Raw genomic sequence first — 55,642 nt, 5'->3', positions numbered from 1 at the left:
CTGCATCGCCACTTCGGCCAGCTCCTCGTCGTCGCCGGCCGCATACGCCTCGCGCAGGGCGGGGGTCACCGCGAACGCGGTCGCGCCCAGCGGCAGCAGCTGCTGTTCGTCGACCAGTTGCCGCAGGATCGGGATGGTGGCGGGGATGTAGACGCGCATCGTGTCGTTCTCAGAGACAGGCACCGAGCAACTCCTCCATCGATTCGTGCACCGATGCCGCGAGGACATCGATATCGGCCATGGCGTCGCGGTCGGCGTTGAGTCCGTAGAAGACCTGACCGTCGTATGAGGTGAGTCCGAAACTCAAGGTCTGATTGCGCAGCAGCGGCGACACCGGGTACATCTCCAGCATGCGCGCTCCGCCGATGTACATCGCGGTCTGTGGCCCCGGCGCGTTGGTGATCACCAGGTTGAAACTGTTGTCGGCGAAGGTGCTGGCCGCGCGCACACTCATCGCGTGCAGGCTGGCGGGCGCGAACCCGGCCAGGTGCACCAGCGTGCGGGCGCGCACGCCGCGTCGGGTTCGGCCGGCTTCCTCGGTGGCGTGCGAGATGTGCGACAGCCGCATGGTCGGGTTCGGTTCGCCCACGGGCAGGTCGATGAGAAACGACGAGACCTCGCTGGCAGGGGTGAGCTGGTTGTCGCCGTCGACATAGACCGACATCGGTACCACCGCGCGCAGGTTGGTCGACTCGGTCAGCGCCTCGTTGCGCGACAGCAGCCAGTTGCGCAACGCCCCGGTGACCACCGCGAGCACGGTGTCGTTGATCGAGCAGTCGAAATGCCTGCGGATCTTGCGGTAGTCCTCGAGGTCGGTGCGCACCACGTCGAACCGGCGGCTGCGTGAGGTGCGGGCGTTGAGCGGGCTGTCGGGCGCGGCGCCGGTGGTGGCCGCGCGCACCGCGTTGGCGGCGGCGGCCATGGCCATCCTGGTCCCGCGCACCACGCCGAACGCGTTGGAGCCCGCGTCGCGCACCACGCTGTAGGCCTCGCGCGGTTGCGCGGCCAGTTGCGACAGTGCCCCGGCCATCAGTTCCACATCGGTGGGTTCGCGCGGCGCCCGCCAAGCGTCGTCGGCCAGTTCGCGCGGCAGCGGGCTGTTGTCCAGGATCACGTGCCCGATTTCCAGGGCGGTATCACCGTCGACCAGCGCGGAATGCGACTTGGTGAACACCGCGGCGCGCCCGTCCGACAATCCTTCGATCAGATACATCTCCCACAGCGGTCGCCCCTGGTCCAGCGGCCGTGACGCCAGGCGCGCGACCAGGTCGTAGAGCTGTTCGTCGCTGCCGGGACCGGGCAGCGCGGAGCGACGGATGTGATAGCTGATGTCGAATCGACTGTCTTCGACCCAGACCGGGCGACCCATCGCCAGGGGGATCTCGCGCACCTTGCGGCGGTAGCGCGGCACCATCGGCAGCCGGGATTCGACCAGGTCGACGAGGCCTTCGTAGTCCAGCACCTGACCTGTGATGTCAGGGGAAGTGTTGTTCAGGATCGCGAGAGAGCCGATGTGGATCGGGTTGCTACTCGACTCGAGCCGATAGAACGACGCGTCCTGCGGCGTCAATCTCGTGATCACGCGCTCCGAAGCTCCTTCCGGTGCCGTATGGCGCTGCTCGGGCACGCGTCACATCCTACGTCACAGCACGTGAATCGCGGTGCCGGGCAACGTGGCTGGTCGAATGCGTTGACCTGGGGTGATGAGAGCGGCGGTACGTCGGGCACGGGTGCACGCCGCCGGGTACGGTGGTCGGCGGACTACCATCGCCGTTAAACACACTTCCGACCAGAGGACTGACGAGACCCGTGCCTGCGCTGAGCCCACTGACGAGGTTGCTACGGATTGGTGAAGGTCGCATGGTCAAGCGGCTCTCGAACCTCGCCGACGAGGTCATCGCGTACGGCGACGAGATCGAAGCCCTGACCGACGCGGAGCTGCGCGCCAAGACCGACGAGTTCCGCGAGCGCTACGCGGCCGGGGAAACCCTGGACGACCTGCTGCTCGAGGCCTTCGCCGTCGCGCGTGAGGCGTCGTGGCGAGTGCTGAACCAGAAGCACTACAAGGTCCAGATCATGGGTGGCGCCTCGCTGCACCTGGGCAACATCTCGGAGATGAAGACCGGTGAGGGCAAGACCCTGACCTGTGTGCTCCCCGCCTACTTGAACGCGATCTCCGGCGACGGCGTGCACGTGGTCACCGTCAACGACTACCTCGCCAAGCGCGACTCCGAGTGGATGGGCCGCGTGCACCGTTTCCTCGGTTTCGAGGTCGGCGTGATCCTCGGTGGCATGACCCCGGCCGAGCGCCGCGTGGCCTACGCCGCCGACATCACCTACGGCACGAACAACGAGTTCGGCTTCGACTACCTGCGCGACAACATGACCCACTCCCTGGACGATCTCGTCCAGCGCGGTCACAACTTCGCCGTGGTCGACGAGGTCGACTCCATCCTCATCGACGAGGCCCGCACCCCGCTGATCATCTCGGGCCCCGCGGACGCCTCCTCGAAGTGGTACGCCGAGTTCGCGCGCATCGCGCCGCTGCTCAAGAAGGATGTCCACTACGAAGTCGACATCAAGAAGCGCACCATCGGCGTGCACGAGGCGGGCGTGGAGTTCGTCGAGGATCAGCTCGGCATCGACAACCTGTACGAGGCCGCGAACTCGCCGCTGGTGAGCTACCTGAACAACGCCATCAAGGCCAAGGAGCTCTACCAGCGCGACAAGGACTACATCGTCCGCGACGGCGAGGTCATCATCGTCGACGAGTTCACCGGCCGCATCCTGGTCGGACGCCGCTACAACGAGGGCATGCACCAGGCGATCGAGGCCAAGGAGAAGGTCGAGATCCAGCCGGAGAACCAGACCCTGGCCACGATCACCCTGCAGAACTACTTCCGCCTCTACAACAAGCTGTCCGGTATGACCGGTACCGCCGAGACCGAGGCCGCCGAGCTGCACTCGATCTACAACCTCGGCGTGGTCCCGATCCCGACCAACCGCCCGATGGTCCGCAAGGACCAGGCCGACCTGATCTACAAGTCCGAAGAGGCCAAGTTCGCCGCCGTCGTCGACGACGTCACCGAGCGCCACGAGAAGGGCCAGCCGGTCCTGATCGGTACCACCAGCGTCGAGCGCTCGGAGTACCTGTCCAAGCAGTTCACCAAACGCGGTGTGGCACACAGTGTTCTGAACGCGAAGTTCCACGAGCAGGAAGCCCAGATCATCGCCGAGGCCGGTCGCCCCGGCGCGGTCACGGTCGCCACCAACATGGCCGGCCGTGGTACCGACATCGTGCTGGGCGGCAACGCCGACATCCTCGCCGACCTGGTGCTGCGCAAGCAGGGCCTGGACCCGGTGAACACCCCCGACGAGTACGAGGCCGCCTGGCACTCGACGCTCGCGCAGGTCAAGAAGCAGACCGAGGAAGACGCCGAAACCGTGCGCGAGGCCGGCGGCCTGTACGTGCTGGGCACCGAGCGTCACGAATCGCGTCGTATCGACAACCAGCTGCGCGGCCGCTCCGGCCGTCAGGGCGACCCGGGCGAGTCCCGTTTCTACCTGTCGCTGGGCGACGAACTGATGCGCCGCTTCAACGGTGCCGCGCTCGAGTCGATCATGACCCGCCTGAACCTGCCCGACGACGTCCCGATCGAGGCCAAGATGGTCTCCAAGGCCATCAAGAGCGCCCAGACGCAGGTCGAGCAGCAGAACTTCGAGATCCGCAAGAACGTGCTCAAGTACGACGAGGTCATGAACCAGCAGCGCACCGTGATCTACGGCGAGCGCAACCAGATCCTGCGTGGCGAGGACATGGAGGGTCAGGTCCAGAACATGATCACCGACGTGACCACCGCCTACGTCGACGGCGCCACCGCCGAAGGCTACGTAGAGGACTGGGACCTGGACAAGCTCTGGACCGCCCTCAAAACCCTCTACCCGGTGACCCTTGACCACAAGGAACTCACCGGCGAAACCGCCACCGGCGACGCGGGCGAACTCACCCGCGACGAACTGCGCGAAACCCTGCTCGAAGACGCCCACAACGCCTACGAGAAGCGCGAACAGGAAATCGACGGCCTCGCAGGCGCAGGCGCGATGCGCAACCTGGAACGCCAGGTCCTGCTCTCGGTCCTGGACCGCAAGTGGCGCGAACACCTCTACGAGATGGACTACCTCAAAGAGGGCATCGGCCTACGCGCCATGGCCCAGCGCGACCCCCTGGTCGAATACCAGCGCGAAGGTTTCGACATGTTCGCGGCCATGCTGGAAGGCCTGAAAGAGGAGTCCGTCGGCTTCCTCTTCAACCTCCAGGTAGAAGTCCAACAGCCCCAGCCCGAAGGGGTCTCCGTCGACAAGGGTCTCCGTTCCCCCGTCGGCGCCCCGGTTCAAGACGCCCCCGTCCAGGCCCCACCGGCCTTGCGCGCCAAGGGAATCACCGACCAGGCCCCCCGAGCGATGAACTACTCGGGCCCCGCCGAAGACGGCCACGCCGAATCCCATTCCGACGCACAGGAATACGGCGGCCAGGGCGGCACCCGCCGCGAACGTCGCGAGGCGGCTCGCGGCGAAACTAAGGGCAAGCGCCGCCGCTGAGGCGTTGCTCATGGCGACGACCGAGGCCCTCGCTATTCGCGGGGGCCTCGGCGTCACTCCACCTGGACCAATAGTGTGGATAGGGCGACGGCCGCCCCACCGAAACTCGGTGTTTGGAGGCTGCAAACAAGCTGTCGAGATCTCAGCAAGATTCGCTACCAGAGATCCGACGGCGCTTGTCCTCCTATCGGCCGCCCCGTCGAAGATGTCGGATCCACTCGCGAATTCGGACGGTGTCGAAGGTGGGTGACCCGATTGCGCGCGTGTAATCAGCGAACCGCTGCTTGACGGCCACAGGGGTGCTTGCTGTTGTTCCCGACTGTTCTTGAAGAGATGCGAGACTACTGCGTGTCAGCAGTGTGTTTGGATGGTCGTGCCCAAGGATGCGCTGCTGGTCGGTGACCAGTTGCTCAAAGGCCGCGAGGGCGCGGAGGGAGTTTCCCGACCTGCTGTAACAGTTAGCGATGTTGCTGCGTATTCGGAGCGTATCCGGATGGTCACGTCCGAGTACGCGGTGCTGGTCATGCAGCAACTGTTCGAAATAGGCAAGGGCAGCGGTGAAGTCGCCGGATATTCCAAGCCAGGATGCGATATTGCTGCGTGTTCGGAACGTGTCGGGATGGTCGGGCCCGAGCACGCGGCACCGATCGGTGAGGAGTTCGCCGAATGCGGCGATAGCGCCAGTGGTGTCGCCGGATCGCCCGCGGCAGAAGGCAATGTTGCTGCGTGTTCGGAGCGTGTCGGGATGGTCGTGCCCAAGGATGCGCTGTTGGTCCGGCAGCAGATGCTCCGCGGAGGTGAGTGCGCCGGGTATATCGCCGGACTCGCCGCGCCACGACGCTATGTTGCTGCGGGCTTCCAGCGTGTCCGGATGGTCAGCTCCGAGGATACGTTGGCAGTCGGAGAGGAGGAGTTCGAATGCGGTTAACGCTCCGACGAGGTCTCCCGTTTCCCCACGCCAGTAGGCGATGTTGTTGCGGATGCGTAGTACGTCGGGGTGGTCGGGTCCAAGGATCCGTTGGTGGTCAGGAAGGAGATGTTCTGTTAGTGCGAGTGCGTCGCCCACACGTCCGCCGAGTGCTAGGTGTCGGGCGCCAGCTTTCGTGCGGTACGCAAGCATTTGTGTGGATCCCTGGGATGTAAGGCTGTCGGCGATGGCCAGGTGAGCTGCAGCGAGGTCTCCTGCAATGTGTCCGGCTATGGGACGTCTGAAAGCCAAGTGTGCCAATCCGATTCGCTCTTCCTCGGATTTCGGTGCGGTGCGTGCGATCAGCGAGCCGAGCGACGTGATCAGGTTGCGAAGTGTGGACTCGGAGATACCGCTCCCGCCGAGTCGGATCAGGGCGGTTTGAGCGACTTCGAAGGGAAGTACTGGCCCGACGCCGACGGCGAGGAGAACAGCGAGCAGTCGGCGGATGGAGGCTGCAGAAGTCTTGGATGGAGTGCCGTCGTCCGCCGGAGCGGAGGCGTCATCGATGCGTTGGGCGACGGCTCGGGCCAAAACCGAGTCATCTGCGCTCGACCAGTTTGCGGGGAGTCGGGAAATCTCGGCTAGCAAACGGGAGATCAACCAGCCGCCAGAGATCGGAGCGTCCGAAATCCGCGTTCCCGCGAGGTCTTCCTTGGTGATGCCGCCCCGTACTGCGATAGTTGCGTTGACCACAGCTTGCACAGAAGGCAACTCGATGGTGACACGGTAGGCGCTGTCGAGCCGGGGATCCTCTGCTGCCACCGTACCTGCCCGAACACCGATAATAATGCACAGGTGCCGAGCTGCCGCATCGGTTGTCATCGCCGTAATCGCGCTCAAAAGCTCGTCCCGGTTGCCGTGATCTGGCTGATCGAGCCCGTCCACGATGATGTGCACCGCATGCTTTGTCGCCACCGCCGCGAAGGGCAACATCACGAGTCTCTCAAGAGGGCCCCTGGTGCGCAGTTGCTCTTCGGAGAGCATGCTGGCGACCCGCTCGGCAGCTTCGGGAAATCCCGGCAGAGTTCGCGATAATTGCGCTACCAGTTCCTCGGCCACCGACGAAGGGCTGCTTGCCGCATCAAGGAAAACTGCTGCGCTCACATACTTTTCGGGAATCAACTGCTCGTTATCGTGCTTTGTGGCGCGAATAAGCAGGCCCATGATCGCTGACTTCCCAGATCCAGCGGGTCCGACAACGACGCGCAATCGCGGCGGCTTGTGGTTGACGAGTTCGGCGACGGCGTCCCAGGTGTTCTCCGTCCAGAACAAGTCCCTGGTCAACTGATCAACCAGACCAGCCGACGGACGGTCCTTCAAACAATCCCCCCGTGCCGCGTTGGGCACCAACCACAGCCCCGGGTCACCACCTCGTGTCGCCAATGCCGCGCCTGACATGGTGAGGCTCATGTGTCCAGGCTCGACGCGGCGGCAACCTCTCGCGATCGGCGCCCGCAGCGAATCGACCGAGATCACGCTGTTGCCCTGAACATCGCCCTCACGCAACGTCTTCAGCGCCGTCCTGGTGAAACAGGCATCGTAGGCGGGCTGGTCATCGGCGGCGGCGGTCAGCAATTCCAGCCGGCCCGCGTTGCGCGGGATCACCGCGACCCACTCATCGCTGGCCCGGTCGATGGCCCCGCCGGACGCGCACGCGTCCACCATCACGATGAGTCCGTCGAGCGAGTAGTTGTCACGGCGATCGAGGCAGGTCTTGATCCGGTAGCCGAGGTCGATCGCACCATCGGCATTGGGAACTTCCGGCGAATCCTTGGCCAGCAGATAGTAGGCGAGACCTTGGGGGTGGTAAACGCCGTGCCCGACGAAGCTGAACAGCAGCGTCGCATTCTGTTGTGCAGCAGCGTCGAAAGCCGCGGAAATTGCCGTAAGTAGTTGATCGCGGGTGGGGTCGAGCAGCGCGTTGCCGTCGCCGGTCACCGATTCCCAGCCACCGTGCTCACTCAGCTCGCTGAGCAACTGTTGCGCGAGCACATCGATGTCGTTGATCTGCCTCTGCGTCCCCAGCGCAGCGCATTGCGACGCCACCACCAACGCCAGCCGTCCACCCATCCCACGAACCTAGCGCGCCCATCGCGGCACCGCGCTCGCAAGCTGAAAATAGAACGGCAAGTACGTATTTCATCTCCGAACGCCCGCTGATGGACATCCGTCCCGAACCGACGCTACGGACTGTCCAGTGCATCCAACGTGATCGCCAACGTCACCGGCGTATCGAGAACGAGCGCGGTGCGGTGCACCCGATGCGGCATGTACCGCATCCCCGACCAATCGAGCCGGTACTCCTCGATCCGGTCGATCCGACTCCAACTTTTGTCGAAGTGGACGATCAGATAAACCGGAATTCCGGCACGCGCATAGAGCTGGCGTTTGACGCCGGTGTCGGCGTCGACTGTCGAGCGAGAGGCGATTTCGGCGACCAACGAGATGTGCTCGCGCACGGTGTTGACGTCGTAAGGCTCGCAGTCGCGGACGAAGACATCTGGGTAACGAACATTGAGCCGCTGGTCGGCGGGTACGTCGTCGTTGTCAGCGAACCGAACCGCCACGTCGGACCCCACCCGCAGACACGGTCCCGCCGGATCGCGCGCGTTCTCGATCGCAGCGGCCAAGCGGCGCACCACGAGGCTGTGGGCGTCGCTTTGGGCCATCGCCCGAACCACGAGCCCGTCGACGATCTCGAAATCACCAAAGGTAGTGCTGAGCGAATCGGGTTCAGCATCAAGGAACTGCTCGACGGTGATGCGTTGCGCATCGTCTGGCTGCGCTGCGGTCATGGTCAGCTCCTCGTCTCGACAGCACCGACGAGCCTACCGTGGAGTGACCACCAGATGGTCGTTCGCTGTCGGTGACTCCCTGCTGCGCTACCATATTCCCCGTCCGAGGGTGCGATATCGCAGTGGGCGCACGCCGTCGTCCATTCGCTGTCCGAGGACCAAATGGCGAGCTCCGGCCCTTCTTTCGTAGTCAGCTGCCTGTGTCGAATCTGTGTCGCGCAGACTCTTAGAGATTGCGGCGTGTGCCGCGACAACGCCCATACCGATGCGGTCAGTGATTGGCGATGCAAATGCATAGTGCGCCAAACCGACTCGCTCGTAGTGAGTGTTGGGCGCAGTCCGTGCAACGAGCGAGCCCAGGGACGTGATCAGATCGCGTAGCCGGGGGACGGAAAGCGTGATTCCGAGTGTTGTCATTGCTGCGTGCGCGACCTCCAAGGGAAGGATAGCGCCTACGCCCGCCGCCGAAAGAATTGCGAGCAGCTGATGGATGTGTAGCTCTGGCATACCCAAGTCTGGTCCATTCTGTGGATGAGTTGAGGCATCGTCAATTCGCTGAGCAACCGCGAGAGTTAGGGTGGTTGTGTTCGTCCTTGGCCAATCAGTCGGCAACTTCGAAATTTCGGTTAGTAGGCGCGCAATCAGCCATCCGCCCGCCATCGGGGCATCCGGTAGTAGCTTTACATCCGATTCATCCGTAGGGCTTCCGTGTCGCAATGACATTGTCGCGTGGATGACAGTCTCGATGGACGGTAGTGGGACTGCAACCGTAACCCCATGGGTCAAATATGGATGCACCTCGATGCCGGTGCCCTGGCGAATGCCAGCAATTATTTGTAGGTGGCCGACCTTATTGTTTGTGGTCAATTTCGAGATCGCGGCGATCAATGCTTCGCGGTTTTCGGCGTCTGGCTGGTCGAGTCCATCGATGATGATGTTGAATGGTTCGTCGGTGCGTACTGCGTCTAGCGGCAGCGCGACCATCCGGTCGAACGCACCCAGCGAACATTGCGGATCCTCAGTCAGCATGCGCGCTGAAGTCGCCACCGCTTCCTTGAATCCATCGAGCGTGCGGGCCAATTGCGCAGCGAGTTCTTCGGCGACGGACTCGGGGCTGCTGGCCGCATCGAGAAATACTGCGGCGCAAATGAAATCGACCGGAATTGTCTTGCGCTCCGTCGCTCGAATCAGCATGCCCATGATCGCCGATTTGCCTGACCCGGCAGGTCCGACCACCATCTTGAGGCGCTCGGGTTCCCCAGTGACGATCTGGCGCACGCAGGCTCGAACCTCTTTGGTGATGAACAGGTCTCGCGTCAGTTGGTCGACCAGCCCGGCCGATGGACGCCCTGTAACGGCGTCCGCCCGTGCCCAATTGGGGACAAGCCACAAGCCTGGGTCGCCACCTGCCGACGCCAATGCCGCGCCGGAAAGCGTGAGACTCATATGCCAAGGTTCCTGCAACGTGCATTTCGCAGCGATAGGCGCCCGCAACGCGCTGACGAGCATCTGGCTTTCGCCTCGCGGATCCCCAGTACGCAGTGCATGGATTGCGGTGCGGGTGAAGCAGGCGTTGTAGGCGGGTTCGTCTCCAGCGGAAGCCGTGAGCAGCTCCATTCGCGAGGCATTGTGGGGAATCAGGGTGAGCCACTGCTGCCCGGCGCGATTGATCACCCCGCCTGATTGGCAGGCATCGACGAGGACGATGAGTCCGTCGAGCCCCGTCTTCCCGTAGAGGTTGAGTCCTTCCTTGACCCTGTATCCGAGGTCGAGCGCCGAATTACCAGTCGGCGTCATGGCGGGCGAGTCGGTCGCCAGTAGGTAGTACGCACCGGCTGCGTCGTTGTTGAAACCGTGGCCGACAAAGCTGATCAGCAGCGTCGCTTCCTGCTCGGCAGCGGCGGTGAACGCCTGGTCAACCGCATCGCGCAGTTGGCTGTGGGTCGGATTGACCAGTGGCGCCCCATCGTCGGTAGCCGACGCCCAGCCGCCGTGTTGGCTCAGCTCGCTGAGCAACTCTCGCGCGAGCACATCGATGCCGTTGATCTGCGGTAGTTCATCGCATTGCGACGCCACTACCAGCGCAAGTCTTCCACCCACCTTGAGCAACCTAATCGGTGCACGGCCGTGTCGGCGACCTACCAGTCCAAAAACTATCTGCCGGTATCGTTTTCGTGAGCAGCTAGGGATAGCGACGATGGACAGGCCAGGGCAGAAACTGGTCTGCGCAACAACCAACGCAATCTGGGGGAGTAAACGTGTCAGAAGTTGTTCTCGTTCATGGGATCGCGCAGGAGCAGTACTCCGCGGACCTGCTCGAAAGCAAGTGGATTCCCGCCATGGCGGGCGCTGTCTGGTTGGCCGGTCACCCCGATCTTGCAGACCAGCTGTGGCGCGACAATCGGCCTGGGCGCATCAAAACGCGAATGGCGTTCTACGGCAACGCGTTTCTCGACGCGGGCGCGCAAGGCGGATCGGGCTCGATGAGCCTCACCGAGGCCGAACTCGACGTCGCCGAACAGCTTGCCTATCAGTGGCTCAGCGCCGCGGCCACCTCGGCCCCCGATCGTGGTGATCGAGCGAAGGCGCAGATCCAGCTCGAGATCCTTGCCGACGACACCGCCCAGCCCATGGGCGTGGGCGCGGCACTTCGCCCGGCGATCAAAGCCCTCACCGGCTTGCGCTGGTTCGCCCCCACAGGCTTCAACTTCGCCGCTCGTTTCGTTGTCGGCGCACTCGGCCAAGTCACCAAATACTTCACGGACCCCGCTGTCCGCGAGCTCGCTCAACAGAAAGTCCTCGAACACATCGGCCCCGAAACCCGACTCGTCATCGCCCATTCGCTGGGTTCGGTGGTCGCCTACGAGGCATTGCACCGGATCGACCACCCGGTCGCCCTCCTCACAGCCGGTTCGCCCCTCGGCTTGCAGTCGATCATCTACCCACGCCTCGATCCGAGCCCGGCCCAAGTTCCTCCCACGGTCACCAGCTGGGACAACCTCGCCGACCGCGACGACATCATCGCAACGACTCTGGATCTGGCACCGCTGTTCAAGAGTTCCAGCAGCGGAATCTCGCCGACCCGCACCGTCGTCGACAACGGTGCCGAGCCGCACAGCGCCCTCAACTACCTCAGTAAAGAGCACGCAGGCAAGGTAATCGCCAACGCATTCGCCTAGTGGGTCAGGCCGCAGACTCCGCCCGCAGCGGAGCATGGCCCCACAGCGCGGACAGCGGAAGTGACAGGATTCGGTCGCCGTACGAGAACCCTTTGGTGCCCAAGTGGAGGACGATTCCGGCGGTGAAGCGGTCGCCGAGTTTGTCGCGCAGCCAGGTGAGGTGGCGGGCGTCGTCGGAGTGGGGGGAGGAGGACGCTTTGACTTCGATGGCGTAGATGCGGCCGTCGGGGGTTTCGAGGATGAAGTCGATTTCTCGACCGTCGCGGTCGCGGTAGTGCATGATCTCGAAAGCGTCGCAGGTCAGGCTTTTCAGTTTCAGCAGTTCGGCGAAGACGAAGGTTTCCGTCAGCGCGCCGAGGCTGCGATGCCCAGGGCGGCGGAGTGTGTCGATGTCGGTATTGGTCAGGTTGGCTGCGACGCCCGAATCGGTGAGAAAGACCTTGGGAGCCTTTGTCAGTCGGGTTACGAGGTTCGTCGACCAAGCGGGGGCGCTCGCGGTCAGGAAGACCGTTTCGAGGTACTTCAGGTATGTCCGGATCGTCTCGCCGGGGAGGGAAAGCCCGTTGCCCACGTCGGAGGCGACGAACGGGCTGCCTGCGCGGGCCGCGATCATCGCTGCGAGGCGAGGAAGGGCCTGGGCGTGCCGAATGTCGGCGAATTCGGTGATATCGCGTTCGATGATGGTGCGCAGGTAGCCGTTGAACCAGCGCCGCCGCGAGCTGTTGTTTCGCATACCGATCACTTCGGGGAAGCTGCCGGTGGTGATCAGTTCGAGGTAGTCGTCTCGCGTCCACGGTGACGTGTCGCCGACGAGTTCGGCGGGTCGGCCGAGCCCAGTCTGGAGGAAATCCTCACCGCCACAGGTTCTTTCGGTCATAGATAGTGGCCAGAGATCGACGAAGGCCGCGCGTCCGGCTAGCGATTCCGACAGTGTGGGGACAGTCAGGAAGCGAGTCGAGCCGGCCAGGACGAACTGTCCGGGGGTTCGATTCTGGTCGACACTGCGTTTCACTGCCAGGATCAAACGCTCCCCGCCGCGCTGCACCTCGTCGATGATCAGCGGCCGTTCGCCGCTGTCGACGTAGGCGACCGGATCGCCCAAAGCGGCAGCGAGTTCTTCGGCGCCGTCCAGCGAGCGGTATGTACCGCCGTGTGCGGCCTGGAACATTTCGAGCAGCGTTGTTTTGCCCGCTTGCCGCGGCCCGTTGACCACGGTGACACGGAGGTCCTGGACCGCATCGGCGAGCTGTTCGGTCGCGGCTCTAGGCACAAGTTCCATCGCAGAATCCCCATCGGCTCGTTGCTGGGCTGATCAACGCTCTGACCAGCCTACATGCAATCTGCCGGGCTCCTATCTTCAATCTGCCGGGGACTTATTTACAATCTGCCGGGCTTCTGTTCGGAATCTGCCGGGCTTCTGTTCGGAATCTGCCGGGCTTCTGTTCGGAATCTGCCGGGCTTCTGTTCGGAATCTGCCGGGCCATTATCGGTGATCTGCCGGACCCTCATCGGAAGTTCACCGCAGTGTGAACGAGCTCGACTCCCTGTGCATGTACTATTGCATGCATGGTTGCCTTGCAGATTCGAGACGTACCCGAGCCCCTGCGTGACCAGTTGGTTGCCCTGGCCCGTCAGCGAGGTCAGTCCCTCCAGTCATTTCTGTTCGACCTGATTCGCGATGAAGCCCGCCGTCAGGACAACATCGCGGTGCTCAAACAGTTCAGCCCCGGAACGTGGGATGTTGCGTTCACCTCGCAGGAGGTGGTGGTGGCGCTGGATGATGAACGCGCCGAGCGTGATTCGGTGCTCGGCGGATCGGAGATCGGCCAGTGATCGTGGTCGATGCTTCGGTGTTCGTCCATGCTCTGTTGAATCCCGACCCCCTCGGTGACAGCTGTCGCGCGGCCCTCGAAGCCGACAACCGCTGGATAGCGCCCCAGCACTGGACTGTCGAAGTCCTCTCGGTGATCCGCCGCTTCACCCGCGCGGGCACCATCAGCACCGAGCAAGCGACCCGAGCGGTCACTGCGGTGGAAAAACTCGACCCGGAAGTCCCTGTCACCCGCGTTCTCGTCCCCAGGATCTGGGAACTGCACGACAACCTGACCGCCTACGACGCCGCCTATGTCGCCGCGGCCGAGGCTTACGGTTGCGACTTGCTCACCACTGATTCGCGGTTGGCGAACGCGCCGGGGATCGACTGCACGGTGCGTATCCTGACGGCCCCGGCGGGTGCTTCGCCGCGATAGACGACTACCCGGCCTGCATGGCGGGTCTGCTGTTCAACTCGCCCGATGGATCGGGTGGACGCGGGACAGGGCGCGTTTGGCTTCGGCCAGGGAGATCATTTGGTCTTCGTCGTCTATTTCGGCGACGGCTGCTTCGGCCCATTCGCGCAGCAGGGTGGATACGCCTACGCGGCGTTCGTCGGCGAGGGATTTCAGGCGGCTGTGTAGGCCTAAGGGGAGGCGGATCGACGTGGTCACCATGATGTCTTCGTTGGCAGGCAGGCGTGGTGGGGCGTCGGCCGGCTCGTTGGTGAAGGTCAGCCGGTCCATGAAGTCGGCGAGTTGTTCTTTGCTGGACGGGAGTCCTGGCTCGCTCATGATCGGTTCCCACTTTCCCACTGCTCGAATTGCGCCAGTTCCTCGGCGCGCATCGTGCGTGCGCCGATGATCACCCACGTCCAGTCCTGCTGTTGACGTGTCACCACGATCAACGGGCGCCCGGATGTGGTGCGCCCCCACACCGTCAATACGGTCACCTGGCCGTCGAAGGCCTGGCGTGGCCACCGTCGTGACGCTGCGAGGACCTGCCGAACCTCGCTGGGTTCGATGCCGATCAGGTGAGCGATCGCCCAATCAGGCCACTCGAAACCCATAGGTCCATAATACGCACGTAGTAACCGGCTGTGAAAGTAGTGAGCATCGAGCAGGCCGCAGTTCGCTACGCTCGGCGTTATCTGTTAGCCGAACGAAGGGGCGATATGGGCGAGGTGAGCCGCCCGCTGTCGGCGTCGGAGCGGTGGTTCTGGCTGGTGGATCAGTTGTCGCCGGCGAATTGCGTGGTCCGGTTGCGGGTGCGCGGGCCGATCGGTGCCTACCGTCTCGAGGATGCCGCCGACGCCCTGGTCGCGGAGTTCCCGCTGCTGCGCGCGACGGTCGTCGAAGGTCCCCGTTTCGAGCCTTCCGCTGACCCGCACCTGCCGGTCCTGCACCGCGTCGTCGCCGATCCGGACGAGTGGCGAGCAGTTTTCGACGAACAACTAGCCGAGCCAATAGATCTCGCGACATCTCCCGGCCGACTCATCGATTTAGCCTGGCGCCCAGGAACTTCCGATGAACACCACGACCTGATCTTGGTCCTGTCCCACGTCTTTCTCGACGGCCGTTCGATGGCATCCCTGGGTTGGCGAATCCTGGCCTACGCCTTCGGTTCTCCCACACCCATCGCCACCCGCCCACCGATCCCCGCCCCCGACGACCTCATCCCACCCGCACACACGCGCCTACTCCACTGTCTCCGCACCAACATCACCGCCCAACTCACCGCCACGGCCCGCCGCCCCACCAGGCTGCCCGGCATCCGGGCACCGCTACCAATCCGCCGCACCCGCACCGTAATTCGCACCATCGAGGGCAGCACTCTCACCGAACTGCGCACCCGCTGCCACCAAAACGACGTCACCATCAACGCCGCCTTGACCGCCGCACTCGCCAACGCCCTGGGCGAACTCGCCCCCAGAAAGTCCGGCGTTGCAGGCATCGGCATCCCCGTAGACATCCGCTCCCGCCTACAACCACCTCCGGCCGACGACGAGCCCGGCATGTTCACCGCAGTCGTCCCCACCTTCGTTCCCTACGGGCCGACCCACTCACTCTGGGAAGCCGCCAAAGCAGCGAAAGCCCAACTGGCCCAACAGTTAGCGAAGAACAACGACCTGACCGCCCTAGCTGCCATCCGCTACGGCTGTCCTCGATCCCTCGAATCCGGCAGACGCACAATAGAACTCATCGACCGCAGAGCTCCCTGGAACGTAACCCTCAGTAACCTGGGAAAACTAACGCCACCCGAAACCCCTGAGCCACTGACCATCACAGCCCTGACCATCGCCGGAACGAACTCCTGCGCCAGCGCTCTGACAGTCGCCGTAGCCACCCTCGACACCACAATGTCGATCACCTTCTGCTACGTCGACACCATGCTCCCGAGAACAACCATCGAAGCCCTCGCCCACAGCACGATTCGATCCGTCTCTCGCTGGATCGACTGCTAGACGGGGACGATGTTGAGCAGGGGGCCGAGCCCTTTGAAGTCCTCGGGGTTTCGGGTGTACAGCGGCAATGCGTGTTGGACGGCCGTGGCTGCGATCTGCAGGTCTGCGACACGGCGAGGCTTGCGGCCGATCTGCTCGACCAGCAAAGCCAGCGACCCGTACACGTGCGCGGTGTCGACGTCGAACGGGAGCGGATCGAACGACCTGACGACCCATTGGAACCGAAGCTGGCGCTGTGCCTGGTGTACCGGGTCTTTCGCGGCGTGGAGCCCGGCGGCGAGTTCGGCGACGCTGACAGCGCTGATCGCGGCGTCCGCGTTTTCGGGCAGGCTCGAATGGATCTCGGAGTAGTCGATGAGGACCGAGGTGTCGAGCAGGATGTGGAGTGGCTCGACGAACTCACTCACCGTCGGGCATTTCCGGGTCGATCATCGCGTCCAGGTCGGCACGCCACTGCTGGTAGTCGACGCGCGGAAGTCGGGCGCTGGTACGGGCGAGCTCGGTGACAGGTACGAAGGTGCGTCGGACGAGGGGCTCGAGCTTGGCCACGGGGTTGCCGTTGCGGGTGATGATGAAGCTCTCGCCCGCCTCGACTGCGGCGAGGACTTTTCCGCTGTCGTTGCGAAGATCGCGTTGCTGGATCTGCTTCATGACCAGAGTGTATTCGGATGCTACGCCATGTGCAGAATGCTACAAAGGCGCACGACGCATCAGGAAATTGGGGACCTGGTTGGTCGGGATCAAGCGAGCATCCCGCGCACCAATTCCCGTAGCGCCGCACGGTCCGGCTTGTTCGTTCGTCCGCTGACCGGGATCCGGTCTACGACCACGATGTCGTCGGGCACGGCGGTGGTGTCGATGAGTTGCGGCAGGCGCCGGCGCAGGAGTGCGACGATGTCCCCGGCTTCCGGCCCGACCACCACGGCGAGCACGATCCGTTCGTCGCCGATCTCGTCGGGCAGGCCGACCATGATCGCCTCGCGCACCCCGTCGATCGCGGTGATCGCCGGTTCGTACAGTCCGGGGTAGATGTTGGTCTTTCCCCTGATCATCATGTCTTTCTTGCGGCCGGTGAGGACCAGTTCCTTGCCGTCCCAGCGCGCGAGGTCGCCGGTGGCGATTTCGGTGAGGGGCTCCGCGCCGAGGTAGCCGCGGCACAGGTTCGGGCCGGAGAGGACGAGTTCGCCGTCGTCGGCGATGCGGGCGTCCACCCCGCGCACGGGTGCGCCGAGGAGGTCTCCGTCGTGGGCGAGTTTGGCAGTGCCGGTCGCGACGGCTACCGGGAGGATCTCGGTCATTCCGTAGATCGCGAGAAACTCGGTGTCGGGCAAGGACTTCTGCGCCCGCCGCAGTAGGGCCGACGTGACCGGGGCGCCGCCGAGTGCCACCTGACGCAACTGCGCAGGCGCCGAAAAGGCCCCCGACTCAACAGCATCAAGCGCCACCGCAAGATCAGCCGGGGTATAGAACGCGTGGGTAGCACTGCGCAGATTCCGTGTGAACCGCACCGGGTCGATATGAGTCCCGAACCGCGGGTATCGAGGGATTGCCCACCTCGCCCCCGCCATCAACGCGGGCAACCCCATCATGAGCTGCTCTGTATGAAGGAAGGCGCCCGGCGCGAGACTGGTCCGACCGGCCATCGCAAGAAGTCCCGCACTGAGCGAACCACGGGTGTGTACAACGGCTTTCGGTTCATCGGTAGTCCCGGAGGTGAACACGATCAATGCCGCCGCGTCAGGATCCGAAGCCGGTACAACAGCCTCACGCGCATCACCGGTGAACCGCCGCAACGGAATCGACGACAGCGGCGTCCCCGGCACCCACACCCCACTGTGAATATGTCGAACATCGAGCGCCCCGAACCGCGGCAACTGCAACTCCCGCCCGAACCGGGACAGCGGCCCACTCGCCGCATACAGCAGCGATTCCGTTGCCGCCCAAGAAGGTTCAACAAGATCCACCCGCTTGGCGAAGAGCTCAGGCCCCACACCAGGATCGACGAAAACGATAGTCCCACCAGCCGCGATAGCCCCGAAGATCAACAGCACCGACGGCACACTCGGCCGAATCGAGAACAGCATCCGATCACCGGGCCGGAATCCGGCCTCGCCGAGATTGTGCGCCACCCGCCCGACCGTGTCCGCGAGTTCTCGGTACGTCAGCGCACGCTTGCCGACAGTCCCCAGCGCCGACGCGTCGGGAATACGGTCAGCCTGTGCCGCAAGCCTTTCGAGAAAATCAGCGCTCATCGAATATCGACCACCTCTGGCCGATACCGATGATCGGCATACCAGGCGAGCGTCTTGCGAATCCCCCACGCGCGAACCCGTCGGTTGGACCCGTACACCCGCACATCCCGACGCAACCCGTAGTCGGTGGTGATCGTGCGCACCGCGTTGACCAGCGCCCGATCCTCGTGCAGGTCCTCGATCGCAGTACGCGGGAATCCGCCTGCCGCGACATACAATTCGGCGGTGATAGCCATATTGCACCCCGGCGTCATCACATAGGGCCCGAGATACTTCGGATCTCGATTACCCGAGCGCACCTTGCCGAACGCCGACGCCACCTCCAGCACCACCCGAATGATCGTGCGATCGATCCACGAAACACCCTCGTCGGTGCGCGGAATCAACTGTCCGCTGACCAACCGCAGCCCCGAGTCGAACCCCGCTTTGATCCGCTCGGTCCAATCGGGTGCTGGCAGGCAGTCGGCATCGGTGCGCGCGAGGTGGGTCGCCCCGTGCGAAATCGCATGGCGCATACCGGTATCGGCGGCCGCCCCGGTGCCCTTCTGTTGCTCGTCGATCACCACAATGCGCGGAACAGGATGCGCATCGGCGAACTCGCGCACCAGTTCAACTGTGCGGTCGGTCGAGTTGTTGTCGACCACCACGACCGTGAAATCGGTATCGCGTTGTGCGGCAATGGCATCCAAGGTGGCGCGAATCCCGCGTTCCTCATCGAGGGCCGGAATCACCACCCAGAGGGTGCCGTTCATCGTCGGTCCAGTGTCTTCCACCAGGTCGCCCCGAACAGCATCGTCATCACCGCGGCCCGCTTCGCCGAGATCCCCTGCACGGCAGCGACTTCGCGCGCCGCGGGAATCTGCGCGGCGTGCACCCCGACGCTCAACACCACATCGATCCAGAACGCCACCCGCAACACCCGCCCACGGAACGGCCGCACCACCCCGACGATCAGGAAAATCCACCCGATCACCGGAATGGCCCGCAACGCCAACACCGCTTCATGGCTGAGCTGCGGTGCGTCGGCGTCGGCGCGATGCCGACCGGGCGCCGCATCGGGAACAACATGCAACGAACGAGAATGCGTCACCGCACACCCACCCCTCGATAGGTCACCGCGGCGGCAGTAGGCCCACCGTCTGCGGCGACGAACAACAATGGCCGATCGATCAAACCCGCGTCTCGCGCGGAAACAAACGCGGCGGTCAGCGCGGAAGTGTGTGCGTCCGCGGCGAAGTCGTCGGTCACCAGCGCGCCCACCCCGAGTTCAGCAGCGAGTTCCCCGGCGAAGTCCGACGTCGGCTTCCCGCACAGCAACACCACAGAGGACGCGTCGATACCGTCCGCCGCCAACGCTTCTCGCGCCGCCGCAGCAGCATGTTCAACGAGTTCGGCTGTCCCCGCACGCATTTCCACCGTCAACGAAGAATGTCCGGAAGCTCCGGTTACTCCCTGCGAATCGGGCAACGCATCACCCGCACTCACATGCACGCCACCGAACCCCACTGCGTCAGCACAATTCTCGAGCACGAAAGCAGCCCCCACAGGTTCGAACTCCACCTCGCCGGACCCCGCGTCCCCCGACACCACAACCACATGCCCCACCGGCAGATCAGCCAGCAGCGAAGCCGCCACCCCCACAGCGTTGACCACCCCGCAGGCCCCGTTCATCAGATCGAACGACAAACACGGCACATCCCCGCGCCGATAGTCCAACCCGATCCCCGCCGCCTGCTGGATCAGCGCGGCGACCGCCGGTTCCACGAGGTTCGCGTCGCGATAGATCCCCACGTTGATCAGCGCGTCGACCTGTTCGGGCACGCAACCCGCCGCCGCCAACGCCGCGCCTGCCGCATCGGCGGCCTGTCCTACCGAGCTGACTCCGCCGCTGCGAGTCACTGCCGAAGAAATGATGATTCCCATACTGTCCTATACCCGCAGATCGCCGGTTGTCACCGACAGAAATCCGGCGACCACCCCGCAGGGCGATGTCGATCCTAGATCCAGACCTTCACTAATCGGTCACGGTCAACTAGATTCCGCCGGGTGTGGAGCTCTGCCCGACGCCATGAACTCACCCTACTTGCCGCCGGTCAGCCCTGGCTGCCCGGATTATTGCTGCTCGGCAGGTTCGCGCGTCCGATCCGCAAGGTGGGTCCACTGGGCTGGGTCGTGGCGGATCCGCTGGTGGCACGCGAAATCTACAACGACAGCACACATTTCAGCATCGTGTCCGAAGGCGCGGCCGGGCACTGGTGGGCGCAGGTGATCGGCGACTGGGTGCAGGACCTGTTCGAAGGGCCCGGCCACACCGACCTGCGAAGCAAAGTGCGCGACCTGTTCACACTGACCCACACCGATGCGCTGGTCGCGCGCGTGATCGGCGCAGACCTGCGTAACCTGCGCGAACGACTGGCCGCGGGGGAGACCGTCGACATCGCCGCCCGCGCGCGGATCCTGGTCGGCCGCAGCGTGTCCGACCTGGTCGGGATGCGCCCCGAAGATATCGCCGCGGCCATCGGCGGCGACTACACCGACGACCAGGACGCGCTGTTCCTGCGCCTGTTCCATCACGTCGAAGAGCTGGTCAACCTCGGTTTCGGCACCATGACCTCGACCACCCTCGACCCCGTCGCCCTGGCCCGCGCCCGCGAACTCGCCGCCCAGCTCGCGGTGAACGTGCCGCAGGCCTACGCCCGCGCCGACCCGAACACCACCCTCGGCCGCTGCCGCGAACTGGGCCTGGACGTCGAGCACGCGGGCGGCCTGGCGATCCTCATGGCGGTCGCGGGCACCGACACTCTCGCCAGCGCCATGACCCGCATGGTGGCGATCATGCACGACACCGACCAGCACCGCGCCCTGCTCGCCGCCCCCGACCGCCTTCCTGACGCGGTCCGCGAAACGCTGCGCGTGACCAGCCCCGCCTACCTCGTCGGCCGGTCGGTCACCGCGGACGTGCGCATCGCCGACCGCGACCTGCGCGCGGGCGAACACGTCAAAATTCTCACCTGGACGATCAACAACGCCGCCGGCGAGTTCCGTGTCGACCGCGATTACAACCCGGAAACCCGCCAGCTCTGGTTCGGCGGCGGCCGTCACCTGTGCCTGGGCGCGCAGCTGGTCCACTCCGAACTCACCGCGCTGCTCGAAGCGCTCACCGCCGCGGGTCGGCCGTGGGAGATCGTCGAACGTCGGTACCGGCGAAAGGTTTTCATCCCCACCTACGAAACCCTGCGCATCCGGCTGACTGAGTCGGCTGGATCGACCTCGTCGCTATAGGATCGCCCCTGATACAACAGTTTTGGGGTCGGCGAGCAGGACAGCCGGTCTGCGAGGAGGGGCAATGTCGGATTCCGGCGATCGAAACGAATCCGGCGGGCAGGCTGACGTGCCGCCGAATCCTCCTGCAGGCCAGCAGAATCCACACTGGGGCGCACCTCAGCCGCATCCGTACAGCGGCCCGCCCAACTACTTCGCAGCGCCGCCGAACCAGTACGCCCAGCCCAACCCCTACGGCGGCCAGTTCGCGCAGCCTTACGGATACCCGGCTGGCCAGCACCCGCAACAGTTCCACACTCCCGCACCCCGGCGCAGCAGCAAGAAGCCGATAATCATTGCGGCACTTGCCATCCTGTCGGTCTTCGCGGTGGGGATCACGGCGGTTGTCGTGTTCGCCTCCGACATCGGCCGTTCCACCCCCGAACGACAGGCCCGATCATCGCTGGCCACTGCGCAAGTGGGACTGCTGCACACCCCCGCCGTGCGCTACGTGGGCACCGTCACCGGCACCGCCTTGGGTTCGCCGACGCTGAATGTGGACCTGATCGTCAGCAATGTCGGTGACGCCACGGGCACGGTGTCGGTGGGCAACGCGCAGCTGGACTACCTGGGCGTCGGCGGCAAGTCGTTCCTGGAAGGCGACGAGAACGGTTGGCGCGCACTGGGTGTGACCGCGGATGTCGTCGGAAGTTACACCGGCCGCCCGATCATGATCGGCCCCGACCTGTTCGGTGTCGACTTGGCGACCACACTGGCACCCGCCCGACTCGCGCTGGCACTGGACCCGGATGCCGTGCGCGACAAGCAGGTTGGCATCGGTACGTCAATGTACATCGGCGGTCACGAGTCGACACCGGTCACCAGCGGCGGCCTGACCACCTACCTGCGCGGCCTGCACGAAGACGGCACCACCACCGAAACCGGGCAGATCATCGCGCGCATCATCAGCGACGAATCCTTCGGCGCCAGCCAGTCCGACCTGCCCAGCTTCACCCTCGACACCGAATACCTGGCTTCCGCCACCACCCTGTATTCCGAACTGCCCGGCCGAATCGACAAGCTGAACAAAGCAGTCGATTCGCGAGTCAGCGTCGACGGCACCCTGAACGGCCGATTCCTGGAAAACCCGTGCATGGGCGTGTGCACAATCGAATTTACGATCCGAAACACGGTCAAATCCACTTCTGATATTCGCGTCACCACCCTGTCCTACGACCACACCATCACCGTCGAATCCACGGTCGCCATCACCACCAGCCCCAATTGCGCAGGCTCCGGAACCATGGCCCCGAACGGGTCGGCCACCATCCGTTGCACCGCCACCTACGACCCCTACCAAATCCCCGCAGGCACCACCGTTCCGATCAACGCCTACGCCCAGGTAAGCGTGCGCGCCCTGAACCCGGAGCAGGTATCCGCCCTCAAAACCCAAATCCAAGGCAACCAGTCCTCCACCCCGACCGCAGGGGCGACCATCGACGACGACTGGAACGCGTACACAGCATCCGGCGGCACACTCACCAAAGAAGCCTGGACCACCGAACGCACAGCCCTGAACGACCGCACCACCGGTTAACCGTGCAGCCGCAGTCGCCGCGACAGGTCGGAGACGAACACCCCCTCCGGGTCGACCTGATCGCGGATCTGCCGCCATTCGTCCAGCCGCGGATACATCGCCGCGATCATGTCGGGCGTGGTCCGCGATTCCTTCGCGAAATACAACCGGCCACCCGCCGCCCGCACCCGCTCGTCGAGTTCGACACAAAACCGGTCGAGTCCGCTGGTCAGCGCGAAATCCAAGCTCAGCATGTAACCGGGATGCGGCCAGGAAAGCGGTGCCGGATTACTCGCGCCCATGCGCTTGAACACATTGAGGAACGAGTGATGCCCCGACTCGGCGATGGCCCGCACCGCGTCGGCCAGCTGTTGCTCGGCCCCGAACGGCATCGAGAACTGGTACTGCAGAAACCCGCGCTTGCCATAGGCGCGATTCCATTCACCGAGTAGATCGAGCGGGTGATAGAACTGCGTCAGATTCTGAATGCGCCCGCGCGCCCGCCGCGGAAAGACGCGATGCGCGGCCTCGGCGGCAATACGTGTGGTCACCGCATTGACCATCCCGTTGGGGAAGATATCGGGCACCGTGAACAATTGCGGCGCGTCGAAATGCAATGGCCGGCTGCGCAGCTTCACCGGCAGCTGATCGACAGTGGCCAATGACCCTCGGCTGAACCCGGCACGTCCGAGTTTCGCGCCGGTGGAAATGGTGTCCGGCACCGACATCGAGTAGTCGTACCCGTCATCGGACCCGCCGGTGAGCAACTCCATCGTCTCGTCGAGATCGCGCGTGCGGTCGTTGTCGACGATGAAATGGGCGGTCTCGGTGTGCTTCAACCTGATTCGAGCACCCACGATGATGCCGGTCAGACCCATCCCACCCACCGTTGCCCAGAACAGCTGCGCCTCAGCACCTTCCGGCGTGAGCGTCCGTACCGATCCGTCGGCGGTCAGCAGGTCCATCGACACCACGTGATTGCCGAAGCTGCCCTGCGAATGATGGTTCTTCCCATGGATATCCGCGCCGATCGCCCCACCGACGGTCACCTGTCGGGTGCCCGGCAGCACCGGAACCCAGAGGCCGTGGGGCAGTGCGGCGCGCATGAGCGTGTCGAGGCTGACGCCCGCGTCGACCGCGACGATCCCGCTGTCGGGGTCGATGCTGTGGATGCGGTCCAGCGCGGTCATGTCGACCACCAGTCCGCCCGCGTTCTGCGCCGGGTCGCCGTAGCTGCGGCCGAGGCCGCGCGCGATCACCCCGCGCGGGCCCGCGGTGCGCACCCGTTCGGCGATCACCGCGATGTCCGGCGTGTGGAGAACTTCGGCGACCGTGGGTGCGGTGCGTGCCCAACCGCTGAGGCTGCGGTGTGTGCTCACTGCTTCGTCCTGCGTCAATGTCACAGGGGCTCACGCTAAGTCGAGTTTCTGAGCGCAGGCTGAGGTATTTGTGTCGTTATTGCGGAGATGGTTGACCGGTGGTCAAGACACCCTCGTGCATGGTCAGGATGCGGGTGCAGGCGATGTCGAGGAGGGGTTTGTCGTGGCTGATCAGGAGGGTGCCCATGCTCGTTTGTTGCATGACCAGGCGGATGATGGTGGCGGTGGTGGCGGCGTCGAGCATGGCGGTCGGCTCGTCGAGGATCAGGTAGTGGGGGTTTTGGGCTAGGGCTCTTGCTAGGCAGGCGCGTTGGAGTTGGCCGTCGCTGAGGGCGTGGGGGCGGCGGGTCAGCAGGTCGGGGGTCAGGCCTACTGAAGTGGCTAGGGCGTGTAGGTCGGGGGCGGGGGTGCGGCGGATGGTGGCGGGTTCGGTGATGATTTGGGCGATGGTGAAGTGGGGATTGGTTGCGGCGCGGGGGGATTGGAAGACCATGGCGGTGGTGCCGCGGGCTTTTCGGGGTGGTTTTCCGTTGATGGTGACCGTGCCTGCGGTGGGGGTGAGCAGGCCTGCCATTGTTCGGGCGAGGGTGGTTTTGCCTGATCCTGAGTCGCCGGTGATTCCGACGATCTCGCCGGGGGCGATTCGCAGGTCGATGCCGCGGATGACGGGTTCGCCCGCGCGGTAGCCCGCGGTGACGGAGTCGGCTGTCAGCATCGGGACCTCGGATGGCGAATCATGCGCTGCTGCTGAGGAATCAGTGCTGTCCGCTCGCCCGCGTACGGGCAGATTTCGGACAGGTTCGTCAGCGGTTGCGGTGGGTGGGGGAGGGGGTGCAGGCCGTGCTCGGGGAGGGCGGCGAGCAGGTCGCGGGTGTAGTCGTGCCAGGGGTCGGCGAGCACCTCGGTGGCGGGTCCGACCTCCATCAGGCGGGAGGCGTACATGACCGCGACGGTGTCGGCGATGCTCGCGCGCAGCAGGTGGCTGAGATCGTGGGTGATCATCAGGACCGCCGCACCATCATCGGCGCACTCGCGCAACAACTTTCCGATCTGGTCGGTGCGCGAGAGGTCCAGTCCCGAGGTCGGTTCGTCGGCGATGATGACCGAGGGGTCGCCCGCCAAAGCCGCTGCGACAGCGGCACGTTGGGCCATGCCGCCGGAAAGTTCGTGCGGGTACAGGTCTAGCGAGGCACGGGACAGACCCGCACGGTCGACGAGGTCAGCGGGGCTGTGTGCGGTGCCGTGCGCGGTGATGGCTTCCCGTAGTTGCGAACCGATGGTCCGCACGGGCGTGAACGAGGTGCTCGGCGACTGAGGTACCAGCGCGATATGGCTACCGCGATAGGGGTATTCGCCGGCGAGGATGTCGGTGGTGCGTCGGCCCAGTTCTAGGTGAATGGACCCGGTGGTCACCGCCTCACGCGGCAGCACACCCATCACCGCACTCGCGACAATCGACTTCCCGCAACCGGATTCGCCGACGAGAGCGGTCACCGCGCCCGCCGCAACCTCGAGCGACACGTCGGTCACCGCGTGCACCACAGCACCCGCGCCGACCGGAATTCGCACGGTCAACGAATCGATCGACAGACCGATGTCGTCGACCACCTGGACCGGCGGGAGGTGGAATGGGCTCGTCATCGCGGCATCCTCGAAGGTTTGGGCGGCGTGAGCAACGTCCGCAACGACGACCCCGCGACGGCGACCGCCACCGTGGTCAACACCAGGAACCCGGCCGGGAAAACGAGCGTCCACCACCCACCCAACAGCAACGACGTGCGTGCCTCTTCCAACAGCGTGCCAAGACTCGGTTCGTGCGGCGGCAGCCCGAACCCCAGGAACGACAACGTCGATTCGTGCCAAATAGCATGGGGCAGAAGCAGAACCACCGCGATCAACGCCTGCGGAGCCACCGCCGGAAGCAGATGTCGGACCAGCAGATGCGCACGCCCCGCCCCGGCAAGCACTGCGGCAGAGACATATTCGCGCTCCCGCAAACTCAAACTCTCCGCCCGCACGATCCGCGCGACCTGCACCCAGTGCGTGAGCCCGATCGACAACACCACCGCCACCGCGTTCCCACGAAACAGCGCCACGATCACGATCCCGAGCAGCAGATGCGGCAGCGCGTTCGCGGTATCGGCGAACCGCATCACCACCCGATCCACCCACCCACCGGCCAACGCCGACACCGCCCCGACCAACACCCCGAGCACCGTGGACACCGCCGCCGCACACACCGCCACGATCAGCGACGTCCGCAACGCCGCCGCGATCCGCACGAACAGCGACCGCCCTGCGGAGTCCGTCCCGAACAACCACTGCCCCGACGGTGCCTGCCGCGCACTCGCGAAGTCGGTCAGCCGATCGTCGACCCCGCCGATCCACGGCACGAGCACCGCATACAGCACCACTGCTACCAGCACCGATACCGCGAGGTACAGCCGCCGGCGACCAGTCGACTCAACCATCGGCGCGCACCCGCGGATCCAACAGCACCACCGCGACATCGGCCAGCAGCGACCCGAGCATCACCGCGCAGGTCGTGCCGACGGTGAGAATCGCCAGCAACGCCATATCGAGGTCCTTCGCCGAGTGCACGAACGCCCCGGCGATCCCCGGCCACGAGAAGATCTCCTCCACCAGCACCGCCCCGACCACGATCTCGGGCAACCGTGCACCCAGAATTGTCACGAACGGCGCGAGCGAGGTCGGCAGGATGTGCCTGCGGGTGATGGTGGCGGTGTCGATGCCCCGCGTGGCCGCGCCGACCACGAAATCCTCGCCGCGATTGCCCGACACCGATTCCCGCACCGCCAACAGCAACCACGGCACCTGCGACACGGCCAAAGCAAAGGCAGGCAGCACGAGATGCCGCACCACCTGGCCGAATCCGACCTCGGCGCCCGCGTCGGTGAGCCCGGCGGGCGGCAACCACCCGAGACCGACCGCGAACAGCGCGATCGCGGCCAGCGACACCACGAACGGCGGCAACCCCTGCATCATCACGCACGAGGCGGTGACCAGCTTGTCGACCAGTCCGCCCCGATGCATGCCCGCCCACACGCCTGCGCCGAGCGCGACCACGATCGCCACACTCATCGCGACGACGACCAGCAGCACTGTCCACGGAATCCGTTGGGCCAGCAGAGTACTCACCGGCTGAGCGAATCCTCGCGAGACGCCGAGGTCGCCGCTGAACAGGTCGCCGATCCACCGCCCGTACAGCTGATACCAGGACGCGTCCAGCCCGAGCTGATGGGTGAGCAGCGTCCGATCCGACACGCTCGTCGTCTCGTAACGCACACCGAGGTACCCGACCAGCGGATCGAACGGTGACAGTGCGGCCGCGGCGAACAGTGCGGCCGACACCGCGACCAGCACCGGAATCAACGTGACCAACCGCCACCCGACCAAGGCCCCGAGCCCGCGCTCGCGAAAACGACTGCGCCCCATCATCGTGTCCACGTCTGCAGCGACCACCAGGGTCCCCACGTCACGCCGTGCGCGTGCGGTTCGAGGATCGGGCCCGACATCTGCCAGGACGAATCCTTCACCACATAGGTGTGGTCGAGATGCACCAGGAAGATGTGACTCGGGTCCTGTGCGTAGCGGCTCTGGACTTCGCGATACGCGGCAGCGCGTACTACTGGATCGATACTGCGCCTTGCGGTTTCGAGAAGGCCGTCGATCGCAGGATCGGTGTGGCGGCTCGCATTGTCGTACGGGCTACCCGCGCCCGGATCCGGTGAGTGCAGGGTGTTGTAGGCCTGCGTGTCGGGATCGTACGGCTCGCTACCGCCGCCGAGCAGGATCCCAGCCTGCTCGATACGCGGTTCGATCCGATCCCACGACAGTGCTTCCAGATCGACCTCGATACCCACACGACGAGCATCGGACGCAAAAGCCAGTGTGAGATCACGACGCAACGTGTCCGTGGAGTTGTACATCACGGTAAAGCGAGCGCGCACACCATCTTTCGCGCGCACACCATCCGAGCCCGCACGCCACCCCGCATCGTCGAGGATCTGCCCGGCTTTCCCGCGATCGAAGGCGAAAGACACTGCCGGGTTATGTGATTCGCCGTAGACACCGGCAAACGGCGTGTAGGCCGGACGCCCGTAACCCCCGAGAATATTGTCGATCATCCCCTGACGATCCACCGCGTAGTTCAGTGCCATTCGCACCGCACGATCACCAGCAACGGGATCACCCTCGGGCATCGAAACCCCACGCCAGTCGGCAGAAGTGTTGGCCTGCACCGTCATCCGCCCAGCGAACGTTCCGGCCAACAACGGCGGCAGCGAAGTCCCATCGAGCTCACCGCTGGCCATCCGCTGCGCACGGGTGTTGTCGTCGGGCACATACAGCACCGTCAACCGCTTGACCGAAGGCGCACCACCCCAATAGCTTTCGTTCGCCTCGAACACCGCCCGCGTCGGCTCCAAGGCAGTGAGTCGATAGGGCCCGGTGCCGATCGGCGCGGTATTGAGCGGCGATTCGGTCGCGGGACCCGGCACCGCCACAGCCTCCGACGGCACGATCCCGATCAGCAACTTGGTCGGAAACGCCGCATACGGATGCCGCAACGTGAACCGCACCGACAGCGGATCCACCGGCTCGACCCGCTCGATCATCGAAAACGACGACCGCACCTCCGAGGCCGACGCCGGATCCAGAATCGCCCGGTAGGTCGCCACCACATCGGCGGCATCGAACTCTGACCCGTCACTGAACCGCACGCCCGCGCGCAGCGGCGTCGTCCACACGGTCGCCTGCGCATCCGGTGTCGGCAGCGCGGTCGCCAACGCCGGGGCGAAACCGGGCATACCGGTGCCACCGGTCAACTTCAGTAGTCCGTCATAGACCTTGGCCTCACCGGCCGCGCCGTACCCCGCGACCGGGTTGTATCCACCCAGTTCGTACGCATCGGCGAGCACGAGCGAGTCGGCGGACCCACTGTCGGGCGCACCGCACGACGTCAGCGCGACCGTCAACGCGGCCCCTACGGCGAACAGCGGCCGACCGCGCATCGAGGACATCCCAACTCATGTTTATCTGAACAGATAAACAGATGATAGTCACGTAAGCTGGGCACCGTCATGGGAGAGCCACACACGCTGTACGGGACGCCGGTCGAACGCGGCCGGCGCGCGATCGACGATGTCGAGATCAGGCAGTGGGCGCAACGCTTCGACCTGCTGTCGGACCCCGGTCGCCTGGAGATCCTGCTGTGCCTGCACCGCTCGCCCGGCATCAGCGTCGGCGAGCTGGCCGCCGCGATCGGCCGCAACGAGAACGCGATCTCCCAGGCGCTGCGCGTGCTGCGGCACGAAGGCTGTATCACGTCCACCCGCGAAGGCCGATCGGTCACCAACCGACTCACCGACCCGATCATCCACGAAATTCTCCACACCATCGGCGCGCAACACTGACGCCGGCAATCCACTCCTGGAGGCGATGATGGCGAAGATTCTGTTCGTAATGACCGGTGCTGATCACTGGACCCTGTCCGGTAATGCCAAGCGGCACACCGGATATTGGGCCGAGGAGTTCACCGCGCCCTACCAGGCCTTCACCGAAGCCGGTTTCGAAGTCGTGGTGGCGACGCCGGGCGGGGTGAAGCCGCCGGTAGACCTGGGGAGTTTGGCGCCGGCGGCCAATGGTGGCGAGAAGGGTGCCGAGGAGGTCGCGGAGATCATCAAAAATGCTGCGCCACTGGATAATCCGATCGCTCTGAGCGACGCGAAGCTTGCCGACTACGTCGCGGTGTTCTACCCCGGCGGTCACGGTCCGATGGAAGATCTTGCGGTGAACAAGGATTCGGCGGCGCTGCTGGTAGAAACCCTGGATTCCGGTAAGCCGCTGGCGCTGGTCTGCCACGGCCCCGCCGCGATCCTGGCCACCGCGGAGAACGGCCCGTCACCCTTCGCGGGCTACCGTTTGACCGCTTTCAGCGACGCCGAAGAACGCCTCGGCGGCCTGGCTGACCAGGCCAAATGGCTGCTCGAAGACCGCCTTATCGAACTTGGCGCCGATTACCAGTGCGGCGCACCCTTCGAGCCGTTCGTGCAAGCCGACCGCAACCTGCACACCGGTCAGAACCCGGCGTCGGCCGCACCGCTGGCCGCCGCGGTTCTCGACGCCCTCTAGACGAACTACGGGCCCAGCGAAAACCGCTGGGCCCGTGCGTGTTCGGGACTACTTCAAGGCGACGCGCGCCCCATCGGAGAAGGCCGAGTCGTGGAATTCCACGGCCGTGGCAACCGTGCCCACCGGAACATCGAAGACCAACACCATCGAGATCTTGTTGCCGGGGTTGATCTCGGCGGACAGCTGATCGTTGACGTTGATCTCCGCAGCGGTGTCGTTGGCGAACTCGCGGCCCTGATCATCAATCAGCTTCTGATTCGAGCCGAAATAATGCTGGGCGACGTTCGAGGTGTTGGCCACGTCGACGTAGACCAGCACGAATTCACCCTGCGCGGTCTTCTGCATGTACGGGTTGTCGCCCACGATGGCGACCGGCGGATCCACCTTCGTCACGGTGAACCCGAACTTCCCGTCACGCACTTCGGTACCGGCAGGCGCGGGCACCGACTTGCTCTCCTGCGTCTTGGCGACCTCGTTGGCCGCCCCACCGATCAGTGCCGCACAGCCGCCGAACAACACCAGCACGGCAACGACGAACCCGCCGAGCACCCACGGCCACACCTTCTTCTTGCGCGGGGGCTGCGGGTAGTAAGGCTGCTGGGGGACACCGGGATTGGCGGGGTACTGGGGAGTGGACATGGTGATCTCCTGAAGGTAGTTGTCAGTTGTTGTTCATCGCGTCGATGACCATGGCGATCACCCACACCGGCAGCCACAGACCGCAGGTGAGCAGGGTGAGCACCAGGTGCAGCCCGTGGTTCACGCCGCGGTGGACCACGATCGTGTGCGCGCCCATCCCGTTGTTCTGGGTGACCGACACCATCGGATGGCCGGGCATGGGGTAGCTCGGCGGCATCGCGTAGCCCTGGTGAGGCGGATACTGCTGGGGCGCAGGCGGATACGGCTGCGTGTGCTGCGGCGCCGCGTAGGGCAGCGGTGCGAAATCGGCCGGGTCGGGCCGGGGTGCCGGTAGATCCGCCTGCGTCGGGGGGTCCCACGCCACCGGTGCGTGCGGGGACTGTGACGGTTTGTCGAGCGGACCGGTCATCGGTTCCTCCTCTGGGAAAGGCCGTCCGAGCTGCCGGTGGCCGTGAGGGTGGGGCGTGTGATGGCACGACCGATCGCGGCCCGAGGAGGGCCGTGTGCTTCCGGGGGTGTGCATCGAAGAATGGAGCTGCGAGAGTTGTTGTCGCGCAACCTGGTTCGTGCGTTGCGGGCGGTATTTCTGGATGATTGCCGCGCCGTTGAGAAGAACGCTACACCTACGCAACGTCGATAGCAACAGGGAAACAATGTTTTCACTGTGGACGTTGAAAACATGTGTACTGACGTCGGGTTATGTCAATGGTGACGTGTTACGTTTGACCTTGACCAGAGGAGACCCATGTCAGACTCGACGCCCACCGTCGCCGCCGCCGAGATCTCCCGGCTGGCCGGCGTCACCCGCGCCACCGTGAGCAATTGGCGGCGCCGACATGCGGATTTCCCCGCCCCGGTGCCCGGCGGCTCCGAATCGCGGCCGCTGTTCGACCTGGCCGAAGTGCAGCAGTGGTTGCGCGGGCACGGCAACACCGCGGCCGATTCGCCCGTGCAGCGCCTGCGCACCGTGTTGCGTTCCGAGGTCGCGCCCGAGGATGTCGTGGCGCTGATGGAGTTCGTGGCCGACCCGGCGAGCAAGACCACGGACCCGGTGCGGGAGGCGGTGCGAGCGGCGGTCGGGGAAGTGGGGGTGCGGGAGACCCTCACGGTGCTGGCCGAACGCGGGCTGGACGGGCCGAGCACGGGCATCTATCCCACCGATCAACCCGTCGCGGCGCTGATGGCCGACGTGCTCGCCGCGTCCGCCTCGCCCGCGCCACGCTCGGTGCTCGACCCCGCCTGCGGTGGGGGCACTCTGCTGCTCGAGGCGTCCAGGATCGGTGCCGCGTCGCTGCAGGGCCAGGACATTCTGCCGGTGCAGGCCAGTCGCACCGCTGCACTGCTGGGCACGCTCGCGCCGAAGGCCGAGGTCGATATCCGGGCAGGCGACGCCTTGCTCGCCGACGCGTTCACCGATCTCGAGTTCGATGCTGTCCTCTCGAATCCGCCGTATTCCCAACGTGATTGGAGCGCCGATGAACTGGCGCTCGATCCACGCTGGGTGTACTCGGTGCCGCCACGTAGTGAATCCGAACTAGCGTGGGTCCAGCACGCCATCGCGCATCTGCAGCCCGGTGGTACCGCTGTTCTCCTGCTTCCGCCGGCAGTGGCTGCGAGGTCTTCGGGCCGCCGCATTCGCATGGAACTGTTGCGCGCGGGCGCATTACGGGCAGTGATCGCGCTGCCGCCCGGCGCGTCGACGCCACGTCAGGTCGGCCTGCAACTCTGGATCCTGCGTCGACCAGGCCAGGGCCTCCCGAAAGACACACTCCTTTTCGCCGACACGACCCGCCTGCCCAATCATGGAGGGGAACAACCGGATTGGCAGATTCTCGCCGACACGGTCGTCAAGGCGTGGCGTGCCTTCGATAAAGGCGACGATGCCACTGTTCCCGACGTGACCGCCGTGGTTCGCGTGATGGACGTCCTCGACGACGACGTCGACCTCACCCCCGCCCGCCACGTGCGCGCCGCGGTCGACCCCGACAACGCCTCGGCTTCCGCCCACGCCGCCATCGCCCAACTGGCAGACAACCTCACCGAACTGCACGCCGTCGCCGACACCGTCCGCGAATGGGACGCCGCCCCCGGCACCGTGTGGCGCTACGTCGCCGTCGGCAACCTGATCGCGGGCAAGGCCGTCCGCATCGTCACCAGCAGCTCCGAAGCTGTCCCCGACGACGCACCCCAACGCGCCGTCCTCACCGGCCACGACCTGCTCAACAGCCGCGCCCCCTCCGGCCTGACCGCCCCCGGCGCCCCCGTCGGCGACCTGATCGAAGAAGGCGACGTCCTTGTCTCCCGCCTGCGCGACGACCACGGCGCCGCCCAGGGCACCCGCGTAGCCGAAGGCCCCGACATCGGCGCCGTCCCCGCCCCCGGCGTCCTGGTCTTCCGCACCGACCCCACCCGCATCGACCCCTGGTTCTTCGCCGGCTTCATCGGCAGCCCCGACAACGCCGCCGCCATGTACGGCACCACCACCATCCGCCTCGACCCCGCCCGCCTGCGCATCCCCATGCTCCCGCTGCCCGCCCAAAAAACCTACGGCGCCGCCTTCCGCCGCCTCCACCACCTCCGAGTAACCGCCCACACCACCGCCACCGCAGCCCGCCACGCCGCCGACCTGATAGCCACTGGCTTGACCGCGGGCGCCCTGGAGCCGACCAAGGAAGCGTGACCGCCCGACGCGGATGCTATGGCGACAATGTGTACATATTTGGGTACACTTTTGGCATGGAAACCCTGTCGGTCCGTGAGGCGCGCGAGCAACTGTCCGGCCTGTTGGCGCGATTTCGTCAGGGTGATCGGCGGCCGGTGGGCGTCGGCTCGCATCGCAAAACCGAGGCAGTGATGGTTCCGGTAGAGGTATTCGAGGAGCTGACCGCAGATCGGTCGCGGTCGTTGGCACAGGCGGCCGCATCGGTTCGCGCAGAGGGTGGATCCGCGAGTCCGGTTGCTGAAGCAATCATGAGCCAGTGGGCGCGTGGCGAGATCAGCACCACGCGGATGCGAGAGCTGGTCCGGGGTCTGTACGGCGCAGCGTGACGGTCGACCCGTACCTCGACCCCGAATCGGGTGTTTTCCGCAATCGTCTGGGGATCGCGGACGCGGCCGCACTGCACCAAGCGGAGTCCGATCTGAGTCAGGCGGCGCTCGTCGACCTGGGCGTTCGAACGCTGCCGGGTCGCTACGACTTGCCACACCTGTGCGCGTTCCACCGCGAGATCTTCGGCGACGTCTACCCGTGGGCTGGCGAGGTTCGAACAGTCGGGATCGCGAAATCCGATCCCTTCTGTCTTCCGCACCATATCGTCAGCTATGCGGCAGAAGTGTTCGCCGGGCTGACGGCAGACGGGCACCTGCGTGGGTTGAACCGATCTGAGTTCGTCACGAAACTGGCGCACTACCTCGGCGAAGTCAATGCCATCCATCCCTTCCGTGAGGGGAATGGTCGGGCGCAGCGGGCGTTCTTTCACCAGCTCGGGCGTGAAGTCGGTTGGGTGGTCGACTGGTCCGATCTCGATCCTGATGAGAATGTGCGGGTGTCGATGGCATCGCTGCGCGGCGACAACGGGCCGATGCGCGACATGCTCGATCGGTTGGTGCACGAAGTATGACGATCGCCTTGGATAAGAGGAAGTGGTCAGGGTGCGTGAAGTGATCGATGGGCGGTATGAGATCACCGGGGCGTTGGGGGCTGGGGGGATGGGGGAGGTGTTGTTGGGGTATGACGTGGTTTTGGATCGGGCGGTGGCTGTGAAGCGGATTGCGGTGGGGCAGTTCGCTTCTCGGGCTGAGATGGCGGAGGAGTTCGTTGCTCGGTTTCGGCGGGAGGCCAGGGTTACCGCGCGGATTCGGCATCAGGGGGTGCCGCAGGTGTTCGACGCGGTGCTCGACAAGGGGGCCGACAGTGTTTATCTGGTGATGGAGCACATCGAAGGGGTGACGCTGCGGGACTTCCTGTCGGGGGTGGGGGTGCTGTCCATCGAATGTGGGGTTGCGGTGGCGGCGCAGATCGCGACGGTGTTGTCGCATGCGCATGTGCTGCCGGTGGTGCATCGGGATTTGAAACCGGCGAATGTGTTGGTGGCGGGGGATGGGACGGTGAAGGTGATCGATTTCGGGATCGCGGCGTTGCTCGACGGGAGTACCAGTCGGATCACGCGGACCGGGTCGGTGTTGGGGACTGCCGCGTATATGTCGCCGGAATTGGTGAACGGGCAGGAGGTGGGGCCTCGGGCGGATTTGTACGCGCTGGGGTGCATCATGCATGAGATGTTCAGTGGCAGAGGGGTTTTCGAAGCCGCGTCGCAGTTCGATACGCACAACCGACATCTGTCGGAGGCACCGACGCCGTTGCGGGTGCTGCGACGGGAGGTGCCCGCGCCGATCGAACAGTTGGTGCTCGAGTTGCTGGCCAAGGATCCGTCGGATCGACCGGCTACCGCGCGTGATGTGTATGACCGGCTGTTGCCGTTTCTTCCGGGGGTTGGGACGGCCGAAAGTGCCAGTCCTGCTGGCTATCCCGATCCGACCAGGATCTTTCGCCGCCCGAACCCGCCCGCGGAATCACCGCAGGATCCGGTACCCCCGCGCCCCGTGAAGCCCCAATCCGTCACCGAGACGGGCGGACTCGTGGAAGTCGCGGCCCGCTATCGCGAACTGTGCGAACTCGGTCGCTTCGCCCAGGCCGCCGAAGCCCTGGTCACCGTCGTCGACGAGGCGGAAGCACGCTTCGGCCCCACCAGCCCCCAACTCGGCGAACTCCACCGCGACATCGCCACCGCGCTCGCCCACAGCGGCGAACAACGGCGCGCCCTGGCCGAATGGGAGAAGGTCGAGGCGATCGAACTGCGCGCCACGGGACCGGTCAGCGGACGGGTCTGGCGGGCGCGAGTCGCGGCGGTCGACTGCCGGGCCGCGCTCGGCGAACTCACCGCATCGGACGCGGTGGACCAGCTGTACCGGATGCTGGGCGAAATACGTTCTGGCGATGCCGGATTCAGCGACGAGGCGGTGCTGGTGCGGGTCGCGATCGCGGAATGGTTGCCCGCAGTGGGCGATCGTGCCAGAGCGCAACGGTTCCTCGAACAGCTGCGTATCGATCTCGAAGTGCTGCGACCCGCCGACGACCCGCAACGCAGGAGGGTCGAGCAACTGGCCGCCGAGTTCGGCCTGTGACCGAGCCCGGTGGGGTTGTCGGTGGTCGGGAGTAGGCTCCTCGCAGTGTCGATGGGGGAGTGTGTCGGCTCGGTCAGATGCGGCAGGTGGTCCGCACGGAAGGGGAGTGAACCAGGTGCGGTGGTTCGGCAGGATCGGGTGGGTCGTCGGATTGCTCGGCGGAGCTTTCAGCGTGCTGCTGGGCGCGGTCGGGTATTTCAGCAGCATCGATGATGGCAGCACGTTCGGGATCGTGCTGGCGGTGGCATTCCTGGCCGGGGGCACCGCACTGTCGGCCGTGTCGATCTGGCAGCTCGTGATCGGCGATCGGCGCAAACGCAACTTCACCGCGCAGCACGGGGACCACAGCGCGTACGGATACGGGCAGGGCCTCCACGGTGCTGCGCCCCAGTACGGGCATGGCCCCAACGGCGCTGCGTCTGAGTACGGGCACGGCTCCCACGCTGCTGCACCTCAGCAGGGGTACGGGCAGTCGGGCAACACCAATCCTGGTGCACCCCAACAGGTGTACGGTCCACCGATGCCTCCGCGAGCACGCCCGGAAACGCCCGCGACCCCGTATCCGCACGCGTCCTACCCGCCGAGGTCAAGCCCACCGACCCCCTTCCCACAGGTCCAATACACCCCACCGTCCGCCCCGATCTCCCCGACAGTGGCCCAAACCCCCGACTGGCAGATCCGCACCCGCACCGCCCATCACTGGCTGCCCACCGGCATCCCGTATGTCACCGCACCCACGGGCGTCCTCGGTTCCCCCGCAGACCTGGACCGCGACAGCTCCGCCACCATCCCCCTGCGAGTCCGCGACGCAGTCCGCGAAACCATCGCCGTCGAAGGCCCGATCGAGCGCACTCAGTTGGTAGCGCGTGTGGCCCAACGTTTCGGCGTGCAGAAACCCTCGGACAAGCAACAGATCTGCGTACTGGGCGAAGTACCCGAATCCCTCATGCGCGCAACCTCATTGGGCGTGTTCGTCTGGCCCTCGGATCTGGACCCCACCACCTGGCGCGGCTTCCGCTTCACCCCACCGACCGTTTCCCGCGCCATCGACACCATCGCCGCCGAAGAGATCGTCAACGCGATAACCCAGGTGGCCCAACACAATCGAAACACCTTCGACGAGATCGTGTGGGCCACGCTCACCCAGTTCGCCCACGAGCGCACCGGTGCCGCCGAGGACCGCGTCGAAGCCTGCCTGAACACCGCGGTCCGGCGAGGCCGACTGGCCAAAGACTCAGACGGCCGCTACCGGGCGCTGACCTAAGCGGGCAGCGCGGGCAGCGTCCGCGCGTGGGTGACCTCGGGCGACACCGTGATGATGTCGCAGGCAGCAGCGATCTGATGCGGCACATCCGAACCCAGATGCGTCAAACTCGGCGTCACGATCGCGGCAGCCTCGGTGGTATTGACCACGTCGAGCAGCCGACCGATCGGATCGGCGGTGCGATCGCTGAAAACCACGGTCTTGGTGAAGCGGTAACCCAGCCGCTCGGCTAGCGAACGGATCTGCGTTTCGTCCCAGGACTGAGCGACACCCGAGATGTCGCGGCGCAGGTAACCGATGGCCGGTGGCTTCATGGGCATGACGGTACCGGCGCACCGTGTCGAGACCATGAACGCGACCGAACGTGAGTCGAATTCGCAATCTGACCGTTGCTCATTTCGCAATCAGCGATGCTCCCACGCGTCATTGGAGATCAACGCGGTCAGCAGCACGCGAATCGCGTCGACCCGCCGTTCCGTGCCGGGCAGCTGATCCAACGCGCATTCGGGATCGGCGGGCGGCCCCAGGTGCGTGCAGCCACGCGGACAGTTCTCGATGGCACCGGCGAGGTCGGTGAACGAGGCGATGACGTCGTCGGGCGTGATGTGGGCCAGGCCGAACGACCGGACGCCGGGAGTGTCGATCACCCAACCACCCTCAGGCAGCGGCAAGGCCACCGACTGGGTGGACGTGTGCCGACCCTTGCCGACACCGGACACCACGCCCACGGCCCGATACGCATCGGGCACAAGGCGATTCACCATCGTGGACTTGCCGACACCGGAGTGGCCGATCAGCGCGGTGAGTCGGTTGTTCAAGATCTCGAGCACCGGCTCCATCGGATCGTCGATGCCCGCGTACAGGATCTTCAGATCCAAACCCTCGAAGGCGGAAGCGAATTCGGACTCCGAGACCAGGTCGCGTTTGGTCAGCACCAGAATCGGTTCCAGCCCACCGGCATACGCGGCCACCATCGCCCGCTCGACGAAACCCGTGCGCGGCGGCGGATCAGCCAGTGCCACCACGATGAACAGCTGTTGGGCATTGGCGACCACGATGCGTTCGAACGGGTCGGTGTCGTCGGCGGTGCGCCGCAACACGGTGCTGCGTTCGCTGACCCGCACGATTCTGGCCAGGCTGTCGGGCCTGCCGGTCAGGTCGCCCACCACGTCGACCTGGTCGCCGACCACGATCGGCGTGCGGCCCAGTTCGCGAGCGCGCATGGCCACGATGCGCCGGTCGGCGTCACCGCCCAGGACACAACCCCAGCGGCCGCGGTCGACGGCGACCACCATGGCGGCCTCGGCGTCGGCGTGCTGGGGGCGGGTTTTGGTGCGGGGGCGCGACGAGGCCTTGCCCGGGCGGACCCGGACATCGGATTCGTCGTAGCTGGCTGAGGATCGGCCTTGGCGGCTCAGCGCGCCACTCCGTTACCGGATAACGCGGGCGCCAACATCTGCTCCCACAGGGCGACGAAGGTCGGCAGGGTCTTGGCGGTGGTGCCGATGTCCTCGATCTCCACGCCGGGCACGCGCAGGCCGATGATCGCGCCGGCGGTGGCCATGCGGTGGTCGGCGTAAGAGTGCCACCGGCCACCGTGCAGCGGGGCCGGCACGATCTCGAGGCCGTCCTCGGTCTCGGTGACATTGCCGCCCAGACGGTTGATCTCCGCGGAAAGTGCTGCGAGACGGTCGGTTTCGTGACCGCGCAGATGCGCGATGCCGCGCAGTCGCGAGGGCGAGTCCGCCAGCGCCGCAAGGGCCGCCACGGTGGGGGTGAGTTCGCCGACGTCGTGCAGGTCGATGTCGATGCCGGCCAGGCGATCGGGTCCGTGCACGGTGAGGACGCCGTCGGTGATGCGGGCCTCGGCGCCCATCCGGACCAGGATCTCGCGGATCACGTCACCGGGCTGGGTGGTGCCGCGCGGCCACATCGGGATGCTCACATGGCCGCCGGTCACCGCGGCCGCGGCCAGGAACGGGGTGGCGTTGGACAGGTCGGGTTCGATCTCCCAGTCGACCGCGCGGATCGGGCCGGGAGCCACGGTCCAGGTCTGGGCGTTGCCGGAATCGGCGGGGGTGCGCACGGTCACGTCGGCGCGGCGCAGCATTTCCACGGTCATCTCGATGTGCGGCATCGACGGCAGCGACTTGCCGTCGTGGTGCACGGTGATGCCCTCGTCGAAGCGAGCGGCCGACAGCAGCAGACCGGACACGAACTGCGAGGAACCCGACGCGTCGATGGTGACGGTGCCGCCGCGCAGTGCGCCGGTGCCGTGCACGACGAACGGCAGCGCGTCACCGTCGACATCGAGGCCAAGGGCGCGCAGGGCGTCGAGGATGGTGGTCAGTGGGCGCAGTTTGGCCTGCTCGTCGCCGAAGAACGCGACATCGCCGGATGCCAGCGCGGCGGCGGGCGGCAGGAACCGCATGATGGTGCCCGCCAGGCCGCAGTCGACCGCGGCACTGTGCAGCGGCGCGGGGGTGACCTCGAGGGTGTCGGCGTCGCCGGTGATCTCGGTGCCCAGCGCGCGCAGCGCCTGGATCATCAGGTCGGTGTCGCGGCTGCGCAGCGCACCGGTGAGGGTGGACGGCCCATCGGCCAGTGCGGCCAGGATGAGCGCGCGGTTGGTGATGGATTTCGAACCGGGCAGGGTCACGGTCGCATGGACGGGGACCTCGATAGGGGGCGCAGGCCAGAAACTCACGTCCCCATCTTCGCTTATGTGCGGTTCGGACACACCGGTGGTGCGGTTTTCGGCGTGGGGTGGGGTCGTCGACACGGTTTTCTGTCGGTGTCCGCGCGTATGTTGGCCCTTATGTGTGGACGATATGCGACGACCACGAATCCGGGCCGGTTGGCGGCCGAACTGGACGCTGTCGACGAGACGGGCCTGGACGAGCCGGACGCGGCCGTGAGTTACAACGTCGCGCCCACCACCCAGGTGCTCACGATCGTGGAGCGGCACGAACACGGCGAGCCCGACGACGACCCGCGCTTGCGGATCCGGCGGATGCGCTGGGGTCTGATCCCGCACTGGACCAAGGCGGGCGAACCGGGCCTGCCCGCCAAGGGCAAACCGCTGTTCAACGCCCGCGCCGACAAGGCCGCTACCGCGCCGTCGTTCCGTGATTCGGTCAAGAGCAAGCGCTGCCTGGTCCCGATGGACGGCTGGTACGAATGGCTGGTCGAGCCCGCGCCGACCGGCAAGGGCAAGGCGGTGAAGCGGCCGTTCTATATGTCGCACACCGACGGTTCGCTGCTGTACATGGCCGGGCTGTGGTCGGTGTGGCGTGATCGCAGCGTCCCCGATGCCCAACCGCTGCTGTCGTGCACGATCTTGACCACCGACGCGATGGGCGAACTGGCCGACATCCACGACCGGATGCCGTTGCCGATGCCGCGCGAGCACTGGGACGCGTGGCTCGACCCCGATCACCCCGCACCCGCGGAATTGCTGAAGCCGCCTTCTCCGGCGGAACTGGCCACGATCGTGGCGCGTCCGGTGTCGAGCCTGGTGAACAACGTGCGCAACAACGGACCCGAACTGTTGGTGCCCGACGGTACCTGCGACGACGAAGCCGGGCAGACCACACTGCTGTGATCGTGCCCGGCCGCGGCCGTAGACGTCAGAGCGTGCAGGGCACCGAATCGGTGGCAATGTTCAACCCGCACTTGATGATTCCGGTGACCAGATCGATGACCTCGGTGGCCACCCCGCCACCCAACTTCTCCGTTTTCTCGGCGGTCTCGTCATCGTCGGTCCCCGGCGCGGTCTTGGGCGATTGCTTCGGCGTGGTGCCCTGACCGTTGAGCGGATAGTCGCCGGGCTCGGCCTGCGACGGCGGAACCACCTGCGGCACAGCGGTGGCGACGGGAGCCAACACACCGAAACCGATTACCACAGCACCGGACAGCATGGCGATCGTCGAACGAGCAGACATCTTCGCATCACATCCTCGGGTCGATTCAGTCGTACCGGGCGCAGAATATGTCCCAGTGAATTCGGAGCCAGAGCAGATCCGGATGGCCCTCAGCCGGTGATATCCGCGGTGACCGCCGCACACGCCCGCACCAGATCCGCAGGCGCCAACTCGATCTCCAACCCGCGTTTGCCCGCGCTGCACAGCACCCGATCCCACCGCAGCGCCGACGCGTCGACAACAGTGGGCAACTTCTTGCGCTGCCCCAGCGGCGAAACCCCGCCCAGCACATAGCCGGTCGTGCGCTGCGCCTTGGTCTTGTCGGCCATGATCGCCTTCGGCGCACCCAACGCCGCGGCCGCCGCCTTCAACGACAGTCGCGCCGGCACCGGCAACACCGCCACGGCCAGCGCGCCCGTGGAGAGTTCGATCACCAAGGTCTTGAAGATCTGCGCGGCCTGCACACCCACCAGCTCCCCGAGCGCGTCGACAGCCTCGTCGCCATACGATTCCGCCCGCGGATCATGGGAATACGCGTGCACTCGATGCTCGATGTCGCGCAGGGACCGGATCGCGGGAGTCGACATGCCGGTCACCCTACTTCCGACATTCCGGCGGTGCGGGAACACGGATGCGGGGGTGCCTGTTGCACACAAGTGACAAGCCCATCCAGGGAGAGATCGTGAAGGAGAGATAGTGACACTGCTGCTCGAGGAGCGTCCTCTCCTGCCACGGGGTGCGCGAGTGCCTGTCGATTCCGTTGTGCCGGTAGATTCGGTGACTACGGCGATCGAAGGGATGGGTGTGACGAGCGACGACGACAACCGGGTGTCGGACGGGGCGTCCGGCACAGAAGTCGACGAAGCCGAGCTGGCGGCCCGGTTCGAGCGGGACGCGCTGCCGATGATCGACCAGCTCTACGGCGCCGCGCTGCGCATGACCAGGAACCCGGCCGACGCCGAGGACCTGGTGCAGGAGACGTTCGTGAAGGCGTTCCAGGGGTTCAAGTCCTTCCGGGAGGGCACCAATCTGCGCGCCTGGCTGTACCGGATCCTGACCAATACCTACATCAACTCCTACCGCAAGAAGCAGCGTCAGCCCGCGCAGTACCCGACCGACGAGATCACCGACTGGCAGCTGGCGGCCACCGCCGAGCACTCCTCGGTGGGCCTGCGCTCGGCCGAGGTGGAGGCACTGGACGCCCTGCCCGACGACCAGATCAAGTCCGCGCTGCAGCAGCTGCCGGAGGAATTCCGGATGGCGGTCTACTACGCCGACGTCGAGGGCTTCCCGTACAAGGAGATCGCCGACATCATGGGCACCCCCATCGGTACCGTGATGTCTCGGCTGCACCGCGGACGCAAGCAGCTCAAGGGCCTGCTCGCCGACGTGGCGCGCGAACGTGGATTCGACCGTGGGGAACGCCAGGAGGTTGTGAAGTGAGTGACGATCCCGATCTCGACATGGACTGCACCGCGGTCCTGGCGGATGTGTGGCTCATGCTCGACAACGAGTGCGACCACGCCACCAGGGCGCGCCTGCAGGAGCACATGGACCACTGCAGCCCCTGCATCGAGGCCTACGGCATCGAGGAGAAGATCAAGGGCCTGCTCAGCCGCAAATGCGGTGGTGAGCACGCCCCCGACGGCCTGCGCGACCGGCTGAAACTGGAGATCCACCGGACCATCACGGTCACCAGGATCGAGACCAGCGAGAGCTGATCAGCCCCGGATACGACAAAAGCACGCTCTCAACTGAGGGCGTGCTTTTGTGTCTGTGCGCAGCGGCACGACTCAAGCGTTAGGACGCTTGCCGTGGTTTGCGGCGTTGCCCTTGCGGCTGCGCTTCTTACGTCCACGCTTACCCATGGGAGCTCCCTTCTATGTCTGGTCGACACCCATTGTTTCATGTGTGGTTGGCTGTAGCTTCGGCGGATACTAACGAAGGGGTGCCATGCCTGAAGAAGTGCGCGCGGAGATGGTCTCGACCGTGCTCGCTGTGGAGGTCACCGTGGGCGAACATGTCCAGGTAGATCAGACACTGGTGCTGCTCGAGTCGATGAAAATGGAGATCCCGGTGCTCACCGAGGTCGAGGGCGATGTCACATCGGTGAACGTCGCACCGGGCCAGGTTCTGCAGGCGGGCGACCTCATCGCCACCATCGCGTAAGTCACACGAAACACGAAGCGGTAGATCCAGCGTGGCAACACTGAGCGAGCTCCTGGCCGAACACACCGACCTTCCCGGCATCGCCGTGGACCATCTGCAACGGGTGGTGGGTGACTGGCAGTTGCTCGCCGATCTCTCGTTCTCGGATCTGCTGCTGTGGGTGGGCGCGGGCCCGGTCGACGACGGCTGCGACGTGGTGTGTGTGGCCCAGATCCGGCCGACCACCGCGCCGACGGTGCATCTCGAGGACAAGGTGGGCACCACCGCTTCGCGGTCGGAGTTCCCGCAGGTCTTCGATGCCCTGCTCAGCGGCACGACGGTGCGCACCGACACCGAGGTCGAGGTCAGCGGGGTCTACCACCCCAGCCCCGCCCACGCGATCCGCGAGGCGATCCCGGTGCGCTGCGGCGACGACGTGATCGCGGTGCTGAGCCGCGATTCCGATCTCGCCCGCTCGCGGGTGCGCAGCACACTGGAGACGGCCTACGTCTCGTGCGCCGACGACCTGTGTCAGATGATCGCCGACGGCAGCTTCCCCACACCGGAAGACCGGGCCGCCACCCACTCGAGCCCGCGTGCCGGTGACGGTTTCATCCGCCTCGACACCGACGGCATCGTCGTCTACGCCAGCCCCAACGCGCTGTCGGCCTACCACCGCATGGGTATGCAAGCCGATCTCGTGGGCCAGGACCTCGCGGTGACCACCCGCTCGCTGATCACCGACCCGTTCGACGCCCAGGAAGTGGTGGCCGATATCCAGGCCGCGCTGGCCGGACGCACCGGACGCCGGATGGAAGTCGAAGCGCGCGGGGCGACCGTGCTGTTGCGCACGCTGGTGCTGCGCCCCGGCGGCGAACTGGCCGGGCCCGCGCTGCTGGTGCGCGACGTCACCGAGGTGAAGCGGCGCGACCGCGCGTTGCTGAGCAAGGACGCCACCATCCGCGAGATCCACCACCGGGTGAAGAACAATCTGCAGACCGTGGCGGCGCTGCTGCGACTGCAGGCCCGTCGCACCGAGAACCCCGAAGCCCAAGTGGCACTGACGGAATCGGTGCGCCGCGTCACCTCGATCGCCTCGGTGCACGAGATGCTGTCGATGTCGGTGGACGAGGAAGTCGACCTCGACGAGGTCATCGACCGACTGCTGCCGATCATGGCCGACGTGGCCACGGTGCACACCGCGCGGATCAAGGTGCGCCGCGCCGGATCGCTGGGAGTGTTCTCCGCCGAACGCGCGACACCGCTGGTGATGGTGCTGACCGAACTGGTGCAGAACGCGATCGAGCACGCCTTCGACGCGGGCGAGAACGGTACCGTGACGATTCGCTCCGAACGCTCCGCACGCTGGTTGGACGTGATCATCAGCGACGACGGCCGTGGGCTACCGGCAGGGTTCAGTCTGGAAGGTTCCGACCGGTTGGGATTGCAGATCGTGCGCACCCTGGTGACGTCGGAACTGGGCGGCTCGATCGGATTACATCCCGGTGCCGATGTGGGCACGGACGCGGTACTTCGAGTGCCGCTGGGCCGTCGCGCCGGGCGCTGAAGTATTCCAAAACCGCTGGTAGGCAACAATAAACCCGGCACCGCGAAGGTGCCGGGTTCTCACACATGCGTTACCGGGCCGGGGCTGAATGGCCCGGCAACGCCAGATCCGTCGTCTCTAGACGGTGGTACGCGTACGGGTGCGCGCGTTACGACGCTTGAGCGCGCGACGCTCGTCTTCGCTCATGCCACCCCACACGCCGGCATCCTGTCCGGACTTCAAGGCCCACGACAGGCAATCGGCAGTGACGGGGCAGCGGGCGCAGACCAGCTTGGCATCGGCAATCTGCGCGAGCGCAGGACCACTGTTACCCACCGGGAAGAACAGTTCAGGGTCCTCATCGCGACAGATGGCCTTGTGGCGCCAGTCCATTCCTCTGCTCCTTTGCGTGGACGCCACAAAGGGCGCCGGTAGTTAGTGGATCGTTCACTTGTGCGACTCGAATGTTTCCGCACGGTTGCTTGTGAATGCTTTCACGATCACCGTAGATGTCAATAGGTCTCCGGCGCACCGTGGGGGAGATCACGCTCTAGGGCCCCGTGAGGGGAACCTGCCCGGTCATTTCTACTCGCGTCCGGTGGTTTTCGCAGCGCAACCAGCAGATTTTTCTTCGCGACCGGCGTTCAGGACGGCTTGGGAGCCACCACATCGAGCACACTGGGCACAGATGTGAAATGCACCATCTTGCGTTTTCCGATGAAGTCGCCATCGATTTGCAGACCGATCTCGGAGTCGGTCTCGATGCGCACCGAATCGACGTTGTCGGCGCGGAAAAGCGTTGGCCCCTTGGGGTTTCCGTTCTCGGCCAGCAACTGTCGGGCAAGCAGCAGGGTGCGGGTCACGCTCATCGACTTCATCGCGAACACCCCCAGGCCCGATTCGAAGGTGGTCGTGGGATTCGTACGAATCGGACGGTCCTCGAGATAGGTCCACGGACTGGAATTCGTGACGAAGGCGTAATAGACGTCCTCCACCGGATCCCGTCCAGGTACCTCGACAGTGACTGTCGGTTCCTGCCGCCGCGCACCGAAGAACTTGCGCACCGTGGTGAGCAGATAGCGCGTCGGCGTGGCCTTGCGACCCTTCGCGCGGGCGGCGTCGATGGCCTCGCACACGTCGGCGTCCAGGCCCACGCCCGCGCTGAAAGTGAACCAGCGGTCGTCAGCCAGGCCCAAGCCGATGCGGCGGTCGGCGTCGCGGGCCAGCAGGTCGATGAGCTGGTTGGTCGCGGTGACCGGGTCGGGGGAGATGCCCAGCGCGCGGGCGAACACGTTGGCCGAGCCGCCGGGGATGATGCCCAGGCGCGGGCGCCACACCTGGTCGTCGCCGACCTGGGGCACCGGCAGGAAACCGTTGATGGTCTCGTTGACCGTCCCATCGCCACCGTGCACGACGATCAGGTCCATTTCCTGCGTGGATGCCCACTGGGCCAGTTCCGCGGCGTGACCGCGATGCTGGGTGTGCGCAACGGTGAGCTGCGTTCGGCTCTCCAGGGCGTGCGCGAGCAGATCCCGGGTGGCCGGGGTCGTCGAGGTGGCATTGGGATTGACAATGAGCAGCGTCCGCACAGTGCCGAGGGTAATGCGCTGCGGCGAACACCCGGCGCGCGCCGGGCACCACGACGCGTCGTCGTAGGCTGGGGCACGTGGCAGAGCAGGACGTGACAGCAGACGGTGACCAGCGTGAGGTGCCCACCGGCATCCCGATGACGGTGCGAGCGGCCGGTGTCCTGGTCACGCTGGAGGGTCTAGCCGGTCTGGTCACCGCGATCGTGCTGGTCGTGCGGGCGCTGACCGGGCACGATCAATCCCAGGCCAGCGGGGTCGGGACCGCGATGTGGTTCGGGGTGCTGTTCGGTGGCGTGTTCGCCGCGGGCCTCGGGTTGCTGCGCGGCAAACGGTGGGGCCGCGCGATCGCGGTCATTGCGAACGTGTTGCTGCTGCCGGTGGCGTGGTCGTTGCTCACCGACTCCCATCAGCCGCTGTGGGGGAGTTTGCTGGCGGTTGTCGCGGTGGGTGGACTCGCGACGTTGTTCGCGCCGGCGACCAGTCGGTTCATGGCCGCCGACTACGCCGAAATCGACGACGAATAGCCCGGCTTTTCGCGCGCAATTCAACGAACGCGAAAAGCCTTGTTACCCAATCGAATTGCGAAAGTCGTTGCGCGGCTTCAGTTCACGGTCGCGGCAAGTGCTGTCAGTTCGGAACCCGATAGTCGGTAGCCGATCCACTCGTCTTGCGGTGCGGCGCCGAGGGATCGGTAGAAGGCGATCGACGGGGTGTTCCAGGTGAGTACCGACCACGAGACCCTGCTGTAGCCGTGTTCGACCGCCTCCGCCGCCAGCGCCGCCACCAGTGCGCGGCCGAGTCCGGTGCCGCGGGTCTCGGGGCGCACGTAGAGGTCCTCGAGCCAGATGCCGTGCACGCCATCCCATGTCGAGTAGTTCAGGAACCAGATCGCACAGCCCACCACCTCGCCGTTGTGCTCGGCAACGTGCGCGAACAGTGCGGGCGTCGGGCCGAACAGCGCGGATTGCAGCTGCGGCGCGGTGAGCGTGCACTGCGCGGGTGCCTTCTCGTACTCGGCCAGGTCGTGGACCAAGCCGACCATCGCGGGCACGTCGGCGGGGGTGGCACGGCGCACGAGTGCGGTCATCGCAGAATTCCTTCGATCGGTTCGGTGCGGGCGGTGAGGTTGTGGCCCCAGATGGAGTGGGCGTCGTGGTCGAAGCCCAGCACGCTGACCGCGCCGGTGGACATCGCGAAGCGGCGGCCTTCGCGCACCGGGAACTCCGCCCAGCGGGCGATCAGCACGCGGGAGAAGTGGCCGTGGCCGACCAGGATCACGTCGCGCTTCGGCAGTTCCGGTTCGACCCGGGCCAGCACTCGGTCGGCCCGTGCGCCCACCTGGTCGGCCGTCTCGCCGCCGGGCACGGGCGCGGTCCACACGGTCCAGCCGGGCACGGTTTCGCGGATCTTCGCGGTCGTGATGCCCTCGTACTGGCCGTAATTCCATTCGACCAGGTCGTCGTCGACGTGGATCGGGTGCAGACCGGCCAGTTCCGCGGTCTGCCTGGCGCGCAGGCGCGGACTGGTGAAGCACAGGGGGTCGCGCAGGTGCAGCGACTCGAGCACCAGCCCGGCCGCCACGGCCTGGGCTTCGCCCTGCTCGGTCAGCGGCAGGTCGGTGAAGCTGGTGTGTTTGCGCTGGCTCGACCACTCGGTTTCGCCGTGGCGCAGCAGGACCAGACGGGCGTCGGGTTCGGACATGGGTCCATCATGGCAGTGCCGGGTCAGGTCAGCGCGTACAGCTGGCCGCCGCGTCGCTCGAACACGGTGTTGCCCAGCACGGCGGTGGAGATGGTGTCGCCGCGGTAGTCGGCGCGCTTGACCGGGATCGCGGCCACGGTCGAACCGTTGCCACTGTCCACCGCGACCAGCCCGTTCGCGACCGGGACCAGCAGTCGTCCCGCCATCAGCGCGGGCGTGCCCAGTGCGTCGCGCACGGTCCAGACGGGTTGTAATGTGCTGGAGCTCAAGGCAATCAGGCTGGTGCCGGTGAAGACGTAGATGGCCGAACCCAGTCGGGTCACCGTGGTGCGTTCGTTCCACGGGGCGGCCAGTTGATGCACCGCGATCTCGTTGCCGGTGCCGTCGTGCACGGCGATCCTGGCGGGCAGTCCGAGGCCGGTCGCGGTGGGTGGAGTCGGCGGGTAGTAGACGGCAACCTTGTTGTCCGACACCGCGATTACCCGCATCTCGGGGGAATCGGCGCCGGGTGCGGTGAGCACGCGCGAGCCGTGTTCCTCGGGGTCGGTCGATTCCTTCGGGGCCGGGTTCAACACCGTCAGCCGGTCGGTGGCGTCGCCCGGGCAGCGTTCCAGTACCGCCAGGCGCGACGAACTCGACGCGGCCGACCGCAGCTCACATCCGTTGCGCGGCTGGGTATTCGGGTTCACCGGCGCGTCGACGTAACCGTATTCGAGCGTGCGCACCAGATCCGAACGCCACATCTCCAGTCGATTCGACCCCAACGCCAGCAGATAGGTCCCGTCCCCGGAAACCCGGATCTCGTCATCCATATAGCTGCTGCGCGCCACCCGCCGCGCCCCCGTATCGGCCTCGAGCATCACCGACTGACTGCACCCCCGCTGATCACGATAGGTGGCGATCACCGCGCCGAACTGCGATTCCACCCCGCACAACGGCATATCCCGGCGATACCACCACAACTGCGTCCCCGTCACCGGATCACGCCCACTCACCGTGCCGTGATCCCCGGTCACCACCACATTCCCCGAAACAAGCGCCCGCCGACTCGCCGCATCCGAGGCATGCCACCGCTCACTCAACGTGGTCGGCAACTCCGTAGCCGCGGTGACAGTAGGCGCAGGCGACGCCGCCACCACCGAATCGGTACCGGTGGCATCAGCGCGCGCCCATACAACGAACGCCGCCACCACAAGGGTGACGGCGATCGCGACTGCTACGAAGACATCGGCGCGCGTCCGCCGTTCGGGTGCGAGCACGATGGCGAGTGTAGTTGGGACGCCGGAACAGTTCGCCGCCGGTGATCGCGCGCCGTGGGTCAACTCTCGATTCTCGGCGGTGTCAACGGAGTTCGCCCAGGTGAAGTACCATCATCCGCTGATCGATGAGGGCTTGATCGAAACGCGCAGAGGTCTACCGGATCGGGAAATCTATCGACGACTACGCAGGGTGGGGGTTCTCGTGGACGCGCTCGGTGGTTCTCGTTGCTGACAGCTTGGGGTGACGAGAGTGGGTCGCAACCAGACGCCGACCCCGGAACATACATCCTGTCCGCCGTCCTCATCGAGGATGGCGACGTTCCCGAGGTGCGGGCCACCATGGGCAGTCTGCAGTTGCGTGGCGAGAAGAAGGTGCACTGGAACAAGGCCAACGCCGAACGGCGCATGGCACTCATCGAATGCTGCACCTCGCTGCCCATATGCGGAATCGTGGTCGTACACAACGAGATCGGTGCCAGTGACCGTCGTCAGCGCCGAAAGTGTCTGGAGCAGCTGTTGCCCCAGCTGGACCACCTGGAATGCGCGGTCCTGACCCTGGAGTCGCGAGGTGGTCTCGACGCCAGTGACGTCGATATCGCGTACAAGTTCCGCGCCCAGCACGTGCTAGGAGCGGAACTGCGCATCGAGCACCGCATCGGCCGCAACGAGCCGGTGCTGTGGGTTTCCGACATTGTCTGCGGTTCTGTGGTTCAGCACCGCGTCGGCAACTCCACCTATCTCGACAAGCTCGGTGGACTGATCGAGGTACGGGCGATCTGACCCGGATACGACGCGAGCCACGGGCCTCGTCGTCCGGCGAGTAATCCCGTGGCTCACTTCCAACCCCACCGCGATGGGATGGCTATGTATCGAGGCTAGCACGACCACACGCAGCACGGTCGACCCGAGATTTCGAGCGGGCGCTGGTGTAGGCGGGGAAGGCGGCGAATGCCCTCCCCGGTGCTAGATCAGGCGTCTACGGTTGCCGTTGCTTCGGGGGCGGTGGCATCCGCGGGCTTGCGGCGGCGCCTGCGGCGGGCGGGCTTGGCTGCGTCGTCGCCGTCGGCCGGGGCCGAATCGGGGGCGTCGGTGGCTTCGCTGGTGCTCGACTCGGGGGTCGCTGCTTCGCCATCCGCGGGCTTGCGGCGGCGGCGACGGCGGCGGGCGGGCTTGTCGCCTTCGACCGTCTCGTCGGTGCCCTCCGCCGACTCGGTGGTCGGTTCGGTGCCCTCGGTGATGGGGGTGCCTGCGCGGGTGCGGCGGCGGCTGCGCGAGGACTTCGGGCGCTCGGTGCGCTCCTCGACCACGACGTCGGCTTCCCGAGCGGCGGGCGCGGCCTTGCGGATCACGCCGGTGATGCCCTGCGGGATGCCCAGGTCGCTGTAGAGGTGCGCGGAACTGGAGTAGGTCTCGGCCGGGTCGGCCATGTTCAGGCTCAGGGCCTTGTTGATCGACTCCCAGCGGTGCAGCTCGTCCCAGTCGATGAGGGTGATCGCGACGCCGGTGCGGCCCGCACGGCCGGTGCGGCCGATCCGGTGCACATACGTCTTCTCGTCTTCGGGGCACTGGTAGTTGATGACGTGCGTGACGTCGTCGATGTCGATACCGCGCGCGGCCACATCGGTGGCCACGAGCACGTCGATGCCGCCCTTGCGGAACTTGGTCAGCGCCTTCTCGCGGGCGATCTGACCGAGGTCACCGTGCACAGCGCCGACATTGAACCCACGCTCGGCGAGATCGTCGGCCACCTTCTGCGCGGTGCGCTTGGTGCGGGTGAAGATCATCGTCGCGCCGCGGGTCTCCGCCTGCAGCACGCGCGCGACCAGTTCGGCCTTGTCCATCGCGTGTGCGCGGTAGACGAACTGCTCGGTGCGATCGTGCACCGCGGAATCGTTGGCCAGCTCGGCACGGATGTGCGTGGGCTTGGTCAGGAAGGTGCGGGCCAGGGTGATGATCGGACCCGGCATGGTGGCCGAGAACAGCATCGTCTGACGCTTGTCGGGCACCATCGACAGGATGCGCTCGATATCGGGCAGGAAGCCCAGATCCAGCATCTCGTCGGCCTCGTCGAGCACGAGCACGCCGATCTTGCCCAGGATCAGGTGACCCTGGTTCGCCAGATCGAGCAGTCGACCCGGCGTACCGACGACCACGTCGACGCCCTTGCGGAGGTCGGCGATCTGGGTGTCGTAGGGGCGGCCACCGTAGATGGCGGCGACCTTGAGCGGGCCCTGGTGGTTGGTCAGGTACTTGCTCGCGTTCTCCAGGTCCTTGGTGACCTGGATGCACAGCTCGCGCGTGGGCACGATGATCAGCGCACGCGGGGTGCCGTCGAGCGGGGTGGTGCCGGTGTCGGCGGTGGCGACACGGTGCAGCAGCGGCACGCCGAACCCGAAGGTCTTGCCCATGCCGGTGCGGGCCTGGCCGATGAGATCCTCGCCGGCCAGAGCCAGCGGCAGGGTCAGTTCCTGAATCGCGAAGGTGCGTTCGATCCCGATTTCGCCCAGCGCGCGCACGATTTCTTCGCGCACGCCCAATTCGGCGAAACTCGGCGGGATGTGGGTGGTGTCCAGTTCGGCCGTCAGGAGTGTTTCGGCCACGCCGGGTTCCTGTTCGACAGTGATCTTGCTCAGTGTTCGTGCCTTCCTCGTCATTGCATCTCGCACGCACGAGGTGGGGCGGGCCGGTCGGCCCGCGACGACCACATCTCCGCCTGTGATACTCACCGGGCCTGCGCCGGATAACCATCGTCGACCAGGCGTTATGCTCGATCGTCTGCGACGGTGTCATCGGCGCGGCGCTGCGGTGATGCGGATTCGTTGCGCGCACAATTTCTTCGACATTGCTGTCTGTGAACGACGCTGCGGTCCGCTCGCGCGCTGGCGCAAGTGGAGTGCCTCGCCCGCGAACTATGGTTCTCCGGCGATGAAACTAGCGTTGTCCACGGAGATTGTAGCGTGATATTCTGCGCAATCGGAAATTTCGACACCGTTGAATGCTGTGCGAAAACGGCTCGCCACCGATGTTCGCGCGCGGCGGCGGTGTGTCGCAGGACAATTCGCGGGTGGGGGGATTTCGGGCGTGTCTCGAATGTAATCGAGCTCACTGTTACCGCCGGTACCGCGTGTGAGACATTTCTAGGTGTGAGCATCACCGACACCGTCACCACTGCCGCGCGCAACGCGTGGGCGCTGAGCTTCGGCGCGGGCATCGAGCCCGTGGACCCCGCGCCCTCCACCGTGCTGTGGGACGAGCCGCACCGCCTGCTGCGTCGCTACGACACCGAATTCCAGTCCGCGGCAAGCGATTCCGCGGTGTTGCTGGTGCCGCCGCTGGCCGCTCCCGCCACCTGTTTCGACCTGCGCCGCGATCAGAGCCTGGCCCGCTTCCTGGTGGAAACCGGGCGCGCGCCCTACCTGGTCGACTACGGCGACATCACCTTCGCCGACCGCAAGATGGGCTTCGAGGACTGGATCTGCGACATCCTGCCCGAGGCGATCCTGCGGGTCAGCGCCGATCGCGGTGGCGCGCCGGTGGACCTGGTCGGCTGGTCGGTCGGTGGCATGTTCTCGCTGCTCACCGCCGCCGCGAACCCGGAATTGCCGATTCGTTCGGTCACCGGCGTCGGCCCGCCGTTGGACTACGACAAGATGCTGGGGATCCCGCAATTGCGCGCGGTCGCGAAATTCACCGGCGGCTGGGGCAGCACCGCGATCGTGCGCGCGGCCGGTGGCATTCCCGCACCGCTGACCAAACTCGGCTATCGGCTGGCCGCCTTCGACCGTGAACTGGCGCGACCGGGGTTCATCGCACGCAATATCACCGATAAGCAGACCCTGGCCAAGATGGAATCCATCGACCGTTTCCAGGCCGCCATGCCCGGCTATCCCGGCCGCTTCTACAACCAGCTGTGGGGCCGGATGATGCTGGCCAACGACATCGGCAACGGCAAGCTCGAACTGGGCGACCGCACCGTGGAACTGGCGAACGTGCGGGTGCCGGTGCTGCTGATCGGCGGCACCACCGACGTGATCACGCCCAAGGCCGCCGTCGAGGCCGGTTTGCGCACGCTGTCGGGTTCGCCGTCGGTCACCTACGAGGTCGTGCCGGGCAGTCACCTGGGCATCCTCACCGGTCCCGATGCGCGCGAAACCACCTGGGCGCACCTGGACAAGTTCCTGGCCGAACGCGATTGATCTTCGATCGGGACTATTCTTGATAGTTATGGGAGCCCAAACCACCAGCGTGCCGGAATTCTTCTCCACCGAACCGCTGCCCGCGGACCACGCCGGGGTGACGGAACTGTTCGCGGTCCTCGCCTACGGTGAGCTGTCGGCGTTCTACCGACTGGCCGAAGAGGCGAAGCAGGCACCGTCGTTGCGCGGCCGGATCGGTGTCGCGAAGATGGCCGCCGCCGAACTCGCGCACTTCGAAACCCTCGAAGCCGCGCTGACCGCCCGTGGCGCCGACGCCGAGGCCGCGATGGCCCAGTACCAGGGCGCGCTGGACTCCTACCACGCCTCCACCGACCCCTCGACCTGGCTCGAGTCGATGGTGAAGTTCTACGTCGCCGACGGCCTGGCCGCCGACTTCTACTCCGAGATCGCCGACGCGCTCCCGGCAGAAGTCGCCGACGTGGTCCGCGACGTCCTCGCCGAAACCAGCCACTCCCAGTTCGTGGTCGACGAGGTTCGCAGCGCCGTGGAGTCCAGCCGCTCCGAACGCGACCGCCTCACCCTGTGGGGCCGCCGCCTCCTCGGCGAAGCCATCACCCAGGCCCAGTTCGTCATGGCCCAACGCGACGAACTCGCCGAACTGGTCCTGGCCGCCACCGGCGACCTCAACGGCATCGCCACCCTGTTCGACCGCATGCAGGAACGCCACGCGGCCCGCATGGCCGTGCTCGGTTTGTAGCCGCCGAAGTGAGCAACGGTCCTCGCCTGACGACGAGGCCCGTTGCTCGCGTCGAGGTAGCCTCGCGAGCCCACCGTGAATGCAACGAAGGTGTTTACTGCGGGCGGAGATCGACGCCTGGGTCCGATGCCACCAATTGTTCGTCGGCCTGAATCGCCGACGCCGTGCCGGAGAAATCGAAGGGTTTATTGCTCGTTTCCCACCAAGACGTCGTCTGCTTCACGGTCGATCCATCGAGAAAGAGGTAACTTCCTGTCGGGAGGACATCGTCACCGGCGGAATCCTCTGGGATACCCTCCCAGCAAATTCCATTTGTTCCTGCGGCGAGATTTATCTCATCAGATGTCATATTCGGCCGTATTTCAACGACGTGATCCCAGTTATCCGACCACCCTGCGGCGCGAGTGATCGTACGGAGTGTAGTCGGCTCACTGCGATCGGCTGCGGCAATGCTTTCCTGACGAAATCTCATTCCAGATCCAAGAACCTCACCCCGAATGGGCAAAGAAACCCTTGACATGCAGTTTTGGAGCGATTCAACTCGCCGATCGGGTATCAACGCACATCCAGAACAGATAACCAATGCCGCGACAAGCCAAGCGACTGGAACAGAATCTCTTCCCCGCATCAGCGACCACCTGGCAACGGAACGCCTATGTCCAATACGCATGCCGGAAGGCGTCACCTTGCCCGTCATCGAACGTGGCCGGGTACAGCTGGGCGCAGAGTTCATCGGCCTCTCTCTTGATCAAAGCGAGCCCCACGATGCCCCCTGGCCCATGCGTTTCCAACGCGGAATCCATCAGGTCGATCTCCTCCTGCGACATCACCGCTGGCTGATAATTCGAATCGACGGTCCGAAACTTCGCTCGAACGGTCGTCACTCGCCAGCGGCGCGCTGTACCAGGCGCAATTCCGGTGTGCGGGTCGCGGTTTCGCGGGGGAGCCAGATGACTACCTGTTGGTCCTTATCGGCCGACAGGGTTTGCACCGTGTAGGTGAGGGTGCCTCGGGTGGGGTGTTCGAAGCCCAGCA

59 protein-coding genes (2 of these 59 only partly in view) are annotated in these 55,642 nt (G+C 65.6%); 23 read left to right on the top strand and 36 right to left on the bottom strand.

Annotation, left to right across the window (positions count from 1 at the left end; translation table 11 throughout):
• Both ACFWU5_RS03990 and ACFWU5_RS03985 read right to left on the bottom strand, forming a co-directional pair.
• Window positions 1-159: the start of a DUF6912 family protein gene (locus tag ACFWU5_RS03990; RefSeq protein WP_379240955.1), read on the bottom strand. It extends 393 nt beyond the left edge of the window; only the first 159 of its 552 coding nucleotides appear in the window; it begins with the start codon at window positions 157-159; the stop codon falls past the left edge of the window.
• A gap of 10 nt (window positions 160-169) precedes the next feature.
• A complete protein-coding gene (locus tag ACFWU5_RS03985; RefSeq protein WP_379266085.1) occupies window positions 170-1,582 on the bottom strand; it encodes a wax ester/triacylglycerol synthase family O-acyltransferase in 1,413 nt (470 codons plus the stop codon).
• Window positions 1,583-1,809: 227 nt separating this feature from the next.
• Between ACFWU5_RS03985 and secA the strand changes: the two genes are divergently transcribed.
• Window positions 1,810-4,599 carry a preprotein translocase subunit SecA gene (gene secA / locus ACFWU5_RS03980; RefSeq protein ID WP_379266084.1) on the top strand — a complete coding sequence of 930 codons (2,790 nt, stop codon included), beginning with the start codon at window positions 1,810-1,812 and terminating at the stop codon, window positions 4,597-4,599.
• Window positions 4,600-4,783: 184 nt separating this feature from the next.
• Here secA and ACFWU5_RS03975 read toward each other — a convergent pair whose 3' ends face one another.
• The 3 genes from ACFWU5_RS03975 to ACFWU5_RS03965 all read right to left on the bottom strand — a co-directional run bounded on the left by ACFWU5_RS03975 (window position 4,784) and on the right by ACFWU5_RS03965 (window position 10,464).
• Window positions 4,784-7,639, bottom strand: a complete 2,856-nt coding sequence (locus ACFWU5_RS03975) for a tetratricopeptide repeat protein (protein WP_379266083.1) — start codon at window positions 7,637-7,639, stop codon at window positions 4,784-4,786.
• 113 nt (window positions 7,640-7,752) lie between these two features.
• Window positions 7,753-8,364: a Uma2 family endonuclease gene (locus ACFWU5_RS03970; RefSeq protein ID WP_379266082.1), complete on the bottom strand. Its 612-nt coding sequence runs from the start codon at window positions 8,362-8,364 to the stop codon at window positions 7,753-7,755.
• 87 nt (window positions 8,365-8,451) lie between these two features.
• Window positions 8,452-10,464, bottom strand: coding sequence for an ATP-binding protein (locus tag ACFWU5_RS03965; protein ID WP_379266213.1), 2,013 nt, complete (start codon window positions 10,462-10,464; stop codon window positions 8,452-8,454).
• Window positions 10,465-10,622: 158 nt separating this feature from the next.
• Here ACFWU5_RS03965 and ACFWU5_RS03960 point away from each other — a divergent pair, with 158 nt between their 5' ends.
• Complete coding sequence (locus tag ACFWU5_RS03960; RefSeq protein ID WP_379266081.1) at window positions 10,623-11,543, top strand: hypothetical protein; 921 nt, start codon at window positions 10,623-10,625, stop codon at window positions 11,541-11,543.
• Window positions 11,544-11,547: 4 nt separating this feature from the next.
• Here the strand turns inward: ACFWU5_RS03960 and ACFWU5_RS03955 are convergent, their stop codons facing one another.
• Window positions 11,548-12,822, bottom strand: a complete 1,275-nt coding sequence (locus tag ACFWU5_RS03955) for an ATP-binding protein (protein ID WP_379266080.1) — start codon at window positions 12,820-12,822, stop codon at window positions 11,548-11,550.
• A 287-nt stretch (window positions 12,823-13,109) separates the two neighbouring features.
• Here ACFWU5_RS03955 and ACFWU5_RS03950 point away from each other — a divergent pair, with 287 nt between their 5' ends.
• A complete protein-coding gene (locus ACFWU5_RS03950) occupies window positions 13,110-13,376 on the top strand; it encodes a hypothetical protein (RefSeq protein WP_379266079.1) in 267 nt (88 codons plus the stop codon).
• Complete coding sequence (locus tag ACFWU5_RS03945; RefSeq protein WP_379266078.1) at window positions 13,373-13,792, top strand: type II toxin-antitoxin system VapC family toxin; 420 nt, start codon at window positions 13,373-13,375, stop codon at window positions 13,790-13,792. The genes ACFWU5_RS03950 and ACFWU5_RS03945 overlap by 4 nt, the downstream gene beginning before the upstream one ends.
• Window positions 13,793-13,825: 33 nt before the next feature.
• Here the strand turns inward: ACFWU5_RS03945 and ACFWU5_RS03940 are convergent, their stop codons facing one another.
• Both ACFWU5_RS03940 and ACFWU5_RS03935 read right to left on the bottom strand, forming a co-directional pair.
• Window positions 13,826-14,149, bottom strand: coding sequence for a hypothetical protein (locus tag ACFWU5_RS03940; protein WP_379240193.1), 324 nt, complete (start codon window positions 14,147-14,149; stop codon window positions 13,826-13,828).
• Window positions 14,146-14,424, bottom strand: a complete 279-nt coding sequence (locus tag ACFWU5_RS03935; protein WP_379240194.1) for a hypothetical protein — start codon at window positions 14,422-14,424, stop codon at window positions 14,146-14,148. Before ACFWU5_RS03935 ends, ACFWU5_RS03940 begins: the two co-directional genes overlap by 4 nt.
• Before the next feature lie 105 nt (window positions 14,425-14,529).
• On the opposite strand from ACFWU5_RS03935, the gene ACFWU5_RS03930 reads away from it, so the two are divergent.
• Complete coding sequence (locus tag ACFWU5_RS03930; protein WP_379266077.1) at window positions 14,530-15,819, top strand: hypothetical protein; 1,290 nt, start codon at window positions 14,530-14,532, stop codon at window positions 15,817-15,819.
• Here ACFWU5_RS03930 and ACFWU5_RS03925 read toward each other — a convergent pair.
• From ACFWU5_RS03925 to ACFWU5_RS03900, 6 genes are all read right to left on the bottom strand, one after another.
• Entirely contained in the window at window positions 15,816-16,226 is a 411-nt protein-coding gene (locus tag ACFWU5_RS03925; protein ID WP_379266076.1) for a type II toxin-antitoxin system VapC family toxin, read from the bottom strand. The two genes, ACFWU5_RS03930 and ACFWU5_RS03925, sit on opposite strands and share 4 nt — an antisense overlap.
• Window positions 16,219-16,470 (bottom strand): type II toxin-antitoxin system Phd/YefM family antitoxin, encoded by a 252-nt coding sequence (locus ACFWU5_RS03920; protein WP_379266075.1) that lies wholly within the window; start codon window positions 16,468-16,470, stop codon window positions 16,219-16,221. Before ACFWU5_RS03920 ends, ACFWU5_RS03925 begins: the two co-directional genes overlap by 8 nt.
• An 89-nt stretch (window positions 16,471-16,559) precedes the next feature.
• Window positions 16,560-18,071 carry a class I adenylate-forming enzyme family protein gene (locus ACFWU5_RS03915; protein WP_379266074.1) on the bottom strand — a complete coding sequence of 504 codons (1,512 nt, stop codon included), beginning with the start codon at window positions 18,069-18,071 and terminating at the stop codon, window positions 16,560-16,562.
• Window positions 18,068-18,823: a glycosyltransferase family 2 protein gene (locus ACFWU5_RS03910; RefSeq protein WP_379266073.1), complete on the bottom strand. Its 756-nt coding sequence runs from the start codon at window positions 18,821-18,823 to the stop codon at window positions 18,068-18,070. The genes ACFWU5_RS03915 and ACFWU5_RS03910 overlap by 4 nt, the downstream gene beginning before the upstream one ends.
• A complete protein-coding gene (locus tag ACFWU5_RS03905) occupies window positions 18,820-19,161 on the bottom strand; it encodes a hypothetical protein (protein ID WP_379266072.1) in 342 nt (113 codons plus the stop codon). Before ACFWU5_RS03905 ends, ACFWU5_RS03910 begins: the two co-directional genes overlap by 4 nt.
• Complete coding sequence (locus ACFWU5_RS03900; protein ID WP_379266071.1) at window positions 19,158-19,970, bottom strand: hypothetical protein; 813 nt, start codon at window positions 19,968-19,970, stop codon at window positions 19,158-19,160. The genes ACFWU5_RS03905 and ACFWU5_RS03900 overlap by 4 nt, the downstream gene beginning before the upstream one ends.
• A gap of 147 nt (window positions 19,971-20,117) precedes the next feature.
• On the opposite strand from ACFWU5_RS03900, the gene ACFWU5_RS03895 reads away from it, so the two are divergent.
• Complete coding sequence (locus ACFWU5_RS03895; RefSeq protein WP_379266070.1) at window positions 20,118-21,353, top strand: cytochrome P450; 1,236 nt, start codon at window positions 20,118-20,120, stop codon at window positions 21,351-21,353.
• A 64-nt stretch (window positions 21,354-21,417) separates the two neighbouring features.
• Window positions 21,418-22,929, top strand: coding sequence for a hypothetical protein (locus ACFWU5_RS03890; RefSeq protein WP_379266069.1), 1,512 nt, complete (start codon window positions 21,418-21,420; stop codon window positions 22,927-22,929).
• Here ACFWU5_RS03890 and ACFWU5_RS03885 read toward each other — a convergent pair.
• From ACFWU5_RS03885 to ACFWU5_RS03860, 6 genes are all read right to left on the bottom strand, one after another.
• On the bottom strand, window positions 22,926-24,287 hold the full coding sequence (locus tag ACFWU5_RS03885) for an FAD-binding protein (RefSeq protein ID WP_379266068.1): 1,362 nt from the start codon (window positions 24,285-24,287) through the stop codon (window positions 22,926-22,928). The two genes, ACFWU5_RS03890 and ACFWU5_RS03885, sit on opposite strands and share 4 nt — an antisense overlap.
• Before the next feature lie 76 nt (window positions 24,288-24,363).
• On the bottom strand, window positions 24,364-25,002 hold the full coding sequence (locus ACFWU5_RS03880; RefSeq protein ID WP_379266067.1) for an ABC transporter ATP-binding protein: 639 nt from the start codon (window positions 25,000-25,002) through the stop codon (window positions 24,364-24,366).
• A complete protein-coding gene (locus ACFWU5_RS03875; RefSeq protein ID WP_379266066.1) occupies window positions 24,996-25,928 on the bottom strand; it encodes an ATP-binding cassette domain-containing protein in 933 nt (310 codons plus the stop codon). Before ACFWU5_RS03875 ends, ACFWU5_RS03880 begins: the two co-directional genes overlap by 7 nt.
• Window positions 25,925-26,758 (bottom strand): ABC transporter permease, encoded by an 834-nt coding sequence (locus tag ACFWU5_RS03870; RefSeq protein WP_379266065.1) that lies wholly within the window; start codon window positions 26,756-26,758, stop codon window positions 25,925-25,927. Before ACFWU5_RS03870 ends, ACFWU5_RS03875 begins: the two co-directional genes overlap by 4 nt.
• Window positions 26,751-27,782, bottom strand: coding sequence for an ABC transporter permease (locus ACFWU5_RS03865; protein WP_379266064.1), 1,032 nt, complete (start codon window positions 27,780-27,782; stop codon window positions 26,751-26,753). Before ACFWU5_RS03865 ends, ACFWU5_RS03870 begins: the two co-directional genes overlap by 8 nt.
• The gene (locus tag ACFWU5_RS03860; protein ID WP_379266212.1) at window positions 27,743-29,320 is read right to left on the bottom strand and encodes an ABC transporter substrate-binding protein; all 1,578 of its coding nucleotides are present in this window, start codon (window positions 29,318-29,320) and stop codon (window positions 27,743-27,745) included. Before ACFWU5_RS03860 ends, ACFWU5_RS03865 begins: the two co-directional genes overlap by 40 nt.
• Before the next feature lie 69 nt (window positions 29,321-29,389).
• Here ACFWU5_RS03860 and ACFWU5_RS03855 point away from each other — a divergent pair, with 69 nt between their 5' ends.
• Complete coding sequence (locus tag ACFWU5_RS03855) at window positions 29,390-29,722, top strand: ArsR/SmtB family transcription factor (RefSeq protein ID WP_379240208.1); 333 nt, start codon at window positions 29,390-29,392, stop codon at window positions 29,720-29,722.
• Between the two features lie 49 nt (window positions 29,723-29,771).
• A complete protein-coding gene (locus ACFWU5_RS03850; RefSeq protein WP_379266063.1) occupies window positions 29,772-30,440 on the top strand; it encodes a type 1 glutamine amidotransferase domain-containing protein in 669 nt (222 codons plus the stop codon).
• Between the two features lie 48 nt (window positions 30,441-30,488).
• Here the strand turns inward: ACFWU5_RS03850 and ACFWU5_RS03845 are convergent, their stop codons facing one another.
• Both ACFWU5_RS03845 and ACFWU5_RS03840 read right to left on the bottom strand, forming a co-directional pair.
• On the bottom strand, window positions 30,489-31,079 hold the full coding sequence (locus tag ACFWU5_RS03845; RefSeq protein WP_379240210.1) for a DUF4352 domain-containing protein: 591 nt from the start codon (window positions 31,077-31,079) through the stop codon (window positions 30,489-30,491).
• A gap of 22 nt (window positions 31,080-31,101) precedes the next feature.
• Window positions 31,102-31,488 carry a hypothetical protein gene (locus ACFWU5_RS03840; protein WP_379266062.1) on the bottom strand — a complete coding sequence of 129 codons (387 nt, stop codon included), beginning with the start codon at window positions 31,486-31,488 and terminating at the stop codon, window positions 31,102-31,104.
• 336 nt (window positions 31,489-31,824) lie between these two features.
• Between ACFWU5_RS03840 and ACFWU5_RS03835 the strand changes: the two genes are divergently transcribed.
• The 5 genes from ACFWU5_RS03835 to ACFWU5_RS03815 all read left to right on the top strand — a co-directional run bounded on the left by ACFWU5_RS03835 (window position 31,825) and on the right by ACFWU5_RS03815 (window position 37,527).
• The gene (locus ACFWU5_RS03835; protein ID WP_379266061.1) at window positions 31,825-33,759 is read left to right on the top strand and encodes an N-6 DNA methylase; all 1,935 of its coding nucleotides are present in this window, start codon (window positions 31,825-31,827) and stop codon (window positions 33,757-33,759) included.
• 56 nt (window positions 33,760-33,815) lie between these two features.
• Window positions 33,816-34,127: a hypothetical protein gene (locus ACFWU5_RS03830; protein WP_379266060.1), complete on the top strand. Its 312-nt coding sequence runs from the start codon at window positions 33,816-33,818 to the stop codon at window positions 34,125-34,127.
• Window positions 34,124-34,699 carry a Fic/DOC family protein gene (locus tag ACFWU5_RS03825; protein ID WP_379266059.1) on the top strand — a complete coding sequence of 192 codons (576 nt, stop codon included), beginning with the start codon at window positions 34,124-34,126 and terminating at the stop codon, window positions 34,697-34,699. The genes ACFWU5_RS03830 and ACFWU5_RS03825 overlap by 4 nt, the downstream gene beginning before the upstream one ends.
• Before the next feature lie 31 nt (window positions 34,700-34,730).
• Window positions 34,731-36,263: a serine/threonine-protein kinase gene (locus ACFWU5_RS03820; RefSeq protein WP_379266058.1), complete on the top strand. Its 1,533-nt coding sequence runs from the start codon at window positions 34,731-34,733 to the stop codon at window positions 36,261-36,263.
• A gap of 106 nt (window positions 36,264-36,369) precedes the next feature.
• Window positions 36,370-37,527, top strand: coding sequence for a DUF3320 domain-containing protein (locus tag ACFWU5_RS03815; RefSeq protein ID WP_379266057.1), 1,158 nt, complete (start codon window positions 36,370-36,372; stop codon window positions 37,525-37,527).
• On the opposite strand, the gene ACFWU5_RS03810 is transcribed toward ACFWU5_RS03815, so the two are convergent.
• From ACFWU5_RS03810 to aroA, 3 genes are all read right to left on the bottom strand, one after another.
• Window positions 37,524-37,841 carry a hypothetical protein gene (locus ACFWU5_RS03810; RefSeq protein ID WP_379240214.1) on the bottom strand — a complete coding sequence of 106 codons (318 nt, stop codon included), beginning with the start codon at window positions 37,839-37,841 and terminating at the stop codon, window positions 37,524-37,526. The genes ACFWU5_RS03815 and ACFWU5_RS03810 overlap by 4 nt on opposite strands.
• A 90-nt stretch (window positions 37,842-37,931) precedes the next feature.
• Window positions 37,932-38,822, bottom strand: coding sequence for a ribosome small subunit-dependent GTPase A (gene rsgA, locus ACFWU5_RS03805; RefSeq protein WP_379266056.1), 891 nt, complete (start codon window positions 38,820-38,822; stop codon window positions 37,932-37,934).
• Window positions 38,823-38,941: 119 nt separating this feature from the next.
• Complete coding sequence (gene aroA / locus ACFWU5_RS03800; RefSeq protein WP_379266055.1) at window positions 38,942-40,234, bottom strand: 3-phosphoshikimate 1-carboxyvinyltransferase; 1,293 nt, start codon at window positions 40,232-40,234, stop codon at window positions 38,942-38,944.
• A gap of 111 nt (window positions 40,235-40,345) precedes the next feature.
• On the opposite strand from aroA, the gene ACFWU5_RS03795 reads away from it, so the two are divergent.
• Window positions 40,346-41,131 (top strand): SOS response-associated peptidase, encoded by a 786-nt coding sequence (locus ACFWU5_RS03795; protein ID WP_379240218.1) that lies wholly within the window; start codon window positions 40,346-40,348, stop codon window positions 41,129-41,131.
• Between the two features lie 25 nt (window positions 41,132-41,156).
• On the opposite strand, the gene ACFWU5_RS03790 is transcribed toward ACFWU5_RS03795, so the two are convergent.
• Together ACFWU5_RS03790 and ybaK are read right to left on the bottom strand one after the other, a co-directional pair.
• Window positions 41,157-41,471, bottom strand: coding sequence for a hypothetical protein (locus ACFWU5_RS03790; protein WP_379240219.1), 315 nt, complete (start codon window positions 41,469-41,471; stop codon window positions 41,157-41,159).
• A gap of 89 nt (window positions 41,472-41,560) precedes the next feature.
• Window positions 41,561-42,046: a Cys-tRNA(Pro) deacylase gene (gene ybaK / locus ACFWU5_RS03785; protein ID WP_379240220.1), complete on the bottom strand. Its 486-nt coding sequence runs from the start codon at window positions 42,044-42,046 to the stop codon at window positions 41,561-41,563.
• A 202-nt stretch (window positions 42,047-42,248) separates the two neighbouring features.
• Here ybaK and ACFWU5_RS03780 point away from each other — a divergent pair, with 202 nt between their 5' ends.
• Together ACFWU5_RS03780 and rsrA are read left to right on the top strand one after the other, a co-directional pair.
• Window positions 42,249-42,893, top strand: coding sequence for a sigma-70 family RNA polymerase sigma factor (locus ACFWU5_RS03780; protein ID WP_379240221.1), 645 nt, complete (start codon window positions 42,249-42,251; stop codon window positions 42,891-42,893).
• Window positions 42,894-42,913: 20 nt separating this feature from the next.
• Window positions 42,914-43,171, top strand: a complete 258-nt coding sequence (gene rsrA, locus ACFWU5_RS03775) for a mycothiol system anti-sigma-R factor (protein WP_379240958.1) — start codon at window positions 42,914-42,916, stop codon at window positions 43,169-43,171.
• 72 nt (window positions 43,172-43,243) lie between these two features.
• On the opposite strand, the gene ACFWU5_RS03770 is transcribed toward rsrA, so the two are convergent.
• Window positions 43,244-43,318: a 50S ribosomal protein bL37 gene (locus tag ACFWU5_RS03770; RefSeq protein WP_022597109.1), complete on the bottom strand. Its 75-nt coding sequence runs from the start codon at window positions 43,316-43,318 to the stop codon at window positions 43,244-43,246.
• 85 nt (window positions 43,319-43,403) lie between these two features.
• Here ACFWU5_RS03770 and ACFWU5_RS03765 point away from each other — a divergent pair, with 85 nt between their 5' ends.
• A complete protein-coding gene (locus tag ACFWU5_RS03765) occupies window positions 43,404-43,619 on the top strand; it encodes a biotin/lipoyl-binding carrier protein (protein WP_379240222.1) in 216 nt (71 codons plus the stop codon).
• A gap of 31 nt (window positions 43,620-43,650) precedes the next feature.
• The gene (locus ACFWU5_RS03760; RefSeq protein ID WP_379240223.1) at window positions 43,651-45,165 is read left to right on the top strand and encodes a sensor histidine kinase; all 1,515 of its coding nucleotides are present in this window, start codon (window positions 43,651-43,653) and stop codon (window positions 45,163-45,165) included.
• 117 nt (window positions 45,166-45,282) lie between these two features.
• On the opposite strand, the gene ACFWU5_RS03755 is transcribed toward ACFWU5_RS03760, so the two are convergent.
• Window positions 45,283-45,537: a WhiB family transcriptional regulator gene (locus tag ACFWU5_RS03755; RefSeq protein WP_266292507.1), complete on the bottom strand. Its 255-nt coding sequence runs from the start codon at window positions 45,535-45,537 to the stop codon at window positions 45,283-45,285.
• Window positions 45,538-45,788: 251 nt separating this feature from the next.
• Complete coding sequence (locus ACFWU5_RS03750; RefSeq protein ID WP_379240224.1) at window positions 45,789-46,733, bottom strand: diacylglycerol/lipid kinase family protein; 945 nt, start codon at window positions 46,731-46,733, stop codon at window positions 45,789-45,791.
• Between the two features lie 137 nt (window positions 46,734-46,870).
• Here ACFWU5_RS03750 and ACFWU5_RS03745 point away from each other — a divergent pair, with 137 nt between their 5' ends.
• Window positions 46,871-47,257: a hypothetical protein gene (locus ACFWU5_RS03745; RefSeq protein ID WP_379240959.1), complete on the top strand. Its 387-nt coding sequence runs from the start codon at window positions 46,871-46,873 to the stop codon at window positions 47,255-47,257.
• 77 nt (window positions 47,258-47,334) lie between these two features.
• Here the strand turns inward: ACFWU5_RS03745 and ACFWU5_RS03740 are convergent, their stop codons facing one another.
• Genes ACFWU5_RS03740 through ACFWU5_RS03730 form a run of 3 tightly spaced genes read right to left on the bottom strand, consistent with a single transcriptional unit; the run spans window position 47,335 to window position 49,693 of the window.
• Window positions 47,335-47,820, bottom strand: a complete 486-nt coding sequence (locus ACFWU5_RS03740; protein WP_379266054.1) for a GNAT family N-acetyltransferase — start codon at window positions 47,818-47,820, stop codon at window positions 47,335-47,337.
• A complete protein-coding gene (locus tag ACFWU5_RS03735; protein WP_379240226.1) occupies window positions 47,817-48,434 on the bottom strand; it encodes an acid phosphatase in 618 nt (205 codons plus the stop codon). The genes ACFWU5_RS03740 and ACFWU5_RS03735 overlap by 4 nt, the downstream gene beginning before the upstream one ends.
• Before the next feature lie 23 nt (window positions 48,435-48,457).
• Entirely contained in the window at window positions 48,458-49,693 is a 1,236-nt protein-coding gene (locus tag ACFWU5_RS03730; protein ID WP_379266053.1) for a hypothetical protein, read from the bottom strand.
• 225 nt (window positions 49,694-49,918) lie between these two features.
• On the opposite strand from ACFWU5_RS03730, the gene ACFWU5_RS03725 reads away from it, so the two are divergent.
• The gene (locus ACFWU5_RS03725; protein ID WP_379240228.1) at window positions 49,919-50,473 is read left to right on the top strand and encodes a hypothetical protein; all 555 of its coding nucleotides are present in this window, start codon (window positions 49,919-49,921) and stop codon (window positions 50,471-50,473) included.
• A gap of 188 nt (window positions 50,474-50,661) precedes the next feature.
• On the opposite strand, the gene ACFWU5_RS03720 is transcribed toward ACFWU5_RS03725, so the two are convergent.
• A complete protein-coding gene (locus tag ACFWU5_RS03720) occupies window positions 50,662-52,347 on the bottom strand; it encodes a DEAD/DEAH box helicase (protein WP_379240229.1) in 1,686 nt (561 codons plus the stop codon).
• Between the two features lie 489 nt (window positions 52,348-52,836).
• Between ACFWU5_RS03720 and ACFWU5_RS03715 the strand changes: the two genes are divergently transcribed.
• Both ACFWU5_RS03715 and ACFWU5_RS03710 read left to right on the top strand, forming a co-directional pair.
• On the top strand, window positions 52,837-53,889 hold the full coding sequence (locus ACFWU5_RS03715; RefSeq protein ID WP_379266052.1) for an alpha/beta fold hydrolase: 1,053 nt from the start codon (window positions 52,837-52,839) through the stop codon (window positions 53,887-53,889).
• A 28-nt stretch (window positions 53,890-53,917) separates the two neighbouring features.
• Complete coding sequence (locus ACFWU5_RS03710) at window positions 53,918-54,607, top strand: ferritin-like fold-containing protein (RefSeq protein ID WP_379266051.1); 690 nt, start codon at window positions 53,918-53,920, stop codon at window positions 54,605-54,607.
• Between the two features lie 94 nt (window positions 54,608-54,701).
• Here the strand turns inward: ACFWU5_RS03710 and ACFWU5_RS03705 are convergent, their stop codons facing one another.
• Both ACFWU5_RS03705 and ACFWU5_RS03700 read right to left on the bottom strand, forming a co-directional pair.
• The gene (locus tag ACFWU5_RS03705; RefSeq protein ID WP_379266050.1) at window positions 54,702-55,079 is read right to left on the bottom strand and encodes a hypothetical protein; all 378 of its coding nucleotides are present in this window, start codon (window positions 55,077-55,079) and stop codon (window positions 54,702-54,704) included.
• Window positions 55,080-55,487: 408 nt separating this feature from the next.
• Window positions 55,488-55,642 carry the final stretch of a helix-turn-helix transcriptional regulator gene (locus ACFWU5_RS03700; protein WP_379266049.1) on the bottom strand. 715 nt of this gene lie beyond the right edge of the window, so the window shows 155 of its 870 coding nt (coding positions 716-870); the start codon falls outside the window, past its right edge; the stop codon is at window positions 55,488-55,490.

The organism is Nocardia sp. NPDC058640, from assembly GCF_042716995.1.
Taxonomy (GTDB): domain Bacteria; phylum Actinomycetota; class Actinomycetes; order Mycobacteriales; family Mycobacteriaceae; genus Nocardia.
This window is presented reverse-complemented; position numbering and strand designations above follow the sequence as displayed.

Bases quoted from the DNA above. Each gene is read 5' to 3' on its own strand.
- ACFWU5_RS03975 (WP_379266083.1), bottom strand. From the start codon at position 7,639: ATGGGTGGACGGCTGGCGTTGGTGGTGGCGTCGCAATGCGCTGCGCTG.
- ACFWU5_RS03970 (WP_379266082.1), bottom strand. From the start codon at position 8,364: ATGACCGCAGCGCAGCCAGACGATGCGCAACGCATCACCGTCGAGCAG.
- ACFWU5_RS03955 (WP_379266080.1), bottom strand. From the start codon at position 12,822: ATGGAACTTGTGCCTAGAGCCGCGACCGAACAGCTCGCCGATGCGGTC.
- ACFWU5_RS03950 (WP_379266079.1), top strand. From the start codon at position 13,110: ATGGTTGCCTTGCAGATTCGAGACGTACCCGAGCCCCTGCGTGACCAG.
- ACFWU5_RS03940 (WP_379240193.1), bottom strand. From the start codon at position 14,149: ATGAGCGAGCCAGGACTCCCGTCCAGCAAAGAACAACTCGCCGACTTC.
- ACFWU5_RS03935 (WP_379240194.1), bottom strand. From the start codon at position 14,424: ATGGGTTTCGAGTGGCCTGATTGGGCGATCGCTCACCTGATCGGCATC.
- ACFWU5_RS03930 (WP_379266077.1), top strand. From the start codon at position 14,530: ATGGGCGAGGTGAGCCGCCCGCTGTCGGCGTCGGAGCGGTGGTTCTGG.
- ACFWU5_RS03920 (WP_379266075.1), bottom strand. From the start codon at position 16,470: ATGAAGCAGATCCAGCAACGCGATCTTCGCAACGACAGCGGAAAAGTC.
- ACFWU5_RS03915 (WP_379266074.1), bottom strand. From the start codon at position 18,071: ATGAGCGCTGATTTTCTCGAAAGGCTTGCGGCACAGGCTGACCGTATT.
- ACFWU5_RS03910 (WP_379266073.1), bottom strand. From the start codon at position 18,823: ATGAACGGCACCCTCTGGGTGGTGATTCCGGCCCTCGATGAGGAACGC.
- ACFWU5_RS03890 (WP_379266069.1), top strand. From the start codon at position 21,418: ATGTCGGATTCCGGCGATCGAAACGAATCCGGCGGGCAGGCTGACGTG.
- ACFWU5_RS03880 (WP_379266067.1), bottom strand. From the start codon at position 25,002: ATGCTGACAGCCGACTCCGTCACCGCGGGCTACCGCGCGGGCGAACCC.
- ACFWU5_RS03875 (WP_379266066.1), bottom strand. From the start codon at position 25,928: ATGACGAGCCCATTCCACCTCCCGCCGGTCCAGGTGGTCGACGACATC.
- ACFWU5_RS03870 (WP_379266065.1), bottom strand. From the start codon at position 26,758: ATGGTTGAGTCGACTGGTCGCCGGCGGCTGTACCTCGCGGTATCGGTG.
- ACFWU5_RS03860 (WP_379266212.1), bottom strand. From the start codon at position 29,320: ATGCGCGGTCGGCCGCTGTTCGCCGTAGGGGCCGCGTTGACGGTCGCG.
- ACFWU5_RS03855 (WP_379240208.1), top strand. From the start codon at position 29,390: ATGGGAGAGCCACACACGCTGTACGGGACGCCGGTCGAACGCGGCCGG.
- ACFWU5_RS03850 (WP_379266063.1), top strand. From the start codon at position 29,772: ATGACCGGTGCTGATCACTGGACCCTGTCCGGTAATGCCAAGCGGCAC.
- ACFWU5_RS03845 (WP_379240210.1), bottom strand. From the start codon at position 31,079: ATGTCCACTCCCCAGTACCCCGCCAATCCCGGTGTCCCCCAGCAGCCT.
- ACFWU5_RS03840 (WP_379266062.1), bottom strand. From the start codon at position 31,488: ATGACCGGTCCGCTCGACAAACCGTCACAGTCCCCGCACGCACCGGTG.
- ACFWU5_RS03835 (WP_379266061.1), top strand. From the start codon at position 31,825: ATGTCAGACTCGACGCCCACCGTCGCCGCCGCCGAGATCTCCCGGCTG.
- ACFWU5_RS03830 (WP_379266060.1), top strand. From the start codon at position 33,816: ATGGAAACCCTGTCGGTCCGTGAGGCGCGCGAGCAACTGTCCGGCCTG.
- ACFWU5_RS03810 (WP_379240214.1), bottom strand. From the start codon at position 37,841: ATGAAGCCACCGGCCATCGGTTACCTGCGCCGCGACATCTCGGGTGTC.
- rsgA (WP_379266056.1), bottom strand. From the start codon at position 38,822: ATGGTGGTCGCCGTCGACCGCGGCCGCTGGGGTTGTGTCCTGGGCGGT.
- ACFWU5_RS03795 (WP_379240218.1), top strand. From the start codon at position 40,346: ATGTGTGGACGATATGCGACGACCACGAATCCGGGCCGGTTGGCGGCC.
- ACFWU5_RS03790 (WP_379240219.1), bottom strand. From the start codon at position 41,471: ATGTCTGCTCGTTCGACGATCGCCATGCTGTCCGGTGCTGTGGTAATC.
- ACFWU5_RS03780 (WP_379240221.1), top strand. From the start codon at position 42,249: ATGGGTGTGACGAGCGACGACGACAACCGGGTGTCGGACGGGGCGTCC.
- rsrA (WP_379240958.1), top strand. From the start codon at position 42,914: ATGGACTGCACCGCGGTCCTGGCGGATGTGTGGCTCATGCTCGACAAC.
- ACFWU5_RS03765 (WP_379240222.1), top strand. From the start codon at position 43,404: ATGCCTGAAGAAGTGCGCGCGGAGATGGTCTCGACCGTGCTCGCTGTG.
- ACFWU5_RS03755 (WP_266292507.1), bottom strand. From the start codon at position 45,537: ATGGACTGGCGCCACAAGGCCATCTGTCGCGATGAGGACCCTGAACTG.
- ACFWU5_RS03745 (WP_379240959.1), top strand. From the start codon at position 46,871: ATGACGGTGCGAGCGGCCGGTGTCCTGGTCACGCTGGAGGGTCTAGCC.
- ACFWU5_RS03740 (WP_379266054.1), bottom strand. From the start codon at position 47,820: ATGACCGCACTCGTGCGCCGTGCCACCCCCGCCGACGTGCCCGCGATG.
- ACFWU5_RS03735 (WP_379240226.1), bottom strand. From the start codon at position 48,434: ATGTCCGAACCCGACGCCCGTCTGGTCCTGCTGCGCCACGGCGAAACC.
- ACFWU5_RS03720 (WP_379240229.1), bottom strand. From the start codon at position 52,347: ATGACGAGGAAGGCACGAACACTGAGCAAGATCACTGTCGAACAGGAA.
- ACFWU5_RS03710 (WP_379266051.1), top strand. From the start codon at position 53,918: ATGGGAGCCCAAACCACCAGCGTGCCGGAATTCTTCTCCACCGAACCG.
- ACFWU5_RS03705 (WP_379266050.1), bottom strand. From the start codon at position 55,079: ATGAGATTTCGTCAGGAAAGCATTGCCGCAGCCGATCGCAGTGAGCCG.